The 56,438-nt window shown below is 61.4% G+C and carries 55 protein-coding genes and 1 other annotated feature (1 of these 56 running past the window's edge); of the genes, 12 read left to right on the forward strand and 43 right to left on the reverse strand.

Features of this window, described 5'->3' with window-relative positions; genetic code table 11:
- Nucleotides 1-463: 463 nt before the first annotated feature.
- Genes recF through dnaA form a run of 5 tightly spaced genes read right to left on the reverse strand, consistent with a single transcriptional unit; the run spans nt 464 to nt 4,451 of the window.
- Nucleotides 464-1,567 (reverse strand): DNA replication/repair protein RecF, encoded by a 1,104-nt coding sequence (gene recF / locus JQM68_RS03230; protein ID WP_235221478.1) that lies wholly within the window; start codon nt 1,565-1,567, stop codon nt 464-466.
- Nucleotides 1,554-1,772: an RNA-binding S4 domain-containing protein gene (locus JQM68_RS03235; protein WP_235221479.1), complete on the reverse strand. Its 219-nt coding sequence runs from the start codon at nt 1,770-1,772 to the stop codon at nt 1,554-1,556. The genes recF and JQM68_RS03235 overlap by 14 nt, the downstream gene beginning before the upstream one ends.
- A gap of 1 nt (nt 1,773) precedes the next feature.
- Nucleotides 1,774-2,889 carry a DNA polymerase III subunit beta gene (gene dnaN, locus JQM68_RS03240; RefSeq protein ID WP_235221480.1) on the reverse strand — a complete coding sequence of 372 codons (1,116 nt, stop codon included), beginning with the start codon at nt 2,887-2,889 and terminating at the stop codon, nt 1,774-1,776.
- A gap of 46 nt (nt 2,890-2,935) precedes the next feature.
- Nucleotides 2,936-3,097 (reverse strand): hypothetical protein, encoded by a 162-nt coding sequence (locus tag JQM68_RS03245; protein ID WP_235221481.1) that lies wholly within the window; start codon nt 3,095-3,097, stop codon nt 2,936-2,938.
- 40 nt (nt 3,098-3,137) lie between these two features.
- Nucleotides 3,138-4,451 carry a chromosomal replication initiator protein DnaA gene (gene dnaA / locus JQM68_RS03250; protein ID WP_235221482.1) on the reverse strand — a complete coding sequence of 438 codons (1,314 nt, stop codon included), beginning with the start codon at nt 4,449-4,451 and terminating at the stop codon, nt 3,138-3,140.
- Nucleotides 4,452-4,816: 365 nt separating this feature from the next.
- Between dnaA and rpmH the strand changes: the two genes are divergently transcribed.
- From rpmH to JQM68_RS03280, 6 genes are all read left to right on the forward strand, one after another.
- Nucleotides 4,817-4,957: a 50S ribosomal protein L34 gene (rpmH, locus tag JQM68_RS03255; RefSeq protein WP_021751147.1), complete on the forward strand. Its 141-nt coding sequence runs from the start codon at nt 4,817-4,819 to the stop codon at nt 4,955-4,957.
- A gap of 150 nt (nt 4,958-5,107) precedes the next feature.
- Nucleotides 5,108-5,452 (forward strand): ribonuclease P protein component, encoded by a 345-nt coding sequence (gene rnpA, locus JQM68_RS03260; protein WP_235221483.1) that lies wholly within the window; start codon nt 5,108-5,110, stop codon nt 5,450-5,452.
- Nucleotides 5,449-5,658: a membrane protein insertion efficiency factor YidD gene (gene yidD / locus JQM68_RS03265; protein WP_235221484.1), complete on the forward strand. Its 210-nt coding sequence runs from the start codon at nt 5,449-5,451 to the stop codon at nt 5,656-5,658. The genes rnpA and yidD overlap by 4 nt, the downstream gene beginning before the upstream one ends.
- A gap of 27 nt (nt 5,659-5,685) precedes the next feature.
- Nucleotides 5,686-6,822, forward strand: a complete 1,137-nt coding sequence (locus tag JQM68_RS03270; protein WP_235221485.1) for a YidC/Oxa1 family membrane protein insertase — start codon at nt 5,686-5,688, stop codon at nt 6,820-6,822.
- Between the two features lie 13 nt (nt 6,823-6,835).
- The gene (gene jag / locus JQM68_RS03275; protein ID WP_235221486.1) at nt 6,836-7,636 is read left to right on the forward strand and encodes an RNA-binding cell elongation regulator Jag/EloR; all 801 of its coding nucleotides are present in this window, start codon (nt 6,836-6,838) and stop codon (nt 7,634-7,636) included.
- 115 nt (nt 7,637-7,751) lie between these two features.
- Nucleotides 7,752-7,957 (forward strand) — a binding site (T-box leader).
- 56 nt (nt 7,958-8,013) lie between these two features.
- Complete coding sequence (locus tag JQM68_RS03280; RefSeq protein WP_235221487.1) at nt 8,014-9,432, forward strand: glycine--tRNA ligase; 1,419 nt, start codon at nt 8,014-8,016, stop codon at nt 9,430-9,432.
- Nucleotides 9,433-9,944: 512 nt separating this feature from the next.
- Here the strand turns inward: JQM68_RS03280 and msrA are convergent.
- The 24 genes from msrA to JQM68_RS03400 form a co-directional block, all read right to left on the reverse strand.
- Nucleotides 9,945-10,517: a peptide-methionine (S)-S-oxide reductase MsrA gene (gene msrA, locus JQM68_RS03285; RefSeq protein WP_235221488.1), complete on the reverse strand. Its 573-nt coding sequence runs from the start codon at nt 10,515-10,517 to the stop codon at nt 9,945-9,947.
- Nucleotide 10,518: 1 nt separating this feature from the next.
- Entirely contained in the window at nt 10,519-10,794 is a 276-nt protein-coding gene (locus tag JQM68_RS03290; protein WP_235221489.1) for a DUF6881 domain-containing protein, read from the reverse strand.
- A gap of 10 nt (nt 10,795-10,804) precedes the next feature.
- Entirely contained in the window at nt 10,805-11,953 is a 1,149-nt protein-coding gene (locus JQM68_RS03295; RefSeq protein ID WP_235221490.1) for an alanyl-tRNA editing protein, read from the reverse strand.
- Nucleotides 11,954-11,972: 19 nt separating this feature from the next.
- Complete coding sequence (locus tag JQM68_RS03300; RefSeq protein ID WP_235221491.1) at nt 11,973-12,860, reverse strand: hypothetical protein; 888 nt, start codon at nt 12,858-12,860, stop codon at nt 11,973-11,975.
- Nucleotides 12,861-12,924: 64 nt separating this feature from the next.
- On the reverse strand, nt 12,925-14,100 hold the full coding sequence (locus JQM68_RS03305; RefSeq protein ID WP_235221492.1) for a glycoside hydrolase family 3 N-terminal domain-containing protein: 1,176 nt from the start codon (nt 14,098-14,100) through the stop codon (nt 12,925-12,927).
- A 97-nt stretch (nt 14,101-14,197) separates the two neighbouring features.
- Nucleotides 14,198-15,973, reverse strand: a complete 1,776-nt coding sequence (gene aspS / locus JQM68_RS03310; RefSeq protein ID WP_235221493.1) for an aspartate--tRNA ligase — start codon at nt 15,971-15,973, stop codon at nt 14,198-14,200.
- A 55-nt stretch (nt 15,974-16,028) separates the two neighbouring features.
- Nucleotides 16,029-16,541, reverse strand: a complete 513-nt coding sequence (locus JQM68_RS03315; RefSeq protein WP_235221494.1) for a hypothetical protein — start codon at nt 16,539-16,541, stop codon at nt 16,029-16,031.
- 37 nt (nt 16,542-16,578) lie between these two features.
- Nucleotides 16,579-17,937 carry a histidine--tRNA ligase gene (hisS, locus tag JQM68_RS03320; RefSeq protein ID WP_235221495.1) on the reverse strand — a complete coding sequence of 453 codons (1,359 nt, stop codon included), beginning with the start codon at nt 17,935-17,937 and terminating at the stop codon, nt 16,579-16,581.
- A 330-nt stretch (nt 17,938-18,267) separates the two neighbouring features.
- Nucleotides 18,268-18,681, reverse strand: a complete 414-nt coding sequence (locus tag JQM68_RS03325; RefSeq protein ID WP_235221496.1) for a methylglyoxal synthase — start codon at nt 18,679-18,681, stop codon at nt 18,268-18,270.
- Between the two features lie 20 nt (nt 18,682-18,701).
- The gene (minD, locus tag JQM68_RS03330; protein ID WP_235221497.1) at nt 18,702-19,457 is read right to left on the reverse strand and encodes a septum site-determining protein MinD; all 756 of its coding nucleotides are present in this window, start codon (nt 19,455-19,457) and stop codon (nt 18,702-18,704) included.
- Nucleotides 19,458-19,560: 103 nt separating this feature from the next.
- A complete protein-coding gene (gene rsmG / locus JQM68_RS03335) occupies nt 19,561-20,256 on the reverse strand; it encodes a 16S rRNA (guanine(527)-N(7))-methyltransferase RsmG (RefSeq protein WP_235221498.1) in 696 nt (231 codons plus the stop codon).
- Entirely contained in the window at nt 20,256-20,702 is a 447-nt protein-coding gene (mscL, locus tag JQM68_RS03340; protein WP_235221499.1) for a large-conductance mechanosensitive channel protein MscL, read from the reverse strand. The genes rsmG and mscL overlap by 1 nt, the downstream gene beginning before the upstream one ends.
- Nucleotides 20,703-20,791: 89 nt before the next feature.
- Entirely contained in the window at nt 20,792-22,096 is a 1,305-nt protein-coding gene (gene serS, locus JQM68_RS03345; RefSeq protein ID WP_235221500.1) for a serine--tRNA ligase, read from the reverse strand.
- A gap of 59 nt (nt 22,097-22,155) precedes the next feature.
- Entirely contained in the window at nt 22,156-22,704 is a 549-nt protein-coding gene (locus JQM68_RS03350; protein WP_235221501.1) for a hypothetical protein, read from the reverse strand.
- Nucleotides 22,694-23,578, reverse strand: coding sequence for a ParB/RepB/Spo0J family partition protein (locus JQM68_RS03355; RefSeq protein WP_235221502.1), 885 nt, complete (start codon nt 23,576-23,578; stop codon nt 22,694-22,696). Before JQM68_RS03355 ends, JQM68_RS03350 begins: the two co-directional genes overlap by 11 nt.
- Before the next feature lie 21 nt (nt 23,579-23,599).
- The gene (locus tag JQM68_RS03360) at nt 23,600-24,355 is read right to left on the reverse strand and encodes a ParA family protein (RefSeq protein WP_235221503.1); all 756 of its coding nucleotides are present in this window, start codon (nt 24,353-24,355) and stop codon (nt 23,600-23,602) included.
- Between the two features lie 180 nt (nt 24,356-24,535).
- Nucleotides 24,536-26,404: a glycoside hydrolase family 13 protein gene (locus tag JQM68_RS03365; protein WP_235221504.1), complete on the reverse strand. Its 1,869-nt coding sequence runs from the start codon at nt 26,402-26,404 to the stop codon at nt 24,536-24,538.
- Between the two features lie 59 nt (nt 26,405-26,463).
- A complete protein-coding gene (locus JQM68_RS03370; RefSeq protein WP_235221505.1) occupies nt 26,464-28,686 on the reverse strand; it encodes a penicillin-binding transpeptidase domain-containing protein in 2,223 nt (740 codons plus the stop codon).
- Between the two features lie 16 nt (nt 28,687-28,702).
- Nucleotides 28,703-29,215 (reverse strand): hypothetical protein, encoded by a 513-nt coding sequence (locus JQM68_RS03375; protein ID WP_235221506.1) that lies wholly within the window; start codon nt 29,213-29,215, stop codon nt 28,703-28,705.
- Between the two features lie 13 nt (nt 29,216-29,228).
- Nucleotides 29,229-30,074 carry a rod shape-determining protein MreC gene (mreC, locus tag JQM68_RS03380; RefSeq protein ID WP_235221507.1) on the reverse strand — a complete coding sequence of 282 codons (846 nt, stop codon included), beginning with the start codon at nt 30,072-30,074 and terminating at the stop codon, nt 29,229-29,231.
- A gap of 267 nt (nt 30,075-30,341) precedes the next feature.
- Nucleotides 30,342-30,917, reverse strand: a complete 576-nt coding sequence (locus tag JQM68_RS03385) for a Maf family protein (RefSeq protein ID WP_235221508.1) — start codon at nt 30,915-30,917, stop codon at nt 30,342-30,344.
- Nucleotides 30,918-30,927: 10 nt separating this feature from the next.
- Nucleotides 30,928-31,359, reverse strand: coding sequence for a dUTP diphosphatase (locus JQM68_RS03390; protein ID WP_235221509.1), 432 nt, complete (start codon nt 31,357-31,359; stop codon nt 30,928-30,930).
- A 93-nt stretch (nt 31,360-31,452) separates the two neighbouring features.
- Nucleotides 31,453-33,525: a U32 family peptidase gene (locus tag JQM68_RS03395; RefSeq protein ID WP_235221510.1), complete on the reverse strand. Its 2,073-nt coding sequence runs from the start codon at nt 33,523-33,525 to the stop codon at nt 31,453-31,455.
- Complete coding sequence (locus tag JQM68_RS03400) at nt 33,522-33,851, reverse strand: cell division protein ZapA (RefSeq protein ID WP_235221511.1); 330 nt, start codon at nt 33,849-33,851, stop codon at nt 33,522-33,524. The genes JQM68_RS03395 and JQM68_RS03400 overlap by 4 nt, the downstream gene beginning before the upstream one ends.
- 222 nt (nt 33,852-34,073) lie before the next feature.
- On the opposite strand from JQM68_RS03400, the gene JQM68_RS03405 reads away from it, so the two are divergent.
- From JQM68_RS03405 to JQM68_RS03415, 3 genes are read left to right on the forward strand one after another with little or no spacing between them, the layout of a single operon-like run.
- Entirely contained in the window at nt 34,074-34,985 is a 912-nt protein-coding gene (locus JQM68_RS03405) for a DnaD domain protein (RefSeq protein WP_235221512.1), read from the forward strand.
- Nucleotides 34,986-34,991: 6 nt separating this feature from the next.
- Nucleotides 34,992-35,984 carry an ATP-binding protein gene (locus JQM68_RS03410; protein WP_235221513.1) on the forward strand — a complete coding sequence of 331 codons (993 nt, stop codon included), beginning with the start codon at nt 34,992-34,994 and terminating at the stop codon, nt 35,982-35,984.
- A 42-nt stretch (nt 35,985-36,026) separates the two neighbouring features.
- Nucleotides 36,027-36,374, forward strand: a complete 348-nt coding sequence (locus tag JQM68_RS03415; RefSeq protein WP_235221514.1) for a hypothetical protein — start codon at nt 36,027-36,029, stop codon at nt 36,372-36,374.
- Nucleotides 36,375-36,412: 38 nt separating this feature from the next.
- Here JQM68_RS03415 and JQM68_RS03420 read toward each other — a convergent pair whose 3' ends face one another.
- The 14 genes from JQM68_RS03420 to JQM68_RS03485 all read right to left on the reverse strand — a co-directional run bounded on the left by JQM68_RS03420 (nt 36,413) and on the right by JQM68_RS03485 (nt 52,919).
- On the reverse strand, nt 36,413-37,045 hold the full coding sequence (locus JQM68_RS03420; protein ID WP_235221515.1) for a VTT domain-containing protein: 633 nt from the start codon (nt 37,043-37,045) through the stop codon (nt 36,413-36,415).
- 233 nt (nt 37,046-37,278) lie between these two features.
- Nucleotides 37,279-39,072: a VanW family protein gene (locus JQM68_RS03425; protein ID WP_235221516.1), complete on the reverse strand. Its 1,794-nt coding sequence runs from the start codon at nt 39,070-39,072 to the stop codon at nt 37,279-37,281.
- 263 nt (nt 39,073-39,335) lie between these two features.
- On the reverse strand, nt 39,336-40,133 hold the full coding sequence (locus JQM68_RS03430) for a ParB/RepB/Spo0J family partition protein (protein WP_235221517.1): 798 nt from the start codon (nt 40,131-40,133) through the stop codon (nt 39,336-39,338).
- A gap of 124 nt (nt 40,134-40,257) precedes the next feature.
- Nucleotides 40,258-41,241 carry a bile acid:sodium symporter family protein gene (locus JQM68_RS03435; protein ID WP_235221518.1) on the reverse strand — a complete coding sequence of 328 codons (984 nt, stop codon included), beginning with the start codon at nt 41,239-41,241 and terminating at the stop codon, nt 40,258-40,260.
- Nucleotides 41,242-41,276: 35 nt separating this feature from the next.
- Nucleotides 41,277-42,230, reverse strand: coding sequence for a 50S ribosomal protein L11 methyltransferase (prmA, locus tag JQM68_RS03440; protein ID WP_235221519.1), 954 nt, complete (start codon nt 42,228-42,230; stop codon nt 41,277-41,279).
- Between the two features lie 41 nt (nt 42,231-42,271).
- The gene (locus tag JQM68_RS03445) at nt 42,272-43,144 is read right to left on the reverse strand and encodes a DegV family protein (protein ID WP_235221520.1); all 873 of its coding nucleotides are present in this window, start codon (nt 43,142-43,144) and stop codon (nt 42,272-42,274) included.
- 1 nt (nt 43,145) lies between these two features.
- The gene (locus JQM68_RS03450; RefSeq protein WP_235221521.1) at nt 43,146-43,697 is read right to left on the reverse strand and encodes a DUF1836 domain-containing protein; all 552 of its coding nucleotides are present in this window, start codon (nt 43,695-43,697) and stop codon (nt 43,146-43,148) included.
- Between the two features lie 124 nt (nt 43,698-43,821).
- Nucleotides 43,822-45,198 carry a tRNA uridine-5-carboxymethylaminomethyl(34) synthesis GTPase MnmE gene (gene mnmE, locus JQM68_RS03455; RefSeq protein ID WP_235221522.1) on the reverse strand — a complete coding sequence of 459 codons (1,377 nt, stop codon included), beginning with the start codon at nt 45,196-45,198 and terminating at the stop codon, nt 43,822-43,824.
- 178 nt (nt 45,199-45,376) lie between these two features.
- Entirely contained in the window at nt 45,377-48,139 is a 2,763-nt protein-coding gene (gene ileS, locus JQM68_RS03460) for an isoleucine--tRNA ligase (protein ID WP_235221523.1), read from the reverse strand.
- Nucleotides 48,140-48,710: 571 nt separating this feature from the next.
- The gene (locus JQM68_RS03465) at nt 48,711-48,884 is read right to left on the reverse strand and encodes a hypothetical protein (RefSeq protein ID WP_235221524.1); all 174 of its coding nucleotides are present in this window, start codon (nt 48,882-48,884) and stop codon (nt 48,711-48,713) included.
- A gap of 81 nt (nt 48,885-48,965) precedes the next feature.
- Nucleotides 48,966-49,643, reverse strand: a complete 678-nt coding sequence (locus tag JQM68_RS03470; protein WP_235221525.1) for a peptidoglycan recognition protein family protein — start codon at nt 49,641-49,643, stop codon at nt 48,966-48,968.
- A gap of 3 nt (nt 49,644-49,646) precedes the next feature.
- On the reverse strand, nt 49,647-51,656 hold the full coding sequence (locus tag JQM68_RS03475) for an ABC transporter permease (protein WP_235221526.1): 2,010 nt from the start codon (nt 51,654-51,656) through the stop codon (nt 49,647-49,649).
- Nucleotides 51,631-52,527, reverse strand: a complete 897-nt coding sequence (locus tag JQM68_RS03480) for an ABC transporter ATP-binding protein (protein ID WP_235221527.1) — start codon at nt 52,525-52,527, stop codon at nt 51,631-51,633. Before JQM68_RS03480 ends, JQM68_RS03475 begins: the two co-directional genes overlap by 26 nt.
- Entirely contained in the window at nt 52,524-52,919 is a 396-nt protein-coding gene (locus JQM68_RS03485; RefSeq protein ID WP_235221528.1) for a GntR family transcriptional regulator, read from the reverse strand. The genes JQM68_RS03480 and JQM68_RS03485 overlap by 4 nt, the downstream gene beginning before the upstream one ends.
- Nucleotides 52,920-53,273: 354 nt before the next feature.
- Here JQM68_RS03485 and rpsO point away from each other — a divergent pair, with 354 nt between their 5' ends.
- From rpsO to lspA, 3 genes are all read left to right on the forward strand, one after another.
- Complete coding sequence (rpsO, locus tag JQM68_RS03490) at nt 53,274-53,540, forward strand: 30S ribosomal protein S15 (RefSeq protein WP_235221529.1); 267 nt, start codon at nt 53,274-53,276, stop codon at nt 53,538-53,540.
- 170 nt (nt 53,541-53,710) lie between these two features.
- Complete coding sequence (locus JQM68_RS03495) at nt 53,711-55,861, forward strand: polyribonucleotide nucleotidyltransferase (protein WP_235221530.1); 2,151 nt, start codon at nt 53,711-53,713, stop codon at nt 55,859-55,861.
- Between the two features lie 410 nt (nt 55,862-56,271).
- Nucleotides 56,272-56,438, forward strand: partial view of a signal peptidase II gene (gene lspA, locus JQM68_RS03500; protein ID WP_235221531.1) — the 5' portion only. Its footprint extends 334 nt past the window's final position; only the first 167 of its 501 coding nucleotides appear in the window; its start codon is at nt 56,272-56,274; its stop codon lies off the right edge, out of view.

The raw sequence follows: 56,438 nt of genomic DNA on the forward strand, positions 1-56,438 counted from the left end.
CTGCGATCATCCTTTTAAGGTCATCTATTGTCTGTGTAAGGTTTGATATGATGCGGGTGAGCTGCTCAATTTGTTCGCTCTGTTTCTTTTCCAATTCCGTCATTCAGCTCACCTCCCGAGTGCTTTATCTAACGATAATTTTAGCAAAAATCGGGATTTTTAGCAAATTCGAAGAGCTTTACTGTATGACAAAATGACGATGGAAAAGATAGTGAGGAATCATGCGGGATTTCCACAAAAGCTGGTTTTCAACTTGAATTTCGGAGACTATCTCTTCAATTTGTAAGCTGTTGTGGAAAGACTCCAGGTTCTATCCACATAGGGGTGATTTGACTCTGCGGTGTGTGTCCTGCTGACTGCACCCGTGCTCTCATTTTCTACGTTTTGACGATTCAAATTTTTACCCCTGCTGAACAGTTACAGATATTGAATGGATTCCATATTGCAGTCTCCTTTCTATTCCTCAGCGGATGGCGCCGTGTTCCACATGGAACACCCTGCCGCCCAGCATTTGCGGCAGGCGGTCATCCTCACAGCAGGTGATGAATACTTGTCCGCCGGCGATGCGGTTCAGCACAAATTCCTGCCGTTTCGGGTCCAGTTCGCTCAAAACATCGTCCAGCAGCAGCACCGGATATTCTCCGGTGGCGTTTTTGTAGATCTCCCGTTCCGCCAGCTTCAGCGCCAGCGCCGCCGTCCGGGTCTGGCCCTGGGAGGCATACTGCTTGGCCTCCCGTCCGTCGATGGTGACCAAGAGGTCATCCTTGTGTGGCCCGGACAGACACAGCCGGGAAGCCCGTTCCGCCGTCTGATGGGATTCCATATGCGCCCGGAGCTGCTCCGTCAAAACAGCCACATCCACCGCCGGGTCTGTGACGGAGGACACCGTTTGGTATTGTATTTCCAGCTTCTCTTTTCCGCCGGAGCACTCCAGGTGGTGGATGGCCGCGTACTCATTCAGCCTGGCTGCAAACTGCTGGCGGTAATGGATGAGCACCGCGCCAAAGCGCACCAGACGCTCATTGAAATCCGGCAGCGTCGCCAGCAGGTCGGGTCGCTCCTCCGAATCCCGCAGGATGCGGGTCTTGTGCTCATACGTCCGGTTGTATTCCGTCAGCGCGGCGGCATACCGGGGACGGAGCTGACACAGGGCGTTATCCATGAATTTCCGCCGGGCGGCGGCGCCCTCCCGGATCAAAAACAGGTCATCCGGGCAGAAAAACACGGTATTGTAGACCTCGCTCAGCGCCGCGCTGTTTTTAGCGGGCACCTGGTTGACGGACATCTTCCGCCGCCGGTCCCGGAACAGCTCCGCCCGCACCCTGAAATCCCGCTCCCGGGCGAATACCTGGGCGCAGAGGGAAGCGGCGGGCGCGTCGAACCGGATCATCTCCCGGTCCGTCCTGGCTCGCGGCGACCTTCCGCAGGAGAGGTAGATCAGCGCCTCCAACAGGTTCGTCTTACCCTGGGCATTTTCTCCGAAAATGACATTGCACCGGGCGTCAAACTCCACAGCCTGCCTGCCGTAATTCCGAAAAGCGTCCAGCTCCAGCCTATCGATCCGCATACGCTGCCGTCAGTTCCTGACCGTCGAAGAAAACCACATCGCCGGGACGGATCTTCTTGCCCCGCATGGTGCAGACCTCGCCGTTTACCTGGACTTCACCGCCCTGGATACGCTCCTTGGCCTCGCCGCCGGACTCTACCAGATTGGCAAATTTCAAAAGGTCCTGCAGCTTGATAAATTCTGTTGTAATAACGATCTTCTTCATCTTATTCCGCACTCTTCAATCTGACAGGAAGTACCATATACAGGAAATTTTCCTCGCCCTCCGTGGGCACGATGATGGCGGGGGAGACCCCGGTGTTCAACTCGATTTTCACCGTATCCGCCGGGGCGTACCGCAGCGCCTCCATCAGATAGCGGTTATTGAAGCCAATCTCCAGCCCGTTGCCGTCACCGGCCAGCCGGCAGACGTCCTTGGCCTCGCCGTTGCCGGTCTTGGCGGAGAGGTAGACCTTGTCGTGGTCAAACACGCACCGCACCGGGCTCTTCAGTTTCTCGGAGATCACCACGGACACACGGTCGATGCTGTTGATAAGGGCCTTGGTATCGGCGATGACGGTGATGGGGTTTTTCCGGGGAATGGCGTTCTTGTAATCCAGGAACTCACCCTCCAGACGGCGGCAGATCAGCTCCGTGCTGCCGACTTCAAACAGAATGTGGCGTTTGCCCAGCGTCACAGTCGCCAGGTCTTCCGTGTCGCCGCAGATTCCCTTCACTTCATTCAAAGCCGCGCCGGGCGCCACAAAGGAGAAGGCGCCGCCTTCGATTTTTTCCAGAGGCTCCCGCCGGACAGCCAGCCGGAAGCCGTCCACTGCCACCATGGTCAAGCCCGCGTCGGTGATCTCGAACAGGGCGCCGGTGTGGACGGGGCGGCTCTCGTTGGTGGACACGGCAAAGGCCACTTCCTCGATCATGGTCCGCAGCACCTTCTGCTGAATGGAGACGGCATACTCGTCCTCCACTTCCGGCAGGTCGGGGTAATCTGCGGCGGAGAGGCCCAGAATATCAAAATCCGCGTCGCCGCAGGAAAGGTGCACCATCTGCCGGTCGTCGGCGGTGAAGGTCACCACATCGTCCGGCATCCGGCGGATGATGTCGCCGAACAGCCGGGCGTTTAAAACAATATCGCCGCCCTCCGTGATGTCGGCGGAGACCCGGGTGCGGATGCCGGTCTTCATATCGTAGCCGGAAACGGTCAGCTCCCGGTCCACGTGGAGCAGCAGGCCTTCCAGCGCGGGGATGGAGCTCTTCTGCGCCACGGCACGGCTGGCCACGGCGATGGCACTCTGCAAAAGGACTTTTTCGCAGCTGAATTTCATCATAACGTTACGCATCCTCTCTATATAGGGTGTGAGTAGAAAACGCTTTTCAAAAAGAAAAGAAAAATTTGTTTAGAAAAAAGTAGTCATAGGGAAAAAGAATGTGTAAAACTCCTGAAACCCCAGATTTTCCAAGGATTTTGCCATCCACAGGAATTTGTCTGATTTCGGATGTTTTTTCCACAGCCATGTCGAAGGGATGTTTTTCCACAGGAAAGTTTTCCTTTTCCACGGCTGTTTGTGGAAAAACATCAGCGTTTGGAGTTGATGTTGGTCTTGATCTCCTTGACCCGTTCGGCAAAGGAGGGGTCCTTCTTCATCTGCTTTTCCACCTGCTTGATGGAGTAGAGGACCGTGGAGTGGTCCCGGTTGTCAAAGACCTTGCCGATGTCGTCCAGGCTGAGATTCGTCATGCTGCGGATGAGGTACATGGCGATCTGGCGGGCGGCCACGGCATCCCGGATGCGCTGCTGCCCCCGGATGACCGCTTCATCCAGCCCGTAGTATTTGCTGATGCAGTCCAGAATGGATTCCGGGGTGGGGATGTACTCGCTGCTGCGCTTCAGGATGTCCTGCATGGCCCGTTCCACGGTCTCCTCGTCGGCGTCGTTGCCAAGCAGGTCTTTGTAGGCCAGGATCTTATTGATGGTGCCCTCCAGTTGGCGGACGTTGGCGGTGACCTTTTCCGCGATGGTAAAGACCACCTTGTCCGGCAGTTCCATGCCGAGGAGGGCGGCTTTGTTTTTGACGATGGCCACGCGGGTCTCAAAATCCGGCGGCGCCACATCCACCAGCAGGCCCCATTCGAACCGGGTCCGCAGGCGGTCGTCCAGCAGCGTCATCTCAGAGGGGGGACGGTCGGAGGTTAGCACGATCTGGCGGCCGGATTCGTACAGGTTGTTGAAGGTATGGAAAAATTCCTCCTGGGTCTGCTTCTTGCCGGCGATGAACTGCACGTCATCCACCAGCAGCAGGTCGGCCTGGCGGTATTTTTCCCGCATTTCGGCGGTTTTGCCCTCCCGGATGGCGTCCACCAGCTCGTTCGTCAGGTCATCGCCCTTGACGTAAGCGATTTTCGCGTGGGGGTCGTTTTTCCGGATGACATTGGCGATGGCGTAGATCAGGTGGGTCTTTCCCAGGCCGGAGTCGCCGTAAATGAGCAGGGGGTTGTAGTTCTGAGCAGGGTGGTTGGCCACTGCCTGGGATGCGGCGTAGGCAAGCTTGTTGGACGGGCCCACCACGAACGTTTCAAAGGTGAATTCATCGGATGTAAAGCGGTCGTTCGGCTTCTTGACATTGCCCCGAAATTCCTCAAAGGAGAGGTCGTCCAAAATCTCCACCTCAAAATCCGTGGAGAAGATGTCGTGGAGGACGGCTTTGATGTTTTTCAGGAACAGTGATTCGATGTATCCCTTCTTAAAGTCGTTGGCGCAGTGCAGGATAAACGTATTGCCCCGGATGTCCACGGCCTCCAGTTCGTCGAACCAGGTGGCGATGGTGGTCTCCGAAAGGTCTTTCTTCAGCTGTTGCAGGACATTGTCCCACACGTCAGCGACGGAATTCAAAAGAAAACACCTCTCTCTGTAAAAAATGAACAAAACTATACACATACATTATAGCAAAAAAACGGGGAAGGTGCAATACATATTCTAATATAAGTTCTGAAAAGTAATGGAAGAAACGAGGAACAAGATATAGGGGGATTTCTTTTATTTTGATACCATATTTTGAAAATTACACAGGCAGAACGATGAAAAAGGCCCTTTTTTTGAAGATTTCAAGTTTTTATTGACACCTTTTGTACTTGTATGCTATACTATTCCATGCGTCGCAAGGCGCCGATACAATGTTTACTGCGCCGTTCCCCCGGAACGGTGTCGAGTAAGTGTCATGGCAACATGACCGGAAAACTGACAGGAGGTGTCTCAACATGGCAACGAAACGTACCTATCAGCCCAAGAAGCTGCACGGCCAGAAGGTCCACGGCTTCCGCAAGAGAATGGCTACCGCCAACGGCCGCAAGGTCCTGGCCCGCCGCCGCGCCAAGGGCCGTGCCCGTCTGTCCTACTAAGCGAAACGGAAACGCGGGGAGACACTTGAACAGACGCCTTCAGGGACGGCGGGAATTGTGAGATTCCTCCGTCCCTAGAAAAGTTTCCTGAATCTTTTTGGAAGGAAAGTCTGTCTTGTCTCCGTAAAACAGCGGAACAGAGGGAAGCGTATGAAGCCAGCGGTCACGTTAAAAAAGAATTATGAGTTTCGCCGGCTGTATCAGAGAGGCGCGTCGGCGGCGGGAGGCTCCATGGTGGTCTACTGCCGGAAGAACAAGCTGGGCCATAACCGGCTTGGGCTGACTTCCTCGGTAAAGCTGGGCCACGCCGTGGTCCGCAACCGGGCGAGACGCCGCATGCGGGAGGTCTACCGCCTGAACGCCGGGAAGCTCCGCACCGGTTGGGACATCATTCTGGTGGCCCGGGGCCGGACGGTGACAGCACCCTGGAAGGAACTGAACGACACCTTCCTGCGCCTCTGCCGGAAGCTGGACCTGCTGGAGGACAAGCCGTGAAGCACGTTCTCATCTGGTTGATCAAGTTCTACCGGAAAGTCATTTCTCCCTATACGCCCCGCTGCTGCAACTATATCCCCACCTGTTCCCAGTACGCGCTGGAGGCCATTGAAAAATACGGCGCCCTGAAGGGCGGCTGGCTGGCCTTCAAGCGTATTCTGCGCTGCAATCCGTTTCACAAGGGTGGATACGACCCGGTCCCCTGACCCCATTACAACTTGGAGGAAACGCCTATGTTTTCAAGCATTGGATACATTATTTGTATCCCCTTCGCCTGGCTGGTCCGGCTGTTTTATACGCTGACCGGCTCTTACGGCTTAGCTATCATCCTCTTTACCCTGGTGGTAAAACTCATCATGCTGCCCTTCCAGGTGAAATCCAAGAAGAGCATGATGCGCATGAACCGGATGAACGGCAAGATCCAGGAGATCCAGAAAAAGTACGCCAACAATCAGGCCAAGATGGGCGAAGAGATGCAGAAGCTCTATGCCGAGGAGGGCGTCAGCCCCATGAGCGGCTGCCTGTGGAGCTTCCTGCCCCTGCCCATCCTGCTGGCCCTGTATTCCATCATGCGCCAGCCCATCACCCATTTGATGATGATCTCCAAGGATACCGCCGCGGGCCTGGTGGAAAAGGCTGCCGCCGCCGGTGTGGATATCACCAACATCGCCACCGTCAAGGACGGCGTCACGCAGTTCACCGCCTACGGTCAGATCAACCTGGTCAAGGCCATCACTTCCCAGGCGCCTGAAGTCGTGGACGGGCTGGATAAGTGGATCCATCTGGATTTCAGCTTTATCGGCCTGGACCTGGCTGCCACGCCCACCAGCGTTTTCGGCAGCTTTTCTTTCAGCTGGGCTGTCATCGGCCTGATCCTGATCCCCATTCTGGCCGGCGGCTTCCAGCTCCTCATGAGCATTTACACCATGAGAACTCAGCCCCAGCAGGGCGCCAACGGCGCTTCCATGAAGGGCATGATGTATATGATGCCCCTCATGTCCGTTTACATTGCCTTCATCATGCCCGCCGCCCTGGGCATTTACTGGATCGCCCAGAGCGTGTTCTCCCTGATCCAGGAAGTCATTATGACCAAGTTCTTCAACAAGAAGCTGGAGGAAGAGGAGAACGCCCGCTATGAAGCCCGCCAGGCTGACCGCCAGCGCCGGCAGGAGGAGGCAAAGCGCCTTCAGGAAGAGCAGAAGAAGCAGGCCGCCCAGAAGCAGACACTGAAGCAGAAGCAAAAGGCTGCCCAGGCGGCCAAGGCTGCTAAGGCGGCCAAGGCCGGAAGAAGCACGACCGAGGCCGGCCGTGTGGGTGACCGCCCGTATGCCCGGGGCCGCTCTTACAAAGCGGACCGTTATGACGATTAAGTGAGGAACCGCAATGAGACAGTATATTGATGTAACGGGCAAAACCGAGGACGAGGCCATCAGCAAAGCGTTGGAGCAGCTGGGCCTGGACCGAGATGATGTGTCCGTTGAGATTTTGGAGCGCGCCAAATCCGGCTTCCTGGGCCTGGGCAGCTGCCCTGCCAAAGTGCGGGTGAGCTACGGCGAGGAAGAGGAGCCTGTGGTGATCCCTGCTGCCCCCGAAAAGAAACCGGAACAGCCCAAAAAGCCCGCCCCGGAAAAGAGACCCGAGCGGAAACCTAAGCCTGAAAAGCCCGAAAAGGTGGAGAAAGCACCCAAAGCCGCTCCCGTTCAGGATCTGGGCGAGGAAGTGGACGACGAAAAGGCCCAGGCCATCCGCAAATTCCTGACCGGCCTGCTGGCCCAGATGGAGAGCGAGGCTGTGATCAAGGTCTACCAGCCTGAGAAGGGCCGCTATAAGGTCATTCTGGAGGGCCAGAACCTGGGCGCCCTGATCGGACGCCGGGGCGAGACCCTGGACGCCATCCAGCAGCTCACCAGCTACTCCGTCAACCGTACCGGCGGACGTGTCCGCATCCAGCTGGACGCTGAGGGTTACCGGGAAAAGCGGGAGCAGAGCCTCCAGCACCTGGCCAGAAAGGTGGCCGCCAAGGTGGTCAAGTACCGCCGCAGCGTGACGCTGGAGCCCATGAACGCCTATGAGCGCCATGTGATCCACACCGCCCTGCAGGATGTGCCCGGCGTTACCACCTATTCCACCGGCGTAGACCCCAACCGCCGCGTCATCGTTGCCTACGACCGCGACAAGAAGTGAATTCAGAAGGACCGCCCGGATTTTCCGGGCGGTCTGATTATCTTTTGAAATCCAGCCCGAATAAAACCCGCCCTTGACATCCTGGAGGAAACATGGTACAGTGACTTTCGACATCAAAAAGGCTGTGAAAAGGAACAGTATCCCGGAAATTCCGCACCAGAGAGGGGACGGTCGGTGTAAGTCCCTGCGGAAAAGGGGAGAAGGCGCCTTTGAGCCGCGAAGCGGAAATGCTTCGCCGGTCCCCGCCGTTACCGGGACAGAGTGCGTATCAGCCAGATACGAATTCAGGTGGAACCACGGACTTTTTAGTTCGCCCTGAGCCGAAAACCGGCTCAGGGCGTTTTTATCGTTCTGGGCCCATCAAAAGGAGAATGGATATGAAAAACAGCGAAAAGACCCTGGACATGATCGTCAACCTCTGCAAAAACCGCGGCTTTATCTACGCCGGCTCCGAAATTTACGGCGGCCTGGCCAACAGCTGGGACTACGGTCCCCTGGGCGTGGAGTTCAAGAACAACGTGAAGAAGGCCTGGCTGAAGAAGTTCGTCCAGGAGAATCCCTACAACGTCGGCCTGGACGCCGCCATCATTATGAACCCCCAGACCTGGGTCACCACCGGCCACGTCGCCAGCTTCTCCGACCCCCTGCTGGACTGCAAGGCTTGCAAGGCCCGCCACCGTGCGGACAAGCTCATCGGCCAGGAGCACCCCGAGGTCAACGTGGACGCCATGAGCTTCGACGAGATGGACGCTTTCATCGCGGAACATGAGGACGTGATCTGCCCCGTCTGCGGCAAGCATGACTTTACCCCCATCCGGAAGTTCAACCTGATGTTCAAGACCGCCATCGGCGTCACTGAGGACTCCTCCTCCACCTGCTACCTGCGCCCCGAGACCGCCCAGGGCATCTTCGTGAACTTCGCCAACATCCAGCGCACCACCCGCCGCAAGCTGCCCTTCGGCGTCTGCCAGGTGGGTAAGGCCTTCCGCAACGAGATCACCCCGGGCAACTTCACCTTCCGCACCCGTGAGTTCGAGCAGATGGAGTGCGAGTTCTTCTGCAAGCCCGGCACCGACCTGGAGTGGTTCGCCTACTGGAAAGAGTACTGCGTGAACTGGCTGAAGGATTTGGGCATCAAGGAGGAGAACCTGCGCCTGCGTGACCATGAGCCCGCGGAGCTGGCCTTCTATTCCCGCGCCACCACCGACATCGAGTATGCCTTCCCGTTCACCGACTGGGGCGAGCTGTGGGGCATCGCCGACCGTACCGACTACGACCTGAGCCGCCATCAGGAGGCCTCCGGCAAGGACCTGACCTACTTCGACCAGGAGAAGAACGAGCACTATGTGCCTTATGTTATCGAGCCCTCTCTGGGCTGCGACCGCGTCGCTCTGGCCTTCCTGTGTGAGGCTTACGACGAGGAGGTCGTGGGCCAGGACAAGAACGGCAAGGACGACGTCCGCGTGGTGCTGCACCTGCATCCCGCCCTGGCGCCCTTCAAGGTGGCCGTCCTGCCCCTGAGCAAGAAGCTCAGCGACAAGGCGCTGGAGATCAAGCAGGAACTCTCCAAGGAGTGGATGGTGGACTTCGACGAGACCGGCTCCATCGGCAAGCGTTACCGCCGGGAGGACGAGATCGGCACGCCTTTCTGCGTCACCGTGGACTTTGACACCGTTGGCGATGACACCAAGGAGGGCGACAACTGCGTCACCGTCCGTGACCGCGACACCATGGAGCAGGTGCGTCTGCCCATTTCCCAGCTGAAAGCTTATCTGGCGGAAAAGCTGGCCTATTAAGTTTAGGCCAGTCCTGCTCCATGGACCGCCGCGTAGCGGCGTGTAAGCGATTTGCCGATGGCAAATCCTTACGTCCGGGCGAATTCACTTCGCCCGGACAGAAATCGAATCATGGGGTCCCCATCAACCTCGGTTGATGGGGAAGCAGGTGCGTCTGCCCATTTCCCAGCTGAAAGCTTATCTGGCGGAAAAGCTGGCCTATTAAGTTTAGGCCAGTCCTGCTCCATGGACCGCCGCGTAGCGGCGTGTAAGCGATTTGCCGATGGCAAATCCTTACGTCCGGGCGAATTCACTTCGCCCGGACAGAAATCGAATCATGGGGTCCCCATCAACCTCGGTTGATGGGGAAGCAGGTGCGCCTGCCCATTTCCCAGCTGAAAGCTTATCTGGCGGAAAAGCTGGCCTACTGAGAAAATATCATCAAACGGGCGGGTGTATTCACCCGCCCGTTTTCCTGCCGACCTGTTGAAAAAGAATCCCCTGGCCGATCAGCCAGGGGATTCTTTTTGCTGTCATTGAGCCTGGGTATCCAGAAACGCCCGCAGCAGCTCCTTGGCGGGACGGCAATAGTCCAGCTTGTGAAAAGGAAACCGGGCCAGCGTCTCCATGCGGACGGGGGAGATATGGCAGTATCCCCGTGGGTTCTTTTCCAGATACCGCTGGTGGTATTCCTCGGCGGGATAAAAGTTTTCCAGCGGTTTCAGCTCCACGGCAAAATACGGGACCGCCGCCGCTTCCAGGGACGCAACCCGGCGGACGGTATCTTCGTCCACCCCGTCCACCCAGTAGACGCCGGTCTGGTACTGGCTGCCGACGTCCGGCCCCTGCCGGTTGGGCGTCTCCGGGTCGATCACCGCGAAAAGAGCGAACAGCAGGTGTTCCAGGGAAACCTGCTCCGGGTCATATGATACCCGTACCGTTTCCCGAAAACCGGTGATGCCGGAGCATACCGCCTCGTAATTGGCCTTTTCCGGGGAAACGCCGTTGGCGTATCCGGCTGTTACATTCTTTATGCCCGGAAGGGCCCGGTACAGCCGCTCCATGCCCCAGAAGCAGCCCCCGGCCAGATAAATTCGTTTCTCCATCTCAGAAAAACATCCCCATGAACCCATCGGGCATCTGACGGCTCTGTTCCCAGATGTCGTCGAACTGCATCCGGTTCAAATCGGTGACATCCCCGTCGCCGCCAGCCAGCTGCCGGGGGTCCGTGGGCGGTTCGTCCAGGTCGTCGTAGGGCTGATACAATCCGACACGGTAGACCTCCACTTTCCGTCGGGGACAGCCCCGGCTGTCCAATTCCAGATACAGGCGCCAGGGCTCGTCCTCTTCCGCATGGTCCCATTCGATCATGTAATACTGCATATCTGCGTCCTCACTTGCTGAAAAACTCCCGGATCACGGTTTCCTCCGCCTGTACGCTGCCCTGGGCGAAGCCGTTCCGACCGCCGCCCCGGCCATTCAGGGCCTTGTTCAGATCCTTTACCAGCGGAGAGATGTCCTGTCCATCCGCCTGTACCAGAGCGTAGGCGTACTGTCCGTCCTCCCCGGCGAACACCGCCGCCAGACCGCCGGCGCGCTTTGCCACGGCGTCCGCCAGCTTCCGTACGCTGTCGCCTTTCATGGCGGGCTGGAACAACAGCACATCGCCCCGGCCCTCATTCTCCCTGGCGATGGCCTCAAACGCGGTCTCCTCCAAATGGGCCATCCGCACCTTGGCCGCGGACAGCTCCGCCTCCAGCCGCTCCACTGCTGCCAGGGTGTCCTGGGGCTTGACGGAGAGCTGCTGGCCGATGGCCTTGGCCTGGTCATAGGTCCGGCCCAGGTAATCCAGTGCCCGCTTGCCGCATATGATCTCCAGCCGGACGCCCTCCCGAAACTTCTGGCAGGACAGGACTTTGATCAGACCCACCTGTCCCGCCCGGGCCACATGGGTGCCGCAGCAGGCGCAGCAGTCCGCCTCCGGGAAGGTGACGATGCGCACCTGTCCCGTCAACTCCTTTTTGCTGCGGTAGTCGATGAAGGCCAACTCCTCGGAATCGGGATACGCGATCTCCACCTCTTGGTCGGCCCAGATGACCTCGTTGGCCTTCCGTTCGGCGTCCAGAGCCTGCTCCCAGGAGATGTCGGCGTTGTAGTCGATGGTGACAGTCTCGGCGCCCAGGTGGAAGCCCACATTGTCGCAGTGATAGTCGGCGCAGAGGATGCCGGAGATGATGTGTTCGCCGGAGTGCTGCTGCATGTGGTCGAACCGCCGGGCCCAGTCAATGCGCCCGTTCACCATCTGCCCAATTTCCACAGGGCCGTCACAGGTGTGGAAAATCACGCCGTCTTTTTCATGGACGTCGGTGACATGCACGCTGCCCAGGGTGCCATGGTCGGCGGGCTGTCCGCCGCCCTCGGGATAGAAAGCGGTGCAGTCCAGCACCACCTGATAGCCGTTTTTCCCTGCTTCACAGGACAGAACGGTTGCAGGGAATTCCTGAATAAATTGATCAACGTAGTAGAGCTTTTCTGTTTCCATGTGGAAAACTTCCTTTCCTTTAAGAGATGGAGACGACAAATTTCCATACCGGCTCCGCCAGGTGCAAGCCCAGCAGCGCGGAGCAGAGATTGGCCGCCAGTCCGTAGAGGACAGCCCGGCCGCGGGAGTGTCCGGTCAGCAGGTGGCTGTACAGCGCCGCCTCCCCAATGGTGATGAGAATTTCCATAAGGATGAAGGGCAGGAGGGACCAGCCGGTGACGCCGTGCTGCATGGCGCTGTAAGCCATCGCCAGGGCCAGCGTCCCCTGAGTGAGGAGATTGACGGTTAAGAACCGCAGCCAGTTCCGCCTCTGCGTTCCGTAGCCAAACAGAAGCAGCAAAATACCTTCCACCAGGATCGTAGGCACAAAGGTGGCCAGGAATTGCAGCACGTAGCCCACCCAGGTAGGCGGTATGGTGACGGTTTTTGCCGCCCAGTCCACGGTGGCAGAGGATTGCAGGACCGTGCGGGTGCAGACCCCGGAGAGAAATACCTGGCCGGATTTCGTGACCATCAGGATGCGATAGGTGTCCGGCACGCCGTGGTAGCCGAAGATGTGGACGCCGTCCGCATTCGGGTACAGGTCACCCCACATGGGAGCGCCGGTGGACCCCTCCGCTGTGCAGGCGTGCCATCCCTCCGGCACCGCCGCCCGCAGAGCTTCCAGCAGGTCCTGGTCCAGAGCGGCGGCCTCCCCGCCGGAATAGCTCCACTCCAGGCCGTCAAAAAGGTCTTCGCTGTCCTCGTAGTTTCCCTCCGCCAGAATATCCAGATAGTACGGTTCCTCCGGGGCGTTTACCACCTTGACCGCAAGCTGGTCCTTGGGTCCCATGTCCGCGAAGGCGGTGACCGTCAGAAATGACGCAGCCAACGCAAAAAAGAGCAGGGAGCGGAATGAACGTTTCATAGGCGAGCCTTTCCAAAAATGACAACTATTTGTAAATTAAGCAATCAATTATACGATTCGTAGTTTAAATGACTGCTTCCAGCAGCCCCAAAGCCTGCTTCCACTGCAGCACCCGGCGGCAGGCGGTGTCGATGACGGATTCGTCCAATTCGCCGTTTTCCACAGCCTCCTTGACTTTGGGGATCTGCGTCCGGTAATCGGTGGTGAGAACGAGGTCGTTCCCCGCCTCCAGGGCCATCACCGCCACGGCGCCGTCCTCCGCATAGGCCGCCACCGCGTCCATGGCCAGGTCGTCGGTCATCACCACGCCGTCAAAGTCCAACTCCTCCCGGAGGATGCGGTGGACATTGGGGGAGAGGGACGCGGGCAACTCCGCGTCCATACACTCCACGATATTGTGGAAGACCAGCACGGCGGTGGTGCTGCCTCCGGCCTCCATGCCCGCCAGGAAGGGCAGAAAATCGCCGTTGACAAAATCTTCATAGGGCCGGTCATCCATGGCGATGCCGGTATGGGTGTCCGCATTGTTCCCATAGCCGGGGAAGTGTTTTAACACACTTCCCATGCCGTCGGCCGCCATTTGGGCGGTCACAGCGGATACATAGTCCGCCGTGGCAGCCGCGTCCCGGCCGAAGGCGCGGTTATAGATAAAATCGCCGGGGTCGGTGGAGACATCCGCCACCGGGGCCAGGTTGACATTGAAGCCCAGGGCGTCCAGCAGGATGTCTTTCTCGCGGGCGTCCGCCGTGACTGCCTCCATGCCGCCGCCGGCAAACAGCTTTTGGGGAGACTGGAATTTGGAAGCCCTCAGATGGGGATTGGAGCTGACCCGCACCACGGTGCCGCCCTCCTCGTCCACGCCGATGAGCAGGGGGACAGCGGCGGCGTCCTGATAGCTTTGTATCGTCTGGATCAGCGCGTCAGCAGTTTTGTCCTTGGTGTCCCGGCCAAAGAGGATGTAGCCGCCCAGGTGGTAGGCGCTGACATCCTCCGCGGCGTTTTCCGCCGGGCAGCGGACGAAAAAGAGCTGCCCCACTTTTTCCTCCAGGGTCATAGAGGTCAGCAATTCCTCCACCGGGTCAGCGGGCGGCTCCGGCTCCGTGGCGGGGGGAGGAGGTTCCACGGCGGGAAGTTCTTCCTGAACCGGGGGAACGGGTTCCTCCGGGGTAGGAGGCGCACCGCAGGCGGCAAGAGAGAACAGGACCAAGAGAGTCAGCATTGCTGCCAGCAGTCGTCGCATAAGGCACCTCCCGGAGCTTGATATGGATAGTGTACCATAAAGGAAAGAAAAAAGAAAGAGCACGGGAAATCCCGTGCTCTTTTCGGTGAGTTTACTGTTATTCCTCCGGCTTGACCAGGGCGATGTGCAGCTCGTCCAGCTGCTTCTGGGTGACTTCGCTGGGGGCGCTCATCATCACGTCCTGGGCGTTTTTGTTCATGGGGAAGGGGATGATCTCCCGGATGGAGTCCTCTCCGGCCAACAGCATGACCATGCGGTCCACGCCAGGGGCGATGCCCGCGTGAGGGGGTGCGCCATAGCAGAAAGCGTTGTACATGGCGGGGAACTTGGCCTTCACGTCGTCTTCGCCCAGGCGGACCAGCTCAAAGGCCTTGATCATAATTTCGGGGTCATGGTTCCGCACGGCGCCGGAGGAGAGCTCCACACCGTTGCACACCAGGTCGTACTGGTCGGCGGTGATGGTCAGGGGGTCGATCTCGCCCCGCTCGGCCTTCAGCAGGACCTCCAGGCCGCCGGAGGGCATGGAGAACGGGTTGTGGCAGAACTCCAGTTCGCCGGATTCCTCACCAATCTCATACATGGGGAAGTCCACGATCCAGCAGAAGGCGTACTGCTCCTTGTCCATGTGACCGGGAACGGCGGCGCCCAGGGTCTTGACAAGGACGCCTGCGGTCTTCTGGGCCTGGGGCAGCTTGCCGGCGGACAGGGCCACGAAGTCATTGGGCTTCAGGCCCAGAGCGGCGACCACCTGCTCCTTGATGGGGGAGACGAACTTGGCGATGCCGCCCACGATCTCGCCGTTCTCGTCCAGGCGGAACCAGTAGGGCTTGCCGCCGGAGACGACCTCCACATCCGCCAGGGTCTTGTCGATGAACTTCCGGGTCTCGTGGAAGTCGGAAACCACCACGGCCTTGACGGTGCTGCCCTCGAAGGGGCCGAAGCCGCAGCCGCCCAGGACTTCGGTTGCGTCTGTGACCGTCAGGTCGATGCGCAGGTCGGGCTTGTCGGAGCCGTACTTCTCCATGGCCTCGGTGTAGGGGATGCGCATGAAGGGCGCGCCGCTGGCCCGGTCATAGGTGCCGTACTTGGCGAAGATGGGAGGCAGCACGTCCTCCAGGACGGCGAACACGTCCTCCTGGGAGGCGAAGGCCATCTCCATATCCAGCTGGTAGAACTCGCCGGGGGAGCGGTCGGCACGGGCGTCCTCGTCCCGGAAGCAGGGGGCGATCTGGAAGTAGCGGTCGAAGCCGGAGGTCATCAGCAGCTGCTTGAACTGCTGGGGAGCCTGGGGCAGGGCGTAGAACTTGCCGGGGTGGTTCCGGGCGGGCACCAGGTAGTCCCGGGCGCCCTCGGGGGAGGAGGCGGTCAGGATGGGGGTGGTGATCTCCAGGAAACCGTGCTCGGTCATGGCCTGCCGCAGGGCGGCCACCACGTTGCACCGCAGGACGATGTTCTTCTTGACGGCGGGGTTCCGCAGATCCAGATAGCGGTATTTCAGGCGGGTGGCCTCGTCAGCCTCCCGGCTGCGGTTGATCTGGAAGGGCAGCTCGTTGTAGCGGCAGCGGCCCAGGATTTCTACCTTGGCGGGGACGACCTCGATGTCGCCGGTGGCCATCTTGGTGGTCTTGGAGTCCCGCTCCCGGACGGTGCCCTCCACGGAGATAGTGGATTCCTTGTTGATGGACTTGAAGGTGTTCACCATGTCCTCGGTCTCGGCCACGACCTGGGTGGTGCCGTAGAAGTCCCGGACGACGACGAAAGCCAGAGCGGAGGAGACCACGCGGACGTTCTCCATCCAGCCCACGATCTTGACCTGCTTGCCCGCGTCATCAAGGCGCAGCTCCCCGCAGGTATGGGTGCGATTCTGCATCATAATGGGTTGTTCCTTTCTGTATTTTGATTATGATTTGTATATTAAATGAGTGATATTACGGATTGGATTCAATTTGCTGTGCTATTTCCCACAGTTCATCCCCCAGGGCCTGACCAAGGGCTTTCCCGTCAGAGACCCGGCAGGGAAGATATTGCGCCTGCTCCGGCAGGTCGTATTTCCATTCGTCAAGGAAAAACTCTAAGGAGACCCAGCCGCCGCCTGTGCCGAAGACATGGACGCCATAGGTATATTGGCCGGTCTGCACTTGTCTTCCGGTGAAGGAGGATGCCAGGATGTTTCGAAGAGGATTCAGGGGAGAGCGGCGGATGCGGATGGATTCCACCTGTTCCAGCAGAGCCTGGCCCTCCGGGGAGTCAGCGTCCACATCCAGGCTGCGGCGCTCATATCCCTGCGCACTGTCGTCGAACCGCTGGATATGGATGTTGATGTCAGCAGGTTCCAGCTCCGGCTTCAAGTCGAAGATACTGACAGGACGGCTATACCAGCCGCACCAGACGATCAACGCCAGCAGCGCCGCTGCAATCGCGAATTTCCAGCCCTTTTTCATACGCGGTTCTTTTCACTCTCAACACGGACAGGGAACATCATCCCAAAATCACAGTGCCTTTTTCCTTTTCTGCCAAGCCCGCTTTGATGCGGTACACGGTGGCGGCGGGCTCCAGCTTGGTCTGCTCGCCGGTGGCCATGTCCTTGCAGGCCACCACGCCGGCGCTGATCTCGTCCTCCCCCAGGAAGATGACGTAGGGGATGCCCAGCTTGTCGGCATAGCTGATTTTCTGCTTGAACTTTTTGTTCTCGCCGTGGATCTGTGCCCGGATGCCGTTCTCCCGCAGCAACGTTGCAAAGGAAATCGCGGCGGACAGGTCATCGGTCATGGGCAGGATCAGCACGTCGGCGGGAGCGGTGGGCAGATCGGGATTCAGCATCCCCTGCTCGCCCAGCACGTAGAACAGTCGGGTCAGACCGATGGAGATGCCCACGCCGGGGAGCTGCTTGTCGGTGTAGTATTCCGCCAGGTTGTCGTAGCGGCCGCCGGAGCAGACGGAGCCGATCTCCGGGTGGTCAAGCAGGGTGGTCTCGTAGACGGTGCCGGTGTAGTAGTCCAGGCCCCGGGCGATGGTCAGGTCCACGGCAAAGTTTTCGGCGGGTACGCCGAAAGCGGCCAGGTACTTCACCACGGTGTTCAGCTCCTCCAGGCCGGTGTCAAACACGTCGCTCCGGCCCTTGTAGCCCTCGAGCGCCGCCAGCACCTCCTCGTTGGTGCCGGTAATGGCGATGAACTTCAAAATTTCGCTGGCCTGCTCCTCGGTGAGGGCGATCTCCTCGTCCATGAGGATAGCCTTCACCTTTTCGGGGCCGATCTTGTCCAGCTTGTCCACAGTGCGCATGATGTCGCCGGATTTCTCCGTCAGGCCCAGCATGGCGTAGAAACCGTTCAGAATTTTCCGGTTGTTGACCCGGATCTGGAACCGCTTCAATCCCAGCGTGGAGAAGGTCTTGTAAATGATGGCGGGGATCTCCGCCTCGTTGGTGATGGAGAGCTTGCCGTCGCCGATGATGTCGATGTCCGCCTGGTAGAACTCCCGGAACCGGCCCCGCTGGGCCCGCTCGCCCCGATACACCTTGCCGATCTGGTAGCGGCGGAAGGGGAACGTCAGGTCGTTGTAGTGCAGGGCCACGTACTTGGCCAGAGGTACCGTCAGGTCAAACCGCAGGGCCAGGTCAGCGTCGCCCTTCTGGAAGCGGTAGATCTGCTTCTCGGTCTCGCCGCCGCCCTTTGCCAGCAGCACGTCGCTGGACTCGATGACAGGGGTGTCCAGGGGGGTGAAGCCGTACAGGGAGTAGGTGCGGCGCAGCACCTCCATGATGCGCTCCATCTGCTGCTGGGGCGCGGGGAGGAGCTCCATAAAGCCGGACAGCGTCCGGGGGGTCATTTTAGCCATGCTGATACTCCTTCTTTCGATAGGTTGATAATTAGAAAGCGCGACAGGACGTAAAAAAGAATGCTCCCGTCCCAACATTTTGGGACGAGAGCGAACATTCGCTTCGTGGTGCCACCCAAATTCAAGGCCTGGCAGGGCCTCCTTTGGCCTCCTGTTACGGGGAGGGAGCCGTGGGCGTTTCCGCCCCCGCTCCGCCGCTGTCCTTCGTCCAGTCCGAACAAGGCGCTTTCAGCTTGCTGCGCCTCTCTCTGCGGATCGGTCTCTGAATTACTGCTGCGGCATCTTTGCGGTGAAATCACGCACAGATTGTATCTGGTTTTTCCGAAAATGTCAAGCGATAGGCCGGTTGGAGGGATTCACGATGCAGCGCCAGTCCAGATCGCCCCGGGCGAGGCCCAGCACCAGCATCTCCGCCGTGGCGATGTTGCTGGCGAAGGGGATGTTGTTTTGGTCGCACAGCCGGGAGATATAGGAGATCTCGCCCGCCATGCTCTCATTGCTGGGGTCGTTGAAGAACAGCACCAGATCGAACTCGTTGTAGGCAATGCGGGCGCCGATCTGCTGGCTGCCGCCATGGGCGTAGGATAGGAAACAGTGGACGTTGAGTCCGGTGGCGTCGGCCACCATGTGGCCGGTGGCGTTGGTGGCGTAGATCTGGTGCTGGGAGAGAATGCCGGCGTAGGCGGTGCAGAACTGTACCATCAGCTCCTTTTTGTTGTCGTGGGACATCAGCGCGATATTCATGGGTGGAGCTCCTTTCTCTTCTATTTGATACGCAGCAGGGGGACTCTCCCGCCCTGGATGCGTTTTGCGATGTTGCGGTAAGCGGAGGCGGCAGGGCATTGACTGTTGTCGAGAAGCAGCGGCACGCCCCGGTTCAGGCTGAGGAGCAGGGCGTCGTCCTCGGGCACCACGCCCAACAGAGGCAGGCCCGCCTTGTCGATGGCGTCGTCGATGGTGGCGTGCATGCTGCGGAGCATTTTTTTCCGCACCCGGTTCACTACCAGATGCAGCTTCCCGGTGCCGAACCGCTCCAGCTCCATGACGGTATGCTGGGCGTCCCGCAGGGAGGAGGCGTCGGTGGTAGTCACCACCACGCACCGGTCGGCGGCGGCGGTAGCCAGCAGGAAGCCCATGCCCAGCCCCGCCGGCGCGTCCAGCAGGCAGTAGTCAAACCGTTCTCGGATGTCCCGGAGGAGCTTTGCCATCTGTTCCTCGGTCGCCGGGCGGCCCCGGCTGCGGACAGGCGCCGTCAGCAGAAACAGTCCCGGCAGGTGGGGATGCTCCACCACAGCCGCCGCCAGGGGACAGCGGTTCTGGGCCACATCGGAGAAATCCATCAGCGCCCGGTCGGAGAGGCCCAGAGCCAAGTCCAGGTTTCGGAGGCCCACATCACAGTCCAGGCACAGCACCCGCTTGCCGGATTGTGCCAGCGCGGCGCTGACGCCGGCGGTAAAGGACGTCTTGCCTGTGCCGCCCTTGCCGGATACCACGGCGATGCATTGTCCCCGCCGTTCCATGGGGCCCCTCCTCTCACAAAAATTTGTGTACTATTATACCACAAATTTCTTATTCGTAAAGCATTTGTTCCGCAAAAAAAGCCAAATCCCGCATTTTATTCTATTATAGCGGATTCTTTTTGATTTTTGCAAATGCTCTGGGATATTTTTTCGGCGTCTCCCGCGCTTTTTTGATGACAATGGCCCGGTGGCGGATCTCCGTCCCAGGAATGTCATAATCCACTACCCGGTCCACCGTTCCGCCCAGCACTTCAATGGCGCGGCGGGCGGAATCCAGTTCCGCCCCGGCGTCCACGGACTTCATGGAGATGAAGGAGCCGCCCACGTTTACCAGCGGCAGGCACAGCTCGCACAGCAGGGGAAGGGCGGCCACGGCCCGGCTGGTCACCAGGTCAAAGCTCTCCCGGCGGTCCGCCGCGAATTCCTCGGCCCGGGCGTGGACACATTCCACGTCCGCCAGGCCCAGGTCGCCGCAAACTTCCTTTAAAAACTCCACCCGCTTATTCAGCGCGTCCAGCAGCGTCAGGTGCATAGACGGCTCGATAATGCGCAGCGGCACGCCGGGGAAACCGGCCCCGGTGCCCACATCCGCCACGGTTTTCTCTTTGAAATCCGCAATGGTCAGCAAGGCGGCGCTGTCCAGAAAGTGGAGCCGGGCGATGTCCGCCGGTTCGGTGATGGCGGTCAGGTTCATGACCTTGTTCTTCTCCACCAGCAAGTCCGCATACCGGATCAGGGCGGGAATGCCGTCCGCCGGAAGCCCCAGTGCGGTCAGACCATCTTGCAGGAGCTGTTCCATTACTTCTGTTCCTTCAGCAGGTCGCGGATCTCCGTCAGCAGCTTCTCCTCGGCGGAGGGCTCGGGGGGAGCGGGAGGCGCGGCGGGAGCCTCTTCCTTCTTGCGGTGCAGGCTGTTCAGGAACTTGATGAGGCAGAACACCGCGAAGGCGATGATGAGGAAGTCGATGATGGTGGCCAGGAAGGAACCGTAGCGGATGGCGACCTCGGTGCTGGCATCGATGACGCCGTCAGCGCCGGCCACGGCCTGCTTGAGTACGATCTTCCAGTTGGAGAAGTCCACGCCGCCGGTGAGCATGGAGACGGCGGGCATGATGATGTCGTTGACGAGGGAGGTGGAGATCTTGCCGAACGCGCCGCCGATGATAACGCCGACGGCCATGTCCATCACGTTACCCCGGGCGATGAATTTTTTGAATTCCGCAATAAAACCTGTATCCTTTGCCATTGTTCTATACCTCCTGTTATATAATTTATAAATTATACGATTCGGAATTTATACGGCTGTTTAAAATGCCGTGCAAAGGGGGAAGTTTATCATTTTTTGGGGACCAGCACCTTAGTGCCGCCCATGTAGGGCTGCAGGACTTCGGGGATGACCACGGTGCCGTCGGCCTGAAGGTTGTTTTCCAGGAAAGCGATCAGCATGCGGGGAGGCGCCACGCAGGTGTTGTTCAGGGTGTGGCACAGCTGCATCCTGCCGTTCTCGTCCTTGTAGCGGATGCGCAGGCGGCGGGCCTGGGCGTCGCCCAGGTTGGAGCAGGAACAGACCTCGAAGTACTTCTGCTGGCGGGGAGACCAGGCTTCGATGTCGCAGCTCTTGACCTTCAGGTCAGCCAGGTCGCCGGAGCAGCACTCCAGCTGGCGGACGGGAATGTTCATAGAGCGGAACAGCTCCACGGAGAATCGCCACAGCTTTTCGTACCAGTCCTTGGACTCCTCGGGTTTGCAGACCACGATCATCTCCTGCTTCTCGAACTGGTGGATGCGGTAGACACCGCGTTCCTCGATGCCGTGGGCGCCCTTCTCCTTGCGGAAGCAGGGAGAGTAGGAGGTCAGGGTCTGGGGCAGCTTCTCACCGGGGATGATCTGGTCGATAAAGCGGCCGATCATGGAGTGCTCGGAGGTGCCGATGAGGTACAAGTCCTCGCCTTCGATCTTGTACATCATGCCGTCCATGTCGGTCTGGGACATGACGCCCTCCACCACGTTGCCGTGGATCATAAAGGGAGGGATGCAGTAGGTGAAGCCCTTGCCGATCATAAAGTCACGGCCATAGGCCAGCACAGCCTCATGGAGCCGGGCAATGTCGCCCAGCAGGTAGTAGAAGCCGTTGCCGGAGACGCGGCCGGCGGCGTCCAGGTCGATGCCGTCGAAGCTCTCCATAATTTCGGTGTGATAGGGAATGGGGAAGTCAGGCACTTTGGCCTCGCCGAACCGCTCCACCTCCACGTTGCAGGAGTCATCGGGGCCCAGAGGCACGGAGTCGTCGATCATCTGGGGAATGACCAGCATCCGCTTGTGCAGCTCTTCCTCCAGCTCGTTCTCCAGTTTTTCCAGCTCTGCCAGGCGGTCGGCCTGCTCCTTGACCTGCTGCTTCACAGCCTCGGCCTCTGCCAGTTTGCTGGGGTCCTTCTTGGCCTGTCCCATCAGCATACCGATCTGCTTGGACAGGGTGTTGCGGTTGCTGCGGAGCTGGTCGGCCTCGGCGATGGCGGCGCGGCGCTTGGCGTCCAGGTCGATGACTTCATCCACCAGAGGCAGCTTTGCGTCCTGGAACTTCTTTTTGATGTTTTCCTTCACTGCGTCGGGATTCTCCCGGATAAAACGAATGTCAAGCATAAAATGTTCTCCTCTATTATTGATTCAGAATATCAAACATCATGTTTCACGTGAAACATTCAGGGTTTTTCGTCTGCCAGTTTTGCCTCCACCGCGTCTTTCAGCTCCCGCCAGCGGACGGCGGGGGCGGTGACGCCGTTTTCACTCTTGTCGGACAAGGCACCGGGCAGTCCGGCCGCTTCCGCGTCCTCAATGGTCCTGACGCAGGCGTCCAGGTTCTGGTTCAGGTAATTCTGCTGCAGGGTATACAGCGCCAGCAGCGCGTCCTGCTCCTGCCGCAGGCTTTTTTCCAGTGCGCCGCGCTCTTGCTCGCTTTTTTCCAGCTTTTCATTTGCGCGGTCCAGCTCTTCCTCGGTGACCGCCAGCTTATCCTGGAGGTCAATGATCTTCTCCTGGCTGGCCTGGACCTCCTGCATGGTGCTGACGGAGTTCTGCAGCTGACCCAGGGCTTCGGTGTTGCTCCGCTGGTGCATGAAGAAGGAGAGCGCCATCAGCAGAAACGCCGCGATAAACAGGATCATAATATAGATGACGACGGGCTTGTTTCCGCCCGGTTTTTCCTCCTGGGGGGCGGGTGTTCCGGCGGCATCCCGTTTTTCAAATTTCATGGGGCTTGTCCTTTCTCCGCAGCAGGGCCAGTGCATCCAGCAGATCGTTCAGGTCATCCAGCCCGTAGTACTCCAACTCAATGCGGCCCTTTTTGCGGCCCGTCACAATGCGCACGCCCCGCCCTAGCTTGCTGGACAGCTCCTTTTGAGCCTCCGCGGTGTAATCTACCTGATTGGCGGGCGCTTCTTTCTTCGGCTTTTTCTCCGCCGCCAGCCGCTTGGCTAGGGCTTCTGCCTGCCGAACGGACAGCCCGCCGTCAATAATAGCGTTGGCGGCCCGGACCTGCAGGGCAGGGGGGAGGGGGATCAGCGCCCGGGCGTGGCCCGCGGTCAGCGCCTTTTCCTGCAATTTTTTCTGCACGGAGGGCTCCAGATCCAGCAGCCGCAGGGCGTTGGTGACGGCGCTGCGGGATTTTCCGACCCGCTGTGCCGCCTCCTCCTGAGTCATGTGGTACTGCTTCGTCAGGGTCTGATACCCCATGGCCTCTTCGATGGGGTCCAGGTCCTCCCGCTGGAGGTTCTCAATCATGGCCAGCTCGGCGGCTTTCCGGTCGTCGGCCTCAATGACCGTCACCGGCACCTCCTGCAGGCCCGCCAAACGGGCAGCCCGCCACCGGCGTTCGCCGGCAATGATCTGATAATACCCGGAGGTCAGCTTCCGCACGGTCAGCGGCTGGATAATGCCGTGTTCCCGGATGGAATCCGCCAACTGTGCCAGCGCCTCCTCGTCAAAGTTCTTCCGGGGCTGGGAGGAATTGCTCTCCACTTCTGAAATGGGGAGGTAGAGCGCCCCGGCGGTCTCAGTTTTCAGCACATCGTCGCCCAAAAGGGCGCCGAGACCCCGGCCAAGGCCGGAGGGCTTTTTGGATGCCATGGACAAATGCTCCTTTCCACGTTATTGCTGCTTCTTCAAAAATTCCGCCGCGAGAGCGGTGTAGGCCTCGGCGCCGCGGGAGGTGCGGTCGTAGGCGGTGATGGGCTTGCCGTGGCTGGGCGCCTCAGAAAGCCGCACGTTTCGGGGAATGACGGTGGCGTACACCTTGCCGGGGAAGTAGTGCTTTACCTCCTCCGCCACCTGCAGGGCCAGGTTCGTTCGTCCGTCGAACATCGTGAGGAGCACGCCCTCCAGCTCCAGCCGGGGATTCAGGGAGCGCCGGACAATGCGCACTGTGTTCATCAGGTCGGAAAGGCCCTCCAGAGCGTAGTATTCCCCCTGTACGGGCACCAAAATGGAATCCGAGGCGCACAATGCGTTCAGCGTCAGCAGCTCCAAAGAGGGCGGGCAGTCAATGAAAATGTAATCGTACTTTTCTGCCACTTGCTCCAGGGCGTTCCGCAGCAGAAATTCCCGCTGCTCCATGGCGATCAGCTCGATACCCGCGCCTGCCAGCGCTTTGTTGGAGGGCATCACGTCGCCGTACTTCGTGGCAGTGATGGCATCCCGGGCGGGAATGCTGCCGATGAGCACGTCATAGACGCCCCGGGACACCGTTTTGTCCACGCCCATGCCGGAGGTTGAGTTGGCCTGGGGGTCAAAATCGCACAGCAGGACGCGCTTGCCGGCCTCCGTCAGGGCGGCGGACAGGTTGACGCAGGTGGTGGTCTTTCCCACGCCGCCCTTTTGATTCACAATAGCAATGGTTTTTGCCAAAAAGACACCTGCTTTCCAAAAATCCTCGTAAACATACGACCGTATTATATCAAGGAGAAAAGGCCCTTGCAAGGGTCACCAGAGAAAAAGACGCAAAAAATCCCCGGATGTTTCACGTGAAACATCCGGGGAAAGAAGGTATGGAGTTTTGAGACATGTTTCACGTGAAACATACGGCGCTTACCCCAGCAGCAGGCCCTCGCAGGGACCCAGCCTCAGGACCAGCCTGCCGTCCACGGGCGTGAACGCCCGGCCGGAGACCAGGTCTGTGCAGCTCTCCCAGGGCCAGTCCAGGGTCCAGGTTTCGGCCGTATCACCGGCATTCAGTACCGTGACGCTGCGCTCTCCCGCGGATTCCCGGGCAAACGCCAGCAGCCGCCCCCGGGCCTCCAGCCACCGGATGCCGCCCCTGCGCAGGGAGGAGCGCTGCTTACGCAGATTGCCCAGCAGGGCAAAATGATCCCGGATGGCCGTGTTCTCCCGGTCCCAGGGGTAAGTCCTCCGGTTGAAGGGGTCCTCCCAGCCCTCCATACCGGCCTCGTCGCCGTAGTAGACCGTAGGCACGCCGGGAAAGGTAAACAGGGTCAGCGCCGCCAGCCGCAGCAGAGCGGTGCCCCGCTCCCGCTGGGCGGGGGAGAGGTGGAAGGAAGCCCGTTCCTCCTTGGAGGCTGGCGCCTCGTCCGCGCCCAGCACCGTCAGGATGCGGGCGGTGTCGTGGGTACCCAGGAAGTTCATGTTGGCGTAAAAGGCCTCCGGCGGGTAGTTTTCCCGGAGGGTCTCCATGGATTCCATAAAGCCGGCGGCGTCGCCGCCTTTCAGATAGGTCAGCAGCGCCGTGCGGAAGGGATAGTTCATCACGCCGTGGAGCTCGTTGCCCAGCAGATACCTGCGCCGCTGGGAGTAGGCGATCTTGTTGGAAGCGTCCTCCCACACCTCGCCGATCAGCAGTCCGTCAGCCTCGGTGTCCTCCACGGCTTCCCGGGCCTTTTCAATAAACCAGTCCGGCAGCTCGTCCGCCACATCCAGCCGCCAGCCGGAAGCGCCGGCGCGCAGCCAGCGGCGGATGATGGAATTTTTCCCGCCGATGATGTAGTCTACGTAGCTGGCCGCGTCCTCCCGGACGGCGGGCAGGGTACGGATGCCCCACCAGGCGTCGTAGTCGTCAGGCCAGGGATGAAACGAGAACCAATCCGAATAAGGCGAGTCAGGGCTTTGGGCGGCGCCTACCGTGGGATAGAATCCGTCGGCGTTGAAGTAAATGCTCTGGGAGCCGGTGTGGTTGAACACGCCGTCCAGGATCACCCGGATGCCCCGCTCCTTCGCCTGGGCGCATAGGGTTTTAAAATCTTCTTCCGTGCCCAAAAAGGGGTCGATTTTGGAATAATCAGCGGTGTTGTAGCGGTGGTTGGAGGCGGATTCAAAAATGGGGTTCAGGTAGATCGTCGTCACGCCCAAAGCCGCCAGTTCATCCAGCTTGTCGGTGATACCGGCAAGAGAACCGCCAAAAAAGTCCCGGTTCCGCACCTCTCCGTCCGGATCCGGCCTCCAAGTGGGCGCTTCGTCCCAATTTTCATGGACCCAGCGGTTTCCCACCAGCCCCTCCGGATTTGGAACAGACAGCCGCTGGAACCTATCTGGAAATATTTGGTAAACCATGCCCTCGCCGTACCACTCCGGCACCTGGCTTTTCCGGTAGACGGTGAGCTGCCAGGACAGGGGTTGGCCGTCGCTGCGGTAGCCGGTGCGGTCCAGATCGCAGCCGGAGCCGTCGTCCCGCCAGAAGCGGAAGTGGTACCAGACCAGCTCCGGTTCCTCCGGGGCCCGGAATACGGTGGAAAAGCACACCCGGTCGCCCAGGAACCCTGCGGGAGACAGCTCGATCTCCTGCCCTTTCCCGGAAAACTCCCGGTACAGGACCAGAGCGCAGTGGGTAAAGCCCTCACTGGACAGGGGGCGGCAGGTAAAGGTGACCTCCTGGCCGCAGACCACGGCGCCGAAGGGCGTTTTGCAGAGCTCGCAGCGGGGGTCGAAAACAAACGGTTCACTCATGGGAGGTAACTCCTTGTTGAAGATTGATCGGGACGGGAAGAGGCGGATGGTCCGCTGTATCAGGGGAGGAGCTGATTTTCGCCGATGACGGCGGTGCCGATCTCGTCGGCGGAGAAATAGGAATTCAGGATCGTCACGGCGGTGGAAGCCAGCGCCGCGCCGGCGTCGCCCTGCTCGATGACGATGGCCAGGGCGATCTCCGGCTCATCATAAGGCGCGAAGCACACGAACACGCCGTTGTTCTTCACGTTTCCGCCCAGCTGCGCGGTGCCGGTCTTGGCGCCGGCTGTCACGGTGCAGTCCTTGAAGGAGCTGTACACCATGCCGCCGGGCTGGGTGTAGCCCAGCATACCTTCTTTGATGGCCTGGAGGGTGCTGTCGCTGAACTCCACGGTGTTGACGGGCTGGGTGTTTCCAACCGCCACCACTTCGGAGTTGTCATAGGCTTTGACGGCCTTCAACAGGTGGGCCTGGCAGTGCTTGCCGCCGGAGACCAGGGTCGCGATGTAGTTGGCAAGCTGCAGGGGAGTAAACAGGTTGTCGGACTGGCCGATGGCCGCCTGGGTGGTCTCGCCGCCGTACCAGACGCCGCCGCTGGCCTCCCGTTCCTCACGGCCCGCCAGCACGCCGGCGCTGTCGCCGATCTCGATGCCGGTGTTTTCGCCCAGCCCGAAGGCGCTGGCGTATTTGTTCAGGGCGTCGATGCCCAGCCGGTAGCCCATCTCATAGAAAAACACGTTGCAGGAGTTGGTGATGGCCTGGGTGACATTCAGCTTTCCGTGGCCGCTCCGCTTCCAGCAGTGCGCCTTGAAGGGCTCGGTGCCCTCGATCATCTCGGGATAGTACCACACGCCGGGGTCGTTGATCTTCTCCGTCAGCGTCACCGCGCCTTCCTCCAGCGCCGCCAGGGCGGTGAGGGGCTTGAAGGTGGAGCCGGGGGCGTAGGTGCCCTGAGTGGCCCGGTTGAAGAAGGGGCGGGCGGGGTCCTCGGTCAATGCCTTGTTGACCTCCGGCTGGCGGTAGGTGGACAGGTCATAGGTGGGGTAGGAGGCCAGCGCCAGCACCTCGCCGGTGCCGACCTTGACCACCGCCGCTCCTGCGCCCCGCTTTGCGTTGCCGTCCTCGGCGGTCATTTTGGAGACGGTCTCCGCCAGCGCGTCCTCCACGGTCTTCTGCAGTTCCAGGTCGATAGTCAGTTCCACGGTGCTGCCTGGCTCCGGTTCCGTCTCGTAATATTGGCCGGTGATCTTTCCCTCGTCGTTGACGGATACCACCCGGGTGCCGTCGGTGCCCTTGAGGTATTGCTCGAACGCGGCCTCCACGCCGGATTTGCCCACCATGTCGTCCCAGCGGTAACCCTCGCCCAGGCTGGCAAGCTCCTCCTTGGAGCTGATGGCGCCCACGGTGCCCAGAATGTGGGCGGCATAGGTGGTCTGGTATTCCCGCTGGGAGGAGGTGGTCACCTTGGCGCCGGCGTAGCGGCCGTCGGTCACCAGGGAGATGAATTCGGTGTCGATGTCCTCCGTCAGCACGCAGCTGGTGTAGCCGTTGGCACGCCGGAGGGCCAGCTCATAGCGGACGCCCATCACCTGCCGCTGCTCCCGCATGGAAAGGGTCTCGGGGATCTGAAATTCCTCGCACAGCATCTCCAGCAGGGCGGCGGAGGTCAGCCCCGCGCTGTTCAGCACCTGTTCGGTGAGGGCGGAGGAGGGGAAACGCTTCAGCAGCGCGTCGGCCTGCTTTTCCGGGGTCAGAGCGGTCTCCGAGCCGTCTCCGGCGGTCTGCGCCTCTTCCGGCTCCGACACCAGCTCCGGGTGCTCCAGCAAATAATTGCCCAGCGTTTTTTTCGCCTTCTCCAGCGATCTCAGATAGGTGAGGAACCGGCCGCGCTGGGTGTCGGACAGCTGGTCCACGGTATAGGCGTAAGGCGCCTCGGTGCGGATGGGCAGGTTGTCCACCCAGGTCATGTCCCGCTCCTGGCATAGCTGGATGAGCCGCAGGATGGACTGGTTGACGTCCTCTCCGTCTTTCAGGAGGCTGGTGTCGAAGGAGAGGTCGTAGGCGGAGCTGTTGGAGACCAGCGTCCGCCCGCTGCGGTCGGTGATGATGCCCCGGGAGGCGCTGACCGTCTCCTCTTTGGCGATGGAGTGGACGGACTTGGCCAGATATTCCTCATGGTCAAGGACCTGGGTGTTGAACAGGATCCCCAGGTAGACCAGCAGGATCACGGCCAGAAAGCCCGCCAGCGCGTATAATCGGATATGTTGGTTCTTTGGATCCATGGGTTCTCCTTTGGTATCAGTCGTCCCGGTGAGCCCTGCGGTGCACGGCCCGGTACAGCGCCGTGGCAGGGACCGTCAGGGGTGCGGTGACGCAGAACTCCCGCAGCATCAGAAAAGCGGCGGCACTCCAGGCGCCGCTGCCCCTCAGCCACAGCAGCACGGCGGCAAAGAAGTCAGTGAGAAGAAAAGCGGCGGCAGTGACAGCCAGGGAGCAGAGAAAGCCCGCCGGCAGCAGGTTCCGGGCCAGCAGGGCGGCGCACAGCCCCACCACAGGAAATACCAGCGTGTAAAAGCAGGGGATGGGACCGGGCAGGATGAGGTCGCAGACCACGCCTACCGCCAGCGCGAAAGCCGTCCCGGGCACCGGCCCCTCATAAGCGGCGGGGATCGCCGCCAGCAGGGGATAGACGAAGGGAATGACCCCCCAGAAGGTGAACCGCTGGAGGAACATCTCCTGCACCGCCAGACACAGCACCGTGGCGGCGGCGTACAGCACCCATTTCAAGATGGTTTCGTTTCGGGCCAGCAAGGGCTGCGCCTCCTTACGTCACAATGTCGAAGGACTTAATGATAAAAACCTCCGCCAGCTGGTCGAAATCCACCTTCGGCGCCAGAATAGCGTAGGCGGCGGCACCGGAATCGTCCAGCTGGACCTCCTCCACGGAGCCGATGACCAGCCCGGAGGGATAAAACCCGCCAAGGCCCGAGGTCACCACCAGGTCGCCGCTGAGAAGCTGGCAGTCAGCGGGCAGATAGTCCAGCCGCAGGCGGCCCTCCTCCATCAGGGAGAAGTCGCCCTGCGCCAGCCCCAGGTCGCCGGTGCGGAACACCTGGGCGCCCAGGGAGGTGTCGGTGTCCGCCAGGGTCAGGAGGCGGGACCAGTTGAGGCCCACCTCGCAGATCGTGCCCACCATGGCGCCGGTCTCGTCAATGACGCAGTCATTTACCTCCACGCCGTGCTGGGAGCCCTTGTTCAGCGTCAGGGCGGAGGTCCAGTTGGTCACGGTGTGTTCAGTGATGAGGGCGGCCTCCAGGTCGCCGGTGATGTCCCGCCGCTGCTCCCGCAGATTCAAAAGCTCCCGCAGGCGGGCGTTTTCGGCGCTGTCGGCCTCCGCCTGGCGGACGGCGTCCTCCATCTCTGCCAGCTGGCGGCGCAGCGCGGCATTTTCCGACTCTAGGGCGGTGGTGTCCTTGTAGTAATTCTGCTTGTCGTTGAACCAGGTGGCCACGGCGGTGTACGCCGCCCGGAAGGGCGCCGCGATGGTGTTGGCGGCGTTGACCAGCGGTGAGGACGTATAACTCAAAACGGACATGACGGCCAGCGCCACGGCAATGACCGCCGCGGCGAACAGGACCCAAAGCCCGTGCTCTTTCAGGAAATTCTTCAAAGAAATAACCCCTTTTGAACAGCCTAAAGATTTCAATGATTTTCGCCGCGGCGTGTACGTGGCGAAAATATATTGACCTGAGCGCCTTTACCCGCGGGGGGTATGCGATATCCGTAAGGCGCTAAAGCGCCAACGGCTATCCAAGGGCGCGTTCACCAGTGACCGCGTCACTGGTGTAGGGGAATCTACTGCGCAGCCGTTAGCAGCTTTGCTGCTTTACGGATGCGGCGTGCCCCTTGCGGGCAAAGGGGGGACGAAGTCCCCTCTTTACCATAGGGTGATACCGAATTGCTCCAGCATACGGCTCAGCCGCAGCAGCGGCAGGCCCATGACATTGAAAAAGTCGCCCCGGATGCCCTCCACCAGCAGGGAGCCCTTTCCCTGGATGCCGTAGGCCCCGGCCTTGTCCATGGGCTCGCCGGTGGCGATATAGGCCAGCAGTTCCTTTTCGGAAGCGGGCCGGAAGATGACCTCCGTCTCCTCGCTCCCGGTGACGGCGCGGCCGCCCTGCCGGACGGTGACGCCGGTGCAGACGGTGTGGTGCCGTCCCTGGAGGGCGGTCAGCATCCGCAGGGCGTCGGCCTCGTCGGAGGGCTTGCCCAGCCGTGCGTCGTCCAGAAATACCATGGTGTCGGCGGTAATGACGATCTCGTCCGCCGTGCACAGCTTCGCGGCGGCATCCGCCTTTTCCCGGGAGATATACTCCACGATCTGCCGGGGGGACAGGCCCTCCGGGTAAGTTTCCTCCGTCTCCGGCACCCGGATGTCGAACTCCGTGATGCCCATGCGCCGCAGCAGCTCCTGCCGCCGGGGGGAGGCGGAGGCCAAAACGATGTGTGCCATAGGGGATCCCTCACTTTCCCGTGGAGCCGAACCCGCCCCGGTCGGGGCCGTCCAGACGCTCCACCCGGGTGAACCGCAGAGGCGGCTGGTTCTGCATGATGCGGAACTGGCAGATGCGGGCGTTTTTCTCGATGGTCACGTCCCGGGTGGCATAGACCGGCATCCGCCACTGGTCGTTGTCGCCGCAGTAGGAGCAGTCCACTACGCCCATGGAGTTTGTCTGCAGAATGCCGTAGTTCTTGAACGTGGAGCTGCGGGGCACGATGTGGGCCTCATACCCCTCCGGCAGGGCGATGGCCACGCCCAGAGGCAGCAGCCGGAACTCGCCCGCCTTCAGCGTGACCTCCTCCGCTAAGTGAAGGTCGATCCAGTCGGATTTTCCGTCCACATAGCACAGCTCGTCTATGTCATTTGTAAAATATTTTACCTTGATCTCTTCCATGTGAAACTCCAAAAAACGATAATATATCGTAATATAAACCGAATATTATACGAATTGTATTGAACTGGCGAGGGTTTGGCAGCGCAAACGTGCTTATTCCACGCCGCGTTCGTAAAGCCCCCGGGTAAATTCCCCGTCAGGCCCCCGGCCCTCCAGGTATCCCCGGTACACCCGCACGCACTCCTCCGGCGTCTCCGTGGTGAACCGCAGACGGGCGTAAGCCAGTCCCAGCCGCTTGTAGTCCGCCCGGTCCGCCAGCCAAAGGGGTTTGCTGTTCTGCACTTCCGTGCGGTGCCCGAACACCGGCAGCAGCGGGAAAGATGCCCCGGTGCGGTCGTTCAGAAAGTTCGGCCGGTCGCAGCGGCAGCCCACGCTGTTCTGGATGAGGCAGTTTTCCGTCACCATCAGCGGCAGCCGTCCGTAGACGATGGCCTCGGCGGGCAGCATCTTGGGCATATCCCGCATCTGGGCGAACCGCAGCTCAAAGGACAGGCAGGCGGAGGAAAGCCCCTTCTTCCGCAGATAGTCCAGGGACCGCCCGTTGAACACATTCAGCCCGAAATCGCCGCAGGCCGTCCAGCTCTCCGGCACCAGAGAGAGGTGCCCGATGTTGCCAACGGCCACGGCACGGACGCCCATAGCGCCCACCCGCTCCAGCATTGCCCGGAGCCGGGGCTCGTCCCGGTCCCGCCAGACGCGGGGCAGAACGGCGCACCATTCCGTGTCTCCGATGGGCAGGGCGGGGAAGTCCGCCATCAGCTCCAGCGGCACATAGGCTCTGGCGGGGCGGAGGTCCAGCAGCCCGCCGGTCAGCTGGGCGGCATTGGTCACAGAAACGGTAAACCGCGGCACATCCGCGGTGCAGTCTATGTCAGGCAATTCCGGCAGCGGCAGCTCCCGCCGCTCCGGTGGCGCGGTGCGGGCATCTTCCAATGCGGACAGCCCGTCCCGCCGCAGGGCGTTGACGGCGCTGGCCGCCAGAGCCAGGCCCTCGTCCACCCGGACGGCAGCCTTTTCACAGCGGAAAGCGGTGCCTCCGGTCTTTTTCAGGCGTTCTTCGATTTCGGAGGCGGTAATGGCCCGGTTCCGGGCGGCCTCCGGCACCGCTCCCGTAACGGTAACAGTATGCCCGTCGGCGTCGGAAACCGTCAGCAGGCAGGGCGTTCCGGCCCTGATTTCGCAGTCAAACCGCACCGGGACGGTGCGGAGATCGCCCTTTTCATAGGCGGCCCGGGCCTCGTCGAACAGGGCCTTGGGCTCCGGCGTATTCTCCGGCCGGGTGCCGAACATCTCCGGGCCGTGCTTGCCCTGCCAGTACCAGTCGGTGAACCCGGACCGGGAAAAGGCCTGGGCCAGATCCGCCTCCTCGGCGGAGGTGGGCCCCCGCCCCTCCTTCAGCAGCCGGGCGTAGATGCGGGTGATGACGGCCACATACTCCGGCCGCTTCATCCGCCCCTCCAGCTTCAGACAGGCCACGCCCATGTCCTCCATGGCCCGTAATTCGCCTGCCAGACAGCTGTCCTTCAAGCTCAGGGGATACTTTTTCCCGGCGGGTTCGTTGACGCCGTAGGGCATCCGGCAGGGCTGGGCACAGCGGCCCCGGTTGCCGGACCGTCCGCCGATGAGGGCGCTCATGGCGCACTGGCCGGAGTAGCACATGCAAAGCGCCCCGTGGACGAACACCTCCACCTCGGCGGGACAGTTGGCGCAAATTTCCTTCGTGTCTTCCGCCGAGCACTCCCGGGCGATGACCACCCGCTGGCAGCCGTCGGCGGCCACCTCGTTGGCGCCGCCGGAGGTAAACACGCTCATCTGGGTGCTGGCGTGAAGGGGCAGGTCCGGCAAAGATTGCCGCAGCAGGTCGAAAAGCCCCCAGTCCTGAACCAATACCGCGTCCACACCCAGGCGGCAGGCTTGCGCTGCAATTTCCACGGCCCGGGGCAGCTCCCGGTCGGTCAGCAGGGTGTTCAGGGTCAAAAAGACCCGGACACCCCGGACGTGGCAGTAGCGCAGGGCGTCCGCGAATTCTTCATCAGAGAAATTTTTGGCGCTCCGGCGGGCGTTGAAATCGCCCCAGCCCAGATACACCGCGTCGGCGCCGTTCTGGACGGCGGCCCGCAGGGCCTCCGGAGAGCCGGCGGGGGAGAGGAGCTCCGGCCTGCTCATTTGCCCCGGCTGTCCAGCCGCTGCTGCAGCCGGAAGATCTCCCGTTTCAGCTCGCTGACCTCAGCCTGGGCCTTGCCCGCCTCGTCCAGATAGCCCTTGATCTGGCCCCGCAGCTGCTCGGCGGCGGCCTGGGACTTGAACAGCTCGTCGGCGATGTTGGCGGCGGTGAGGACGGCGGCGTCGGTGCGGCCCACCTTGGCGGTGTTCAGGATCTCGTTCATCTTGTCGCCCACATAGGCGCCCACCTTCTGCATGTAGCTGGTGGATTCCTCCGCCACAAAGGTATAATCCTCCCCACAAATGGTCACGACCACGCGGTTTGCCATGAAAATTCCTCCTCTTTTGTGTGTGTATCAGACAGCAGGGCAGACCCCGCCCATTTTTACAGCTTACAGTATACCATAGGCGGCCGGGGTGCGCCAGAAAAAAAGGAGAGATTTTCAAAAATTTCACGATTTTATCCGCCGAAAAAGGAATTTCACGGGGGCTTGTCCTTCCGGAAAATATCGTGTAGAATAAGGGAACAGAACTGAGAGAGGAGGGCCGGTATGCCTAACGTGCTGGTACATACGGCGGACGAGAGCGTCACCTTGTCCGCCCAGGCGGTGCGCCGCCTGCTGGAGAAAGGCGACGGCGACGCGGCCCTTTTATATCTGGCCCTGCTGCGGCACCACGGCACCGTGGCGCCCCGGTCCCTGGCGGGAGAGCTCCGCTGGGAGCGCAGCCGCATTGAAGCGGCGGAGGAGACCCTCCGGGCCCTGGGGCTCATCGCTCCGGCGGAGGCCGTCCCGGAGCCTGCCGACGAGCGCCCGGACTACCAGCAGGCGGACATTGCCCAACGGCTGGAGAGCAGCGGGGAGTTCCGTGGGCTGGTGGCGGAAGTGGAGCGCCGTTTGGGGAAGAAGCTGACCACCCCGGATGTGGGCGTCCTCCTGGGCCTGACGGATTATCTGGGCCTCCCTACGGATGTGGTGTACCTGCTGGTGTGCCACTGCGCGGAGCGGGTCCAGCGCCGGTACGGGGAGGGCCGCCGGCCCACCCTGCGGCAGATCGAAAAAGAGGGCTACGCCTGGGCACGCATGGGCATCGACACCCAGAAGGCGGCGGCGGAGTACCTGAAAAAATACGCGGAGCGCCAGGGTGCGCTGCCCAAGTACATGCAGGCCCTGCGCCTGGGGGACCGCCTGCCGGTAGCCTCGGAGGAAAAGTACCTCACCGCCTGGCAGGAGATGGGCTTCCCGCCGGAGACGGTGGCCCTGGCCTACGACAAGACGGTGCTGAAATGCCACGAGCTGAAATGGCCCTACTGCAACGGCATTTTGAAGCGGTGGCATGAGGCGGGCCTTCACACGGTGGAGGAAGTGGAGCGGGGCGACCGTCCGGCTCCGAAACGGGAACAGAAGCAAGACAGCGACGAGCTGCGCAAATACGTGCGGGACCTGCACAGGGACAGGGGGTAACGGTCCATGGCATACGATGGAAAGATCATGCGCCGGGCGCTCCAGCAGTTCGAGGAGGACCGCCGGACGCGTGAGGAGCGGTTTCAGACCCGGCGGGAGAACATTTTCCGCCACCAGCCCCGCCTGCGGGAAATTGACGACGAACTACGCTCCACCATGAGCCGCATCATCACCAGCGCCCTGCGCCACGGCACGGACCCCACCCCGGCGGTGGCCGTCCTGCGGGAGGAAAACCTCCGCATCCAGGAGGAAAAGCGGCAGCTTCTGACCCAGATGGGCCTGCCCCAGGACTGCCTGGAGGAAAAGCCCGCCTGCGCCCTCTGCGGCGACACGGGCTACCGCAACGGCCAGGTCTGCCGCTGCCTTCGGCAGTATTATGCCCGGGAGCAGCAGAAAGAGCTCTCCCGGATGCTGGACCTGGGCAGCCAGAGCTTTGATACCTTTTCTCTGGACTGGTATCCCCAGGCGTATGACGCCGACTTCGGCCGTTCCGCCCGGGAGAATATGGAGACGGTCTACGACATCTGTGCCGATTACGCCCATCAGTTCGGCAAGCGCCCCGGCAACTTGCTGCTGTTCGGCGCCCCGGGCCTGGGCAAGACGTTTCTCTCCGCCGCCATCGCCCGGGAGGTCAGCGGCAATGGCTGGTCCGTGGTGTACGACACAGCGGGCCGCATCTTCCAGCGGTTCGAAGCCCAGAAATTCACCCGGGAGGAGGACGCCGGGGACGATGTGGACCGGGTGCTGAACTGCGACCTGCTGATTTTGGACGACCTGGGCACGGAGATGACCACGGCCTTCGTCCAGTCCGCCCTGTACCAGATCGTCAATACCCGGCTGATGGAGAAGAAGTCCACCATCCTGAACACGAACCTGATGCCCGGGGAGATCGCCCGCCGCTACTCCCCCCAGCTGGCCTCCCGCATCGAGGGCGAGTACCAGCTCCTGCCCTTCTTCGGGGAGGACATCCGCAAGCTGAAAAAGGAACGGGGCCAATGAGCGGCGACAAAAACGCCGTGTACGCCGATGAAAGGAGACCGGATGAAAGGCTATATACGCTGTATTGCGCTGGCGGCAGGCTGTGCCGCGCTCCTTTCCTCCTGCGGCCACGCCTCGAAGCTGGTGGGGACCTGGCAGGGTGACGGGACCCTGGATATGCTGGAAATGGAAGTGCCGTATGAATTTGCAGCACAGTGGGTCTTTGGTAAAGACGGCACCGCTGAGGTGACGGTTGGGGAAGAAACCGCCGTATTCCGGTACTCCGTGACCGACGATACGCTCACACTGAACGACGGTGAGCTGTCCTGGGGCGTGCTGTACGAAGTGAACGGCGATACATTCTGCGTGGAGACCGGCAGCGGTCCCGCCGTATTCACAAAGGTCCGGTAAACATGAATACAAAAACGCCGCCCGTCCGGGCGGCGTTTTTACATCCCTGATTTCTGCTTCCTCATTCCGAGCCTCCATATCACCGCCGCCACTGCCGTCATGGCTGCCCCGGCGCCCATGGACAGCCAGAACCGCTGCCCGCCGATGTTCCACAGCGCGGAGCCCAGAGCGGTAGAGCAGGCTACCCGGGGCAAACTCCCCAGCAGCCCGGGCAGGAAGTAGGCCCGTCCCGGCACCCCGGCGGCGCCCAGGAACATGCTGACCAGGTCCCCCGGCGACGCGCCGCCCAGCCGCAGCAGGAACACCGTTCGCCCCGGCCGCTCCGCACCGACGGACACCACGCCCTCCAGCCGCGCCCGGGCAGTCTCGGGCATCCCGCCCCGCCGTCCCAGCAGGTAAGGGATGGCCTGGACCGCCGCCACGCCTGCCAGATTCACCGCCAGCGCCGCCGGATAGGGGAACAGCAGTCCGCCCGCCGCCGTCAGGGCGGACAGGGGAATGACCATGGAGATGCCCTTTAAAACATACAGCCCCAGTAAAAGCGCCGCCGCCAGCCCCGCCTGCCCCGGCGTCCACCCGGCGATGGCCTCCGCCGTGAACTGCTCCCGGAAGGGCCACACCGCCAAAGCAGCCAGCACCGGCAGAAGGATGACCCACCACCGTTTTCCCATAATTCCCTCCGCATACCGTTTCTTTTGCATTATATTAGAATCCATTAAAAACAAGACAATGGTCTTGTTTTTATAGCGCCAACGGCGGGTTGGATTCTTATGAGACGCACCGACGCGCAAAGCGCGGCGGTTCCCATTAAAATATCTTATTTTAATGGGAGAGTAGTATTAGTATGCGCGATTTGTCAAAAAAAGACCGCCATTTTGTCGAATGGCGGTCTTTTTTCAATGGTTTATTCAGCGGGTTCCTCCGGCTGGGAGGGAATGACGACGATGGACGTCTCCGGTTCCGCCGGCGGTTCGGCAGGCGTTTCCGCCGGGGGCTCCTCAACAGGCTCCTGAGGCGTTCCTTCAGGCGGCTGGACGGGGAGCTCCGGCGTGCCGGAGGCCGGGATCTCCGCCGTTTTCGCGGGACCCCGGAGAATGACCTTGTTCCGGGCCTTGTAATCGCTGGTGTCCTCGTAGGAAGTGGAGATCAGGTTGCCGTTGGCATCGTACAGGTGGCGGTAGGTCTTCCACCTGGAACCGGTGTAGGGCGTGGTCTTGACCTCCTCCGTGCCGGGCGCCAGGGTCGGGTCGTCCTCGTACACCACCTCGAAATCCGTGGTGGACAGCTTTTCGTTGGTCATCTTCGCGGTGATGCCGGTGACGTTGGTGCCCAGCAGCTTCACCGTCAGATAATCGCCGGCGTACTCCGTGACGATCTTGATGGGATAATCGGTGTTGTTGGTGAATTTGTAGTCCGGGCCGCCCCAGGACACGGTGGCGTCCATACCGGCGGCGATGTAGGCGGGGATGTAGCGGTGGGCGTGGCGCTCCGTGATCTCCAGATTACCCCGCAGGCAGGCCAGATACAGGGTGGAGGAGGTCTGGCAGATGCCGCCGCCGATCTCGTCCACGGTCTCGCCCTTCACGTAGGCGGGGGCGGGCTGGTAGCCGTTGGCGGCGGTCCGCTGGCCCACCACGCCGTTGTAGGAGAACACATCTCCGGTGTTCATCACGTAGCCGTTGATGGAGGAGGCGGACAGCTTGACGTTGGACTTCCGCGCCGCCGTTCCGCCCACCTTGGTCCGGGCCTCGCCCAGCACATCCCGGAACAGGACCGCTTTCAGCTCGTCGGCTGTGACGGTGGGATACTCGATAGTGGCGGGAATTTCCACCGTCTCGCCGGGAGCCGCGTCGTCCAGGGCTTTCTGGGCGGCGGCCACGTCAAATTCCGCGCCCAGCCGCTCCGGGGTGATGGACTTGGTTTCCGGGTCATACCCGGCGTTCTTCATCTCGGCGGCCACCTCGTCGTGGATGGCCTGGGCCGTCAGGTTCCAGGGGTTAAAATGGGCAAAGCTGATGTAAGCGATCAGCTCTCCTTGGGTGCCGTATGTACGGATGGCATGGATCAGTGCCTCGGCCAGGGCGTCCTCCTTGACGGAGCGCCCGTTGACGGCCTTGGTGATGGAGATGCTGTTCTCACCGATGGAGTAAGTAGTATCCTGGGGCTCCAGAGCCAGCTCCTGCGCCAGCCGGGTCACCTGCTCCTGAAAAACAGACGCGTCCATGTCCTCGTCAGAGACCGTTTCACCCGTAGAGGAGAATAAAGCGGACAGGAACCGGCTGCCCTGGCTGAAAAAACCGCAGCTCTTCTGCTGGTCAAACAGGCGCTGGGCGATGGCGCCGCAGCGCTCCTCCGTATAGCCCAACTCCCCCAGAGTCACGGGGGGCAGGGAGTCCGAAGGCCAGCCCAATTTGACCGGATTGCCCCCACAATGGAGGGTCATCACCTGCTCCGGCAGCTCCGCCGCCAGCGCCTGGGACGCCTGCTCCACTGTCATTCCGCCCACGGCAATGCCGTTGATATGATAATTGGGATAAAACGTATCCAGCGACCCGGCGTAGGCGCAGAGTCCCGCATAGGCCAGCACCAGCACGCCCACGACGATGCCCAGCGCCACCAGCGGTCCCTTGCCGCCCTTTTTCAGCCGGGCGCCTCCGGTCTTATTCTGTACGACGGCTTCGTTTGTTGTCTGTTCCATGAAGCCCTCCTGTTGTTATCATGGATTTTGCGGACAGGCCACACAGAAAGCCTATTCCACTCCCAACCATTTTAACACAGATGTGGGCCAAAAAACATTACAATCCAGTAACAACCGCAAAAATTGATACGACTCTCCCATTAAAATAGGATATTTTAATGGGCACCGCCGCGCTTTGCGCGTCGGTGCGTCTCATAAGAATCCAACGCGCCGTTGGCGCTATAAAAACAAGACAGTTGTCTTGTTTTTAGTGGATTCTAGTATCAGGAAGTTTGCCGCTGCTTGGGGATGCGGATGGTCAGCAAAATGGCGTCGTCCGTCTCCTGGCGCTCCGACCGGGCGTCCACACCGGCCTCCCGCACCAGCCGCAATCCCCGGTCCAGACTGTTGAGGAACAGCCGCACATCCTTCAAAATGAAGGTCCGCCGCCGTTTGGGGGCCGTGGACCGGAGGGCCGCCAGCCGCTTTTCGATGTACTGCTCCGTCTGGGCCACGTTCAAGTGCTTGTCCGCGATGTGCCCCAGGGCCGCCAGCCGCTCCTCCTCGTCCTCCAGCCGCAGGAGGCACCGGGCATGGCGCTCCGTCAGGCCGTTTTCCACCAGCAGTTCCCGGCAGGCGGGGGACAGCCGCAGCAGACGCAGCTTGTTGGCCAGGGCGGAGGGAGAACGCCCCAGCTGGGCGGCGGCCTCCTCCTGGGTGACGCCGGTCTGCCGGATGTACGACGCGATGGCGGCGGCTTCCTCCAGATAGTGCAGGTCCCGCCGCTGCAGGTTCTCCACCAGGGCCAGCAGGGCGGATTCGCGGTCGTCCGCTGCCCGGCAGATGCAGGGCACGGTCTCCAGCCCCGCCATCCGGGCCGCCCGCAGCCGCCGCTCTCCGGCCACCAGCTCCCACCGGCCATCCCCGGCGGGCCGCACGGTCAGAGGTTGGAGGATACCGTGATGCTGAATCGATGACGCCAGCTCCCGCAGGCTTTCCTCGTCAAAGGCCCTCCGGGGCTGGTAAGGATTGGGCCGGATATTCGCAATCTGTAATTCCAGCACCCGCTCTGTCGGTTCCATGGGACCTCCCCCTTCCATTTTTCTCCATTTTACTCTGTCAAATACAAAAAGTCGGATGGAATTTGTCGAAGAGGGGGCCGATTCTGCAAAAAAAGTGCGCGGTTTTTACCGCGCACAAAAATATTTATGGAATGGGGACATCCTCTTTTTCGGTATACGCCCGCCTGGAGGGAGTCCGCATCAGGACCTTTACGATGATAGAAGTAGTAAACTGCAGGAACAAGGGCGTAAAAGCCACCGGAAAGACGGCCTGGGCTGGGAAATACTGCAGCGCCAGCACCGACCCGGCGCTGATGTTCCGGAGGCCGGTGTTCAGGCACATGGTCACCCGGGTGGGGAAGTCCAGCCCCATGAGCTTCGCCGCCCAGTATCCCAGGAAGAAGCCCAGCAGACAGATGAAAAAGACGGTAAGCATCACCAGCACCAGCGTGCGGTCAATGCTGCGGAGAAAGGAGGCGCAGGAGGTGGCGTTGGCGGTGATGACGGTCAGCAGCGCCAGCTTTGCGAACAGCTCCAGCCTGGGCTTCAGCGTTACCGCCGCCCGGCCGCCGGTGGCCTGGTACACGGTCATGGCCGCCAGGGCGGGCAGAGCCACCATCACCAGCATGTCGCCCATCATGCCCCAGGTGTCCACCTCCACCACGGAGCCCACCAGCAGCTTGAGGGACAGGGGGATCACCACGGGAGCCGCCAGGGTGTCCAGCAGGACGATGGACAGGCACAGCGGCCCGTTGCCGCCGCAGATGCCCACCCACATCAGCGATGCTACCCCGGTGGGGATGACGTATTCCAGCACGAGCCCCGTGGTGAACAGCGGCGCGTCGGGGAACAGCAGATTCCCCAGAGCCAGCGTCAGCACAGGGATGACTACATGGAGCAGCACCAGAGTGACCACCACCGGCAGGGGCCGGAGGAACACCCGTCCCAGCTCCCGGAAGCCGCCGCTCAGACTGTTGGCAAAGGTCATGAACGCGAACAGGCCCATGGTGATGGGGCCGTTGAGCCAGGAAAAGGCGTCCGGGAACAGGACGCCGGTGACTGCGCAGGCCAGGACGAACCAGGGAAAGTGGGCGCCGACAAAGCGGTTCCACTGAGACAGCTTCTGCACGGGAGAACCTCCTGAAAAGGGTGAAAATCAAATGCTTACCGGCAGGTATAGGCGAACCAGCCGTCGGTGCTGCGGGTCTCGGTGATCTCCAGTCCGGCCTCCCGCAGATGGGCCGCAACCTCCTCCGCCCGGTCGTCGATAATGCCGGAGCAGAGGAACAGTCCGCCGGGGGCCAGCAGGGAGCGCACCATGGGTGCCAGGCCGATGATGACGTCCGCTACGATGTTGGCCAGCACGATGTCATATCTGCCGCCCAGCTCTGCGCGCAGGGCCTCGTCGCCCAGCACGTCGCCCACTTTCACGGTGTAGGTATCTTTGCCGATGCCGTTCAGGGCGGCGTTTTCATAGGCCACGTCCAGGCACTTGTCGTCGATGTCCACCGCCACGGCGGATGCCGCCCCCAGCTTTAAGGCCGCGATGGACAGAATACCGCTGCCGCAGCCCAGGTCCAGCACCTTTTCGCCGCCCCGGACGGCCTTTTCCAGCGCCGTCAGACACAGCTGGGTGGTGGCATGGCTGCCAGTGCCGAAGGTCAGGCCTGGGTCCAGAATGAGGGGGACCCGGCTGCCGCAGTCGGCCTTCTCCCACTGGGGGATGACCAGCAGCCGCTCCCCGATCTCCATGGGCTTGTAGTATTGCTTCCAGTTGTTCTCCCAGTCGGCGTCCTGCAGGTCGTCCATGGTCATCAGCAGGGAGCCGCAGTCGCTGCGGCGCTCCTTCAGGGACTGCAGGGCGATGCGGACCTCGCCCATTTTGGCGAAGCCCTCCTCGTCGGCGGAGAGGTAGAAGGTGACCCGGGACGCGCCATGCATCTTTTCCTCCAGCTCCTCGTCCACATAGTCCCAGTATTGGTGGTTGTTCTCCAGAAAGTCCTGGAATTCCGTCTCGTCGTCGATGACCACGCCGTCAATGCCCAGGGCGGAGAGCATGGTCTCCACCGGCTCCAGCCCGGCGTGGTTCGTCTCAATATGCAGTGCAAGCCAATTCATATGTTTCTCCTGTTGCTCCGCAGGCGGCGGAGATGTTGTATTCAGCGCTTGCTGCCCAGGAAGAACAGCGCCAGGGTGCCCGGCCCGGAGTGGTTGCCGATGACGGGCCCTACGTAGTTGATGCGGATGTCCTCCGTACCGAAGCGGCGGCGGACTTCCTGGGCCACAAATTCCGCGTCCTCCACGCAGTCGCCGTGGCTGATGAACACCGTCTGGTTTTTGGGGTCGATGGCGGTCTCCTCCATGTGGTCCACCAGCGCCATGAGGGAGGCCTTCCGGCCCCGGGCCTTGCCGACGGGGATCAGGCGGCCCTCGTCATCCACATGCATGACGGGCTTGATGGCCAGCATCGTGCCGAACAGCGCTGTGGCGGCGTTGATGCGGCCGCCCCGCTTCAGGTGGTTCAGGTCATCCACGGTGAACCAGTGGCAGACCTTGCCCCGGGTCTCCAGGGCGAAGTTGTAGACCTCCTCCAGGGAGCGGCCCTTGGCCTTTTCCTGAGCGCAGAGGTATACGAACAGGCCCTGGCCCAGAGACGCGCACAGGGAATCCACCACCAGGAACTTGGCCTCCGGCCGGCTCTCGGACAGCTCCTGGGCGGCGATGGCGGCGGACTGGTAGGTAGTGGACAGGGCGGAGGAGAAACTCAGGCACAGCACGTCCTTCCCCTCGTCCGCGATCTTCGTCATGGCCTCCTCGAAGGTGCCTACATTGATGGCGGAGGTGGTGGCGGTCTCGCCGGAGCGGACGCGCTCATAGAAGTCGTGGAAGCCGATCTCCCGGCCATCCAGGAAATTGTGATAGGTGGCGCCGCTCATCTCCAGGCTCAGGGGAATGACAGTCAGCCCCAGCTCCTGGGCCAGCTCCGGCGTCAGGTCGCAGCAGCTATCGGTCAGAATAACAAAATCACGCATATCAGTCGCGCTCCTTTCCTTTTTTTCCTTTTCCCGGGTTTTCCTGCTCCCGCTTTTCCCGGAGGGCCGCCACATAACGGCTGCTGGCGACCCCGGCGGCATAGCTGAGCAGGGCGAAGTGAATGGCGTCGTCCGCCAGGGATTCCTCCCCGGTGCGGTCGGCCATTTCATCGGCGGTCAGGTTCAGGGCGCTGTCCAGGCTGGCGCAGAAGGCGGTGTAGCCCTCGTCGATCCGGCCCCGGTCCCGCAGCTCCTCCTGAAGCAGCAGGTCCATGTCCCTGGCGGACATCACCCGCTTTAAAATGCAGATAGCAGTGAGGTAAGCCAGATGTTCCCGGTTGTATTTTTTGCCTTCCGCCCGGGGCACCAGGCCGCTTTTCGTATAGTTGTTCACCATGGCGGCGGTCAGGGCGTCGTCATCGCCGAAGCGGATGACCTGCCGGTCCATGTAGCTGAGGACCTGGTCCATGTACAGGGCGAAGTCCGGAAGCTGGTCCCAGGGCACGGGCCGCTGGGTCTGAAGCCGCTGGCGCAGCTCATTTAAATCGTGCATACGCTCCTCCTTTATCAGAAAACCAGATACAAAAACATTATAGCACTGTCACATGATTTTGTAAACTATGTTTTGGGAGGGCAATAACGATATTTCAATAGATTTTGATACCTCTGGGGATATTTTACTTTCCTACACAGAACCGGGAGAAAATGCGGGAGACGATCTCCTCTTTGGCGGTGCGGCCCGTCAATTCACCCAGGGCGTCCAGGGCTTCCTCGGCGTCGGTCAGCACCGCGTCGGGGGTCAGGCCGCTGTTCAGGGCATCCTGTGCCCGGCGGACGGCGTCCCGGGCCCGGCGGACCGCTTCTTCCTGCCGCTGGTCGGTCAGAAGGGAACCAGCCTCTTTCGGGTCCCCGGCGGGGAACAGGGCGGCCACGGCTGCTTCCAGCTCGTCCAGCCCCTCCCCGGTGACGGAGGAGAGGGTCACGGACGCGGCGGGAGCGGGGCTGCCCACGATGCCCACGGAGCGGGTCCTGGTGTCCCAGAGGTCGCATTTGGAAAACACCGCAATCCAGCGGGGGCTCTCGGCGGCCAGCCGCAGGACCTCCAGGTCCTCGGCAGTCAGGGGAACGGAGCCGTCCACCACCGCCAGCACCAGGTCGGCGGACCCCAGCGCCTTGCGGCTGCGCTCCACGCCCTTTTGCTCCACGATGTCCGCCGTATCCCGGATACCGGCGGTGTCGATGAGCCGCAGGAGCACGCCTCCGCAGAGGACGGATTCCTCCACGGTGTCTCGGGTGGTGCCGGGGATGTCGGTGACGATGGCCCGCTCGTAGCCAGCCAAAGCGTTGAGCAGAGAGGATTTCCCGGCGTTGGGGCGGCCCACGATGGCGGTCCGCACGCCGGATTTCAGCACCTTTCCCCGCTGACAGGTGGCCAGCAAAGCGGTGAGCTGCGCCTCGGCGGAGGAGAGGGCCTCCGCCACCTGCTCCGGGCGGATGTCCTCGATGTCCTCGTCGGGGTAGTCCACCACGGCGTAAAACCGGGAGGTGATGTCCAGCAGGGCGTCCTGGATGGGCTCCAGCACCCGGCGCAGGCCGCCGTCCAGCTGGGCGGCGGCGTTCCGGGCGGCGGCGGCGGTCTCGGCGTCGATGAGGTCGATGACGGCCTCCGCCTGGGTCAGGTCCAGCCGCCCGTTCAAAAAGGCTCGCTGGGTGAACTCTCCCGCTTTCGCCTGCCGGGCCCCGGCGGCGAACAGGGCGTCCAGCAGCTCCCGCAGCACCACCGGGGAGCCGTGGCAGTGGAACTCGGCGGAGTCCTCGCCGGTGTAGCTGTGGGGGCCGGGGAAGCGGACGGCAAGGCCCTGGTCGATGACGCGGCCCCGGGCGTCCAGCATTTCCCCGAATGCCATTTTATGGGACGGCTGCTCGGAAAAGGGACGGCCGTTGGCGGTCCGGAAAACCTTGTCGCACAAGGCAAAGCAGCCTTCGCCGGAGACGCGGACGATGCCGATAGCGGTGGGGGAGTGGCCGGTGGCGATGGCGGCGATGGTGTCCAATGCAATCAACTCCTCAGGAAATTTGCTGTATGGGCAAGCCCCGGAAGCGTCCGCTTCCGGGGCTTTGAGACTATTAGAACTCGGGCAGCTTTGCCATTTCGGGGTCCCCCGCGCGAGCCCAGCGCAGCGGGTCGCGTGGGGAAGCGGCAGCGCAAGGGAGCGCAGCGAGGAATACCCGTCAGGGCGTTCCGAGTGCAGCGGACTTTGCGATGACGCTGGCACACCGGGGGCACAGGCCGTTTTCGTCAGCCTGAGTGCTGTGCTTCCAGCAGCGGGGGCACTTGGTGCCGGCGGCGTTCTCCACCGTGGCGGAGAGCTCATCGCCCACGGTGACGTCCACGTGGGAGACGATCAGCAGGTCGGCCAGCGCCTCGCCGTCCATCTCGGCCAGGAAAGCGTCCTCGGCGGGAACGGTCAGCCGGACCTCGGCCTCCAGAGCCTTGCCGATCTTCTTCTCGGCGCGGGCGGCCTCCAGCACGCCGTTGACGGCGGTGCGGACCTCAATGATCTTGTCCCACTTCGCCATGGCCGCGTCGTCCAGGGCGTAGTCGGCAAAGGGCTTGTTCATTTCGTTGAACACCACGTTGCGGCCGTCGTCACCGGCGCGGTGAGGCATGGCCTGCCAAATTTCATCGCAGGTGAAGGCCAGGATGGGCGCCATGATCTTCGTCATGGTGTCCAGGATCAGGAACAGGGCGCTCTGGGCGCTGCGGCGCTTGGCGCCGTCGGTCTCGTCGCAGTACAGCCGGTCCTTGATGATGTCCAGATAGAAGTTGGACATCTCCACCACGCAGAAGTCGTTGACGGCGTGGGTGACGGCGTTGAACTCATACTCGTCGTAAGCGGTGAAGCACTTCTCGATGAGGGCGTTCAGGCGGGTGACGGCCCAGCGGTCCAGCTCCTCCATCTCGGCGGCGGGGGTCAGGGCGTTGGGGTCGAAGCCGTCCAGGTTGCCCAGGCAGTACCGGGCGGTGTTGCGGAACTTCAGGTAGTTCTGGGAGAGCTGCTTGAAGATCTCGTGAGAGCAGCGCATATCGGCGTGGTAGTCGGCGGAAGCGGCCCACAGGCGCAGCATATCGGCGCCGTACTTGTCGAAGATCTCGGCGGGGTCCATGCCGTTGCCCAGAGACTTGTGCATGGCCTTGCCCTCGCCGTCCACGGTCCAGCCGTGGGTGACGCACTCCTTGAAGGGCGCGCCCTGGCCGAAGGCGCCGACGGCGGTCAGCAGCGCGGACTGGAACCAGCCGCGGTACTGGTCCAGGCCCTCCAGGTACATAGTGGCGGGCCAGAAGCCCTGATCCCGCTTCATGGCGGCGAAGTGGGTGGAGCCGGAGTCGAACCAGCCGTCCAGGGTGTCGGTCTCCTTCTCGAAGCCGGTGCTGCCGCCGCAGTGGGGGCAGGTGAAGCCCTCGGGCAGGATCTCGGCGGCCTCCTTGGAGAACCAGGCGTTGGAGCCCTCCTTCTCAAACAGGGCGGAGATGGCGGCGATGGTCTCGTCGGTGCAGATGGGCTTGCCGCAGTCCTTGCAGTAGACAACGGGGATGGGCAGGCCCCACTTGCGCTGACGGGAGATGCACCAGTCGGTGCGCTCCCGGATCATGGACTTCATGCGGTCCACGCCCCAGCCGGGCACCCAGCGGACGTCATCGGCGGCGGCGCAGGCCTCATCCTTGAAGGACTCCACGGAGCAGAACCACTGGGGCGTGGCGCGGAAGATGATGGGGCTCTTGCAGCGCCAGCAGTGGGGATAGCTGTGGACGATGTCCTCGGAGGCGAAGAGCATGCCGCTCTCCTTCATGTCGTTCAGGATGACGGGGTTGGATTCGTCGGTGGACATGCCGGCGTACTTGCCGGCGTACTCGGTGTGGCGGCCCTGGTCGTTGACGGGCACCACCATGTCCATGCCGTAGCGCTTGCAGGTCTGGTAGTCGTCGGCGCCGAAGCCGGGGGCGGTGTGGACGCAGCCGGTACCGGAGTCCATGGTGACGTAGTCCGCCAGCAGCAGGCGGGAGGTCTTGGGCAGGAAGGGATGTTCCGCCAGCATGTTCTCAAAGAAGGCGCCGGGATGGGTCTCCACGATCTCGTAGCTGTCGTAGCCGCCGATGTGCATGACCTTGTCGGTCAGGGCCTCGGCCATGATGAACACATCGCCGGAGGGGACCTTCACCAGGGCGTAGGACTCGTCGGGATGCAGGGCGATGGCCAGGTTGCCGGGCAGGGTCCAGATGGTGGTGGTCCAGATCACGAAGAACAGCTTGCTCTTATCGTAGGCGGAGAGCTTGCCCAGGTCGTCGTGCATGGGGAACTTCACATAGACGGTGGTGCAGGGGTCGTCCTGGTACTCGATCTCGGCCTCGGCCAGGGCGGTCTCGTCGTGGGCGCACCAGTACACGGGCTTGAGGCCCTTGTAGATGTAGCCCTTCTTGTACATCTCGCCGAACACCTTGACCTCCTCGGCCTCAAAGCCGGGGTTCATGGTGGCGTAGGGGTGCTCCCAGTCGCCCAGGACGCCCATCCGCTGGAAGCCCTCGCTCTGGACGTCCATATAGTGCTGGGCGAAGTCATGGCAGGCGGAGCGGAACTCGGGGATGCTCATGGCCTTGTGGTCCAGCTTGTTCTGCTTGATGATGGCGGACTCGATGGGCATACCGTGGTTATCCCAGCCGGGGATATAGGGGGTGTAGTAGCCCCGCATGGCGTAGGAACGGGTGATGAAGTCCTTGATGGACTTGTTCAGGGCGTGGCCCATGTGGAGGCTGCCGTTGGAGAACGGAGGGCCGTCGTGGAGGTTGAACAGGGGCTTGCCCTCGTTCTTCTTCAGCAGCTCATTGTAGACGTCCTGCTCTTTCCAGCGCTTCAGCATCTCCGGCTCCCGCTTGGGCAGGCCCGCCCGCATGGGGAAGTCGGTCTTCGGCAGATTGATGGTTTTATTATAGTCCATATCCGCGTATCTCCTTTTCTATCTTGAAATTGATCGATACATAAAATAAAAAACGCCTGTCTCCTGTTCAAGAGACAAAGCGTTTGAAAAACACTCTGCGGTACCACTCTCGGTTGCCGTGGCCTTGCGGACACGACCGCTCACTGCCCGCTGTCACGGGCCGATGCTGTAACGGGCATCATGCGTCCTCTCCTACTGACCCGCGATGCCATGAAAATGTGCCATTTTCATGGCTGCTGCCGTGCTTTGCACGCCAGCACGGTTCACAAGAATCCAACGCGCCGTTGGCGCTGGAAAATCAGACGCAGTCTGATTTTTCATGGATTCTAATGTCGCGTCGTCTTTCAGAGGGAGGCTCCAAGGTGATTTTCGCCCTCCGCGCCCGTCCGCCTTGCACCAAAACGGCGGCTCTCTTTGCGGGAACTGAAGGGGTACTCGTCCTTATCTACGCCAAAATGTTCAATTACTGGATTATCATATCACGTTTTTGCTGTTTGTCAACGGGAAAGTTGAGGATTTTGCTTCCAATCAGAGATAAAAAGGGCCGGCTCCGCGAGCCGGCCCTCTGGCGTCACTGATAACGGTACTGCATCCCTGTGTACTGGTCCACGCAGCTTAAAAACATCTCCCGGCTGCGGAACTCCAGCAGCTGGCAGCCTTCCTCCTCATGGAAGGACACGATACGCCGCCGGGTATCCACCCAGACGCGCCACAGGGGTTCGTTCTGCGTCATCTGCTTTTCCATGGGGGAAGGCTCCTTTCATACAGCTTCTGTCTATAAGACGATTCAGGAGGCCGTTTTGTTTCACGGCTTCGCAAAAAATTTTCAGGAATTTTTCTCCGCGTCCTTCTGTCGCTCCAGTTCCGCAGCCACATCCGACCGGAAAGTGTCCCAGGCTTCAGGGTGCTCCACATAGTATTTGGGGCAGATTTTCCCGGTCACGTCGTAGTGGCGGATGACGTCGGTCTCCGGGTCCAGCTTGAACTCCCGGCACAGCCAGGCGGTCAGCTCCACCGTCCGGGCGTAGGTGACGGGGGAGAATTCCCCCGTCTCGTCGGGATGGCAGACCTCGATGGACACCGTGTCCTCGTTCCGGGTGTTGGAGGCGTAGGCCACCTCCGTCAGGGGGACGCACTGGATGACCTCGCCGTCCAGACCCACCACGAAGTGGGAGCTGGCGTAAGTGCCCTCCTCCCCGGAGGACAGGGATGCAAAGTAGTTGCGGTTGGCGTGGGCGGTGGTGCCGGGGTTGCCCACGTAGTGGATGACCACGCCGCGGATGCTTTCCAGCTCCGTGCCGGGGCGGGAGTAGGGGTTCACCGTCAGGTAGTCCTGCTCCACGTAGTCCGGCACGGGGACATCCTCGGCATCGGGCCCACGGTCCCGGAACAGGACCCATATTACCGCGGTGGTCAGGCACAGAAGCACCAATCCCAGGACCAGCACCACCGGGCCGGGAGCGGCCCGGCGGCGCCGTTTTCTTCTTCTGTATGAGTGGGACATGGCTCAGGCGGTCACCCCGGTCACGTAAACGGCGGTGGGGCCGTCGGCACCGCCGATGACGCCGATAGAGGCGGCGTTCTCCTGGGCCATTTTTTCCGCATACTCCACGGCCTCGCTGCGATTCCGGCTGGTCATCTTCTCCATGTCCTCCCGGGTCACCAGGTCCCGCTCCGTGACGAGGCCCAGCTCTTTCAGGCAGGCCACGGTGTTGTCCATGCCGGGGCGGACGGTAATATTGATCCAGTCGTAGCTGGTCCCGCCGTAGTCGCCGGGATAAGTGAAGGACAGTTCCAGGTTCAAGGCATAGGCGTTGTTTCCATTCTGGTCGAACCAGTCGTAGTCGCCCCAGGTGCCGCCGGCGGCGTCCTTCGCCACGGCGTCCAGAACGGTGGCGGCCTCCCGGCTGCTCAGGTCGAAATAGTCACCGCTGCTCTCCAGATACAGGTCGCCGGAAATGATGGTATAGCGGTCATCCCCGGCGTGGAGGCGTCTGGCCTTCATGGTCTCGCTGTTGACCAGCGTATCCAGCAGGTTGTCGTAGGTGCCCTCCTGCTTTATGCGGTATTTGGTCAGGGGAATGGAGTACCGGCGCTCTACCTGCAGGCCGTTATTCAGGGTGTAGATAAAGCGGATGTAGGTTTCGGTCATGGTGTCGTCGCTGACCGCAAGATACCGCCGGTCGCTGTCCTCATAGGTTCGGACGTAGTCCTGGTCAGCCACGATGGCCTTGTGGAGAGAACGCACCTGCTCCAGCAGGTCGTCGTCCTCGCCGGGATACAGCTTATAAGTATTGTCGGCGGCGTAGAACTCCACCTTCTGCACCTGGCTGGCCTCCGGCACCCGGCGGGAGATACCCAGCAGGTCGAACCGCAGGACGCAGCACAGGGCGATGCAGCCCGCGGCCACCAGGATGAGGCCCTTCCAGCTCCCCCGGAACACCCGGAGGGACTTGGCGAGGAGCATGGAGGCGGCGTAGTAGCCGATGGTGCCCGCCACCAGCATACAGACGGCCATGGGCAGGGCGTCATAATAAGAGCTGCTCTGGAAGCTGTCCCAGAACAGGGCGTACAGCGCCTGACCGCCCAGCAGGGCCGCCAGCGCCGCCAGACCGAAGCGGAACACGGGCTTCATCCAGCCCACGGCTACCACATCGCCTGCGCTCTCGCTGCGGCGGCGGGCGTACAGCACATAGGCCAGGGCCAGGAACACCACGCCCACCAGGGCGTAGACACCGATGAGCCAGGCGTTTTCCAGCGTGACGGCGGTGAGCCTGGTGATATAGCCGTCGGTATGGGTGAGCTCCGTGACCACCTGCACTTCCTCATAGGTGCAGTTCACGTTGACCCGCTCCATCAGGTAGACGGTGGGGGAGAGGAACTCCACCACGCCGGAGTAATAGCTGTCCAGCCCGAAGATGAAGTTTCCGGCGAACAGGCACAGCAGCCAGTCCAGCAGGGGAGCCAGGAAGTGCAGCAGGAAGTACACGGCGGGCAGGGCGAACACATTGCCCACCATGAAGGCCACTAACGTTGCGGAGGCGAAGTAGAAGAAGCTCTCGCCCAGTACGCCCAGGACCGTCACCAGCAGGCCCACTGGCTCAAGAACGCCGTAAGCCAGGGAGATGAGGACGCACAGCGTGCCGACGATGGCGTAGGGAATGAGCATCATGGCCATGCCGGAGAGGAAGTTGGTGACAAACACGCCCCGGCGGGTGATGGGCAGGGTGTGCATCAGCCCCACGCTGCGGCTGTTGTAGAGGTAACTCCAGACCAGCATGGCGCAGAGAATGGCGTACAGCAGGGAGAGGATGGGGACACCGTAGCACAGCACGGAGTAATACATCTCCGTGACCGACAGCGGCTCAATGAGGTCCACCCGGCCCCGCATGAGCTGCAGCAGCAGCGCCAGGGGGAACAGGCTGCCCAGGAAAGAAGCGCCGCCCCACAGGGGCCAGAACCGGGTCAGGTTTTTGCGGAATAACGTCATATTAAAGAACGATGTCTTTGACTGCATAGTCCGCACCTCCCAACTCATAGATGAAAATTTCCTCCAGCGTCAGAGGCACCGCGTCCACCAGCAGGGGGTTGTAGGTGGAGAGCTTCGCGGTGGCCTCCTCCGCGCTCATGCGCATGATCAAGGTATGGATGCGGCCCACTTTGGACGCATGGAGCACCGGCAGCTCAGGCGGCACCTCGTTCACGCCGTCCTGGAACACCACCTGGAGCTTTACCATGTTGTCCTGCAGCTGGGCCAGGGACCGCTCCAGCAGCACCTTGCCGTGGTCCATGATGCCCACGTGGTCGCACACGTCCTCCAGCTCCCGCAGGTTGTGGGAGCTGACCAGCACGGTCGTGCCCCGCTGGGCCACATCACCCATCACCAGGGACCACACCTGCCGCCGCATCACCGGGTCCAGGCCGTCCACAGGCTCGTCGAGAATGAGGTAATCCGGCATACAGGAGAGGGCCAGCCAAAAGGCCACCTGCTTCTGCATGCCTTTGCTGAGGCGGCGGATGGCGCGCTTCTCGTCGATATTGAAAACTTCCTTTAATTTTTCATACCGTTCCGTGGAAAACGAGGGATAAAATCCTTTGTAAAAGCGCATCATATCCCGGACGGTGGACTGCATGAAGTAATACCAGTCGTCGGGGATAGCCGCGATCCGCGCCTTGAGAGCCGCGTTCTCCCACACCGGCTCGCCGTCCACCCGGACGGTGCCGCCGTCCTGACGATAAATGCCCGTCAGATGACGGATGAGGGTGGACTTGCCCGCACCGTTAGGACCTACCAAACCGTATACGCTGCCCTTGGGCACCATCACAGAGGCGCCGTCCAGGGCCGCGAAGCCGTCAAATTTCTTGACGGCGTCCCGCACTTCGATCATGGGGTCTCCTCCTTTTCTCTGTTCTGCCCGGAAATTTCCGGAGCTTCCGACACCAGGGCCGCCAGCTCTTCGCCGGTAACGCCCAGGTATTTCAGCTCCGCCGCCAGCTCCCGCAGCTTTTCCGTCAGCTCCTTCCGGCGGGCCTCGTCAGCGCCGGTGTTCCCGGCGGCAAAGCTGCCCTTGCCGGGGACGGAGTAAATGTAGCCCTCGCCCTCCAGCTCGTTGTAGGCCCGCTGGATGGTGTTGGGATTGATGGAGAGCTGTGTCGCCAGCGCCCGCACGGAGGGCAGTTTTTCCCCAGTACGCAGAGCGCCGGTGACGATCAGCTTCCGCAGCCCGTCCTTGATCTGCTCGTAGATGGGGCGGGAATCCCGGTAATTCAGACTGATCATCCCGTCACCTCCTGCTCACAAGGACCGCCACGAGAAGGATGACGCCCAGCACGCCGCCCCCGCAGGCCAGTAAAAACACCATGGACATTGCGTACCTCCCATGTAAACTGTACTAACTGTTCTAATACGGTTAGGGTACCATAGCGAAAACGCTTTGTCAAGAGGGGGCTTCTTACAAAAAATATTGGGATATCCGGGGGAAAAGACGTTTTTTTCTCTTTACAAGGAAGTCATCCTGTGATATGCTGGCTAAGCACGCGAATGTGCGGAAACTGCCCCAGGGCTTCGTTTCGTGGAACTTCACCGTCCCGATACGCAGTCCCGCGGGGAATACTTTGAAAGGTGGAAATCACTATGCTGCGCAAAGAACAGAAGACTGCTATCATCGACGCCAACCGTACCCACGAGACCGACACCGGTTCTCCCGAGGTCCAGATCGCCATTCTGACCGAGCGGATCAACCAGCTGACCGTTCATATGCAGAACAACCCCCAGGACAAGCACTCCAACCGCGGCCTGCTGAAGATGGTCGGTAAGCGCCGGAGCCTGCTGGACTACCTGCAGAAGAAGGACATTGAGCGCTATCGTGCCCTGATCGCCAAGCTGGGTATCAGAAAGTAAGTGGAAACGAGGGTGGCGGAGGCGGACCTCCGTCACCCTTTTCTGCGAATTTTAAGTTTTTCGCCGGGGGCTGTTGCTTTTTGTGTTTGAAACTGTGCCCGAATTATTCGGACATGTTTTCAAATACGAAAAGAGCCGCTCCCGAGCACTGTATGTAAAGGAGCAAGATCATGTCAACCATTATCACCCGCAGACAGTTCCCCGGTTACCACAAGTATGAGATGGAACTGGCCGGCCGTCCCCTGACCCTGGAGGTGGGCAAGCTGGCTGAGCTGGCCAACGCCGCCGTCATGGTGGGCTACGGCGACACCCGCGTGCTGGTGTGCGCCACCGCCTCCGCCCGTCCCCGGGACGGCATCGACTTCTTCCCCCTGAGCGTGGACTTTGAGGAGAAGATGTACTCCGTGGGCCGCATCCCCGGCAGCTTCAACCGCCGTGAGGGTCGCCCCGGTGAGAAGGGCATCCTGACCGCCCGCGTCATCGACCGCCCCATCCGCCCCCTGTTCCCCTACGACTTCCGCAATGACGTGTCCATCATGGCCACCGTCATGAGCGTGGACCACGACTGCTCTCCCGAGATCGCCGCCCTGATCGGCACCTCCGCTGCCCTGGCCATCTCCGACATCCCCTGGAACGGACCCGTGGGCGCCCTGAAGGTGGGCCTGGTGGACGGCAAGCTGGTGTTCAACCCCACCAGCGAGCAGCGGAAGGTCTCCGACCTGGACGTCACCGTGGTCTCCACCGGCAAGAAGGTGGTCATGATCGAGGCCGGCGCCAACGAGGTGCCCAACGACGTCATGTTCGAGGCCATCCGGCAGGCCCATGAGGAGAACCAGAAGCAGATCGCCCTCATCAACCAGATGGTCGCTGAGATCGGCAAGCCCAAGTTCGACTATCCCCACGCCTCCTTCGACCAGGAGCTGTTTGACGACATCGTCGCAAACTTCATGGACGAGGCCAAGGCCGCCATGGATACCGACGACAAGAACGTCCGGGAGGCCCGCTGGAACGCCATGATCGAGAAGTGGCATGAGAAGTATCTCGACACCCACCCCGACATGGACCAGTACCTGGAGGAGATCACCTACAAGTTCCAGAAGAAGATCGTCAAGGCATGGCTGCTGGAGGGCCACCGCGTGGACGGCCGCCAGAAGAACGAGATCCGTCCCCTGGACGCCGAGGTGGGCGTGCTGCCCCGGGTCCACGGCTCCGGCCTGTTCACCCGCGGCCAGACCCAGGTCCTCTCCGTCTGCACCCTGGACACCCTGTCCGCCAACCAGAAGCTGGACACCATCTGGGAAGAGACCGAGAAGCGCTATATGCACCACTACAACTTCCCCGGCTACTCCGTCGGCGAGGCCAAGCCCGCCCGTTCTCCCGGCCGCCGCGAGATCGGTCACGGCGCCCTGGCCGAGCGTGCCCTGCTGCCCGTGATCCCCTCCGTGGAGGAGTTCCCCTACGCTATCCGCGTGGTGTCTGAGGTCGTTTCCTCCAACGGCTCTACCTCCCAGGGCTCCATCTGCGGTTCCACCCTGGCTCTAATGGACGCCGGCGTGCCCATCAAGGCCCCCGTTGCCGGCATTTCCTGCGGCCTCATTCAGGACGACGACGGCTCCTTCACTACCTTCATCGACATCCAGGGCGTGGAGGACTTCCACGGCGAGATGGACTTCAAGGTGGCCGGCACCAAGAAGGGCATCACCGCCATTCAGATGGACCTGAAGAACGACGGCCTCACCATGGAGATCATCAAGAACGCTCTGGACATCACCTACGACGCCCGGGTGCAGATCCTGGACCAGATCATGCTGCCCTGCATCGCCGAGCCCCGGAAGGAGGTCAGCAAGTACGCCCCCAAGATGATCACCATGCACATCGATCCCGACAAGATCCGGGACGTCATCGGCAAGGGCGGCAGCGTCATCCAGAAGATCGTGGCCGACACCGGCGCCAAGATCGACATCAACGACGACGGCTCTATCTTCATCGCCTCCGCTGACGCCGCCTCCTGCGACGCCGCCAAGAAGTGTATCGACGACATCGTGTTCGTGCCTGAGATCGGCAAGCTGTACTACGGCCGTGTGGTGCGTCTGATGACTTTCGGCGCCTTCGTGGAGCTGGCTCCCGGCAAGGACGGCCTGGTGCACATCTCCAAGCTGGCCGACCACCGCATCGAGAAGGTGGAGGACGCCTGCAAGATCGGCGACATGATGTGGGTCAAGGTCACCGACATCGACGAGAAGGGCCGCGTGAACCTCTCTCACAAGGACGCCATGAAAGAGATCGCCGCCAAGGAAGCCAACGGCGAGCGGGTGAAATGAGATAAAGGGGGAGCAGGCTCCCCCTTTAGAACCCCCACCACCAGTGACGTCGGTCACTGGTGAACGCCGCCTCCGGCGGCTGGGTCGAGGAATTTTCGGCAGGCGCATGTCCTGCCGAAAATGATTAAATTCTTTCTTTTGCCGCCGGCAAAAGAACTGGGGGAAAGCGGCGAAGCGCCGCCTGTGGCGGAAGAAGCGAGCCGCTTTCGAGGCAGCGGCACGATTGGCGGCTCCGGCAGGAGCCGGGAATCGTAACGCCGCAACGGTGCTAACCGCAGGTTTTCCCCAGACCCTTTCCTGAAAAAACGGACGCCGGAAGGCGTCCGTTTTTGCGTGTGGTTGCATTTCCCCGGGAAAGCGTGTAAACTACCTACATCATATAATCCATAGCATTTAGAAGGAGACTTTTCATGTTATATGCTGTTTTTGGTGCCCTGGGGCTGGGACTGCTGGGGCTGGACCAGTGGTTCAAGCACTGGATCACCGTGAACCTGCCTCTGGGGGAGACGATGCCGTTCCTGCCGGGCTTCATGCAGCTGCGCACCGTCCACAACTACGGCGCCGCCTGGTCCAGCTT

The sequence above is a fragment of the Oscillibacter valericigenes genome, assembly GCF_021531435.1.
In the GTDB taxonomy this organism is placed as follows: Bacteria; Bacillota; Clostridia; order Oscillospirales; family Oscillospiraceae; genus Oscillibacter; species Oscillibacter valericigenes_B.

What these genes read in the sequence shown, in the direction of transcription:
- rpsO (WP_235221529.1), top strand. Translation starts at nt 53,274, where the DNA reads ATGCTGCGCAAAGAACAGAAGACTGCTATCATCGACGCCAACCGTACC.
- hisS (WP_235221495.1), bottom strand. Translation starts at nt 17,937, where the DNA reads ATGGCTAAAATGACCCCCCGGACGCTGTCCGGCTTTATGGAGCTCCTC.
- minD (WP_235221497.1), bottom strand. Translation starts at nt 19,457, where the DNA reads ATGGAACGGCGGGGACAATGCATCGCCGTGGTATCCGGCAAGGGCGGC.
- rnpA (WP_235221483.1), top strand. Translation starts at nt 5,108, where the DNA reads ATGAAGCCAGCGGTCACGTTAAAAAAGAATTATGAGTTTCGCCGGCTG.
- JQM68_RS03425 (WP_235221516.1), bottom strand. Translation starts at nt 39,072, where the DNA reads ATGGAACAGACAACAAACGAAGCCGTCGTACAGAATAAGACCGGAGGC.
- JQM68_RS03445 (WP_235221520.1), bottom strand. Translation starts at nt 43,144, where the DNA reads ATGCGTGATTTTGTTATTCTGACCGATAGCTGCTGCGACCTGACGCCG.
- JQM68_RS03385 (WP_235221508.1), bottom strand. Translation starts at nt 30,917, where the DNA reads ATGGCACACATCGTTTTGGCCTCCGCCTCCCCCCGGCGGCAGGAGCTG.
- JQM68_RS03390 (WP_235221509.1), bottom strand. Translation starts at nt 31,359, where the DNA reads ATGGAAGAGATCAAGGTAAAATATTTTACAAATGACATAGACGAGCTG.
- JQM68_RS03315 (WP_235221494.1), bottom strand. Translation starts at nt 16,541, where the DNA reads ATGAAAAAGGGCTGGAAATTCGCGATTGCAGCGGCGCTGCTGGCGTTG.
- JQM68_RS03370 (WP_235221505.1), bottom strand. Translation starts at nt 28,686, where the DNA reads ATGGATCCAAAGAACCAACATATCCGATTATACGCGCTGGCGGGCTTT.
- recF (WP_235221478.1), bottom strand. Translation starts at nt 1,567, where the DNA reads ATGCGGATCGATAGGCTGGAGCTGGACGCTTTTCGGAATTACGGCAGG.
- JQM68_RS03430 (WP_235221517.1), bottom strand. Translation starts at nt 40,133, where the DNA reads ATGGAACCGACAGAGCGGGTGCTGGAATTACAGATTGCGAATATCCGG.
- rpmH (WP_021751147.1), top strand. Translation starts at nt 4,817, where the DNA reads ATGGCAACGAAACGTACCTATCAGCCCAAGAAGCTGCACGGCCAGAAG.
- msrA (WP_235221488.1), bottom strand. Translation starts at nt 10,517, where the DNA reads ATGGAGAAACGAATTTATCTGGCCGGGGGCTGCTTCTGGGGCATGGAG.
- JQM68_RS03405 (WP_235221512.1), top strand. Translation starts at nt 34,074, where the DNA reads ATGCCTAACGTGCTGGTACATACGGCGGACGAGAGCGTCACCTTGTCC.
- JQM68_RS03400 (WP_235221511.1), bottom strand. Translation starts at nt 33,851, where the DNA reads ATGGCAAACCGCGTGGTCGTGACCATTTGTGGGGAGGATTATACCTTT.
- JQM68_RS03415 (WP_235221514.1), top strand. Translation starts at nt 36,027, where the DNA reads ATGAAAGGCTATATACGCTGTATTGCGCTGGCGGCAGGCTGTGCCGCG.
- prmA (WP_235221519.1), bottom strand. Translation starts at nt 42,230, where the DNA reads ATGAATTGGCTTGCACTGCATATTGAGACGAACCACGCCGGGCTGGAG.
- JQM68_RS03290 (WP_235221489.1), bottom strand. Translation starts at nt 10,794, where the DNA reads ATGCAGTATTACATGATCGAATGGGACCATGCGGAAGAGGACGAGCCC.
- JQM68_RS03270 (WP_235221485.1), top strand. Translation starts at nt 5,686, where the DNA reads ATGTTTTCAAGCATTGGATACATTATTTGTATCCCCTTCGCCTGGCTG.
- ileS (WP_235221523.1), bottom strand. Translation starts at nt 48,139, where the DNA reads ATGGACTATAATAAAACCATCAATCTGCCGAAGACCGACTTCCCCATG.
- JQM68_RS03350 (WP_235221501.1), bottom strand. Translation starts at nt 22,704, where the DNA reads ATGAAATTTGAAAAACGGGATGCCGCCGGAACACCCGCCCCCCAGGAG.
- aspS (WP_235221493.1), bottom strand. Translation starts at nt 15,973, where the DNA reads ATGATGCAGAATCGCACCCATACCTGCGGGGAGCTGCGCCTTGATGAC.
- JQM68_RS03365 (WP_235221504.1), bottom strand. Translation starts at nt 26,404, where the DNA reads ATGAGTGAACCGTTTGTTTTCGACCCCCGCTGCGAGCTCTGCAAAACG.
- JQM68_RS03295 (WP_235221490.1), bottom strand. Translation starts at nt 11,953, where the DNA reads ATGGAAACAGAAAAGCTCTACTACGTTGATCAATTTATTCAGGAATTC.
- jag (WP_235221486.1), top strand. Translation starts at nt 6,836, where the DNA reads ATGAGACAGTATATTGATGTAACGGGCAAAACCGAGGACGAGGCCATC.
- dnaN (WP_235221480.1), bottom strand. Translation starts at nt 2,889, where the DNA reads ATGATGAAATTCAGCTGCGAAAAAGTCCTTTTGCAGAGTGCCATCGCC.
- JQM68_RS03470 (WP_235221525.1), bottom strand. Translation starts at nt 49,643, where the DNA reads ATGTCCCACTCATACAGAAGAAGAAAACGGCGCCGCCGGGCCGCTCCC.
- JQM68_RS03465 (WP_235221524.1), bottom strand. Translation starts at nt 48,884, where the DNA reads ATGGAAAAGCAGATGACGCAGAACGAACCCCTGTGGCGCGTCTGGGTG.
- JQM68_RS03410 (WP_235221513.1), top strand. Translation starts at nt 34,992, where the DNA reads ATGGCATACGATGGAAAGATCATGCGCCGGGCGCTCCAGCAGTTCGAG.
- JQM68_RS03495 (WP_235221530.1), top strand. Translation starts at nt 53,711, where the DNA reads ATGTCAACCATTATCACCCGCAGACAGTTCCCCGGTTACCACAAGTAT.
- JQM68_RS03485 (WP_235221528.1), bottom strand. Translation starts at nt 52,919, where the DNA reads ATGATCAGTCTGAATTACCGGGATTCCCGCCCCATCTACGAGCAGATC.
- JQM68_RS03355 (WP_235221502.1), bottom strand. Translation starts at nt 23,578, where the DNA reads ATGGCATCCAAAAAGCCCTCCGGCCTTGGCCGGGGTCTCGGCGCCCTT.
- mscL (WP_235221499.1), bottom strand. Translation starts at nt 20,702, where the DNA reads ATGGCAAAGGATACAGGTTTTATTGCGGAATTCAAAAAATTCATCGCC.
- JQM68_RS03450 (WP_235221521.1), bottom strand. Translation starts at nt 43,697, where the DNA reads ATGCACGATTTAAATGAGCTGCGCCAGCGGCTTCAGACCCAGCGGCCC.
- JQM68_RS03420 (WP_235221515.1), bottom strand. Translation starts at nt 37,045, where the DNA reads ATGGGAAAACGGTGGTGGGTCATCCTTCTGCCGGTGCTGGCTGCTTTG.
- JQM68_RS03305 (WP_235221492.1), bottom strand. Translation starts at nt 14,100, where the DNA reads ATGCGACGACTGCTGGCAGCAATGCTGACTCTCTTGGTCCTGTTCTCT.
- JQM68_RS03300 (WP_235221491.1), bottom strand. Translation starts at nt 12,860, where the DNA reads ATGAAACGTTCATTCCGCTCCCTGCTCTTTTTTGCGTTGGCTGCGTCA.
- JQM68_RS03235 (WP_235221479.1), bottom strand. Translation starts at nt 1,772, where the DNA reads ATGAAGAAGATCGTTATTACAACAGAATTTATCAAGCTGCAGGACCTT.
- JQM68_RS03395 (WP_235221510.1), bottom strand. Translation starts at nt 33,525, where the DNA reads ATGAGCAGGCCGGAGCTCCTCTCCCCCGCCGGCTCTCCGGAGGCCCTG.
- JQM68_RS03325 (WP_235221496.1), bottom strand. Translation starts at nt 18,681, where the DNA reads ATGAATATCGCGCTGATGTCCCACGACAACAAAAAGGAGCTGATGGTA.
- serS (WP_235221500.1), bottom strand. Translation starts at nt 22,096, where the DNA reads ATGCTTGACATTCGTTTTATCCGGGAGAATCCCGACGCAGTGAAGGAA.
- rsmG (WP_235221498.1), bottom strand. Translation starts at nt 20,256, where the DNA reads ATGGAACAGCTCCTGCAAGATGGTCTGACCGCACTGGGGCTTCCGGCG.
- JQM68_RS03475 (WP_235221526.1), bottom strand. Translation starts at nt 51,656, where the DNA reads ATGCAGTCAAAGACATCGTTCTTTAATATGACGTTATTCCGCAAAAAC.
- JQM68_RS03480 (WP_235221527.1), bottom strand. Translation starts at nt 52,527, where the DNA reads ATGATCGAAGTGCGGGACGCCGTCAAGAAATTTGACGGCTTCGCGGCC.
- JQM68_RS03280 (WP_235221487.1), top strand. Translation starts at nt 8,014, where the DNA reads ATGAAAAACAGCGAAAAGACCCTGGACATGATCGTCAACCTCTGCAAA.